Origin of the sequence: Streptomyces sp. NBC_01591 (genome assembly GCF_035918155.1) — a bacterium.
In the GTDB taxonomy this organism is placed as follows: domain Bacteria; phylum Actinomycetota; class Actinomycetes; order Streptomycetales; family Streptomycetaceae; genus Streptomyces.
The window spans coordinates 7478843-7534508 of sequence record NZ_CP109327.1 but is presented as its reverse complement, the minus strand read 5'-3'; the positions used below and the strand labels follow the sequence as shown (position 1 = coordinate 7534508).

Genomic DNA, 55666 nt, shown 5'->3' with positions numbered 1-55666 from the left:
GGAGATGGGTATCCTGCAGCGATCCCGAGGTGTCGCCGAGCGACCGGTAGATACCCCATTTGGGACGGACCCGGTCGGCGAGGAGCGTGTCGACGCCGGACTCCGACCTGTCGATGACGGTGGCCGCCCCGTCCTTCAGGATCCAGCGGACCGAACCCGACGCACCGTCACCGATCGTGATCCGGAAGTCGACGTCGATCCACTTGTTCTGCAGCGGTACGAGGTCGGTGCGGCCTACGAGGATGTCGGCGATGGCCAGCTTGAGCTCGATGGTCTGCACGCCGTTCACCCGACGCAGGGACTGCACGACGATCGGCGAGGTACCGGTGCCCGGCTGCTTCATCTGCATGATGTGGGTGAAGCTGGTGGTCGCCTTCAGCGAGCCGGGAATGTACATGCGGTACGTGACCCGCCAGGTCTCCCCGGGCAGCCACTTGAGGTACGAACTCCCGCCGGTGCGCAGCCCGGTAACCTCCTGGCGCTGACGGTCCGCCGAGGTGTCCCGGTCGACGGTGTGCATGTTGAACCGGAAGTTGTCCCCCTCGGCGAGGATGTGCGGCTGCCCGGCCGGATGGGAATCGGCCCGGTCGTCCTCGACGGTCTCGAAGGCGCCGAGTCCGCCGCTGCTCGCCGAGGGCGACCAGCGCAGCTTCCAACTCGCCGCGTGCGCGGTGACGGGGAGCCCCGCGGTGACGGCGACGGCGCCGCCGACTGCCGCACCGAACAGCGCACGCCTGGAAAGGTTCGTCACTTCGACCTCGCTCGGAGTCGTTCGTTCAGGGGCTCGGAGTTGGCGCGTTCACAAGAGTGTCTGATGTTCAGTGACGTGCTCCAGGGTTGCGTGCCGACGGGGCGCGGTCAATGGCCCGGACGGATGCGGCCGGAGCGATGACGGACGAAGCCGGAGCCGTATCGCGGCGGGCCCGTGCCGATCCCGGGCGGGTCGGGTGAGGAGCCGAGGAACGTCGGGCGGCAGGGGAATGCATGGCGGCCGGTGATCGTTGACCATGGAAGTACCAACCGACGACGTAAGGATCGACCGCTCGTGAGCCAGGTCCCCTCCATCACTCTGAACAATGGCGTCGAGATGCCGCAGCTCGGTTTCGGTGTCTGGCAGGTGCCGGACGACGAGGCCGCGAAGGCGGTCGCCACGGCCATCGAGTCCGGGTACCGGAGCATCGACACCGCCGCGATCTACGAGAACGAGCGGGGCACCGGCCGGGCGATCGCGGCCTCCGGTGTCGCCCGCGAAGAGCTGTTCGTCACCACGAAGCTGTGGAACTCCGAGCAGGGCTACGACTCGACCCTGCGCGCCTTCGACGCCTCGCTCGACAAGCTGGGGCTGGAGTACGTCGATCTGTACCTGATCCACTGGCCGGTGCCGGCCAAGGACGCGTACATCGACACGTACAAGGCCTTCGAGAAGATCCGCACCGACGGCCGCGCAAAGGCCATCGGTGTCTCGAACTTCCTCCCGGAGCACCTGGGGCGCCTGCTCGGCGAGACCTCCGTGGTCCCGGTGATCAACCAGATCGAGCTCCACCCGCAGCTCCAGCAGGCCGAGTCGCGCGCCTTCCACGCCAAGCACGGCATCGCGACCGAGGCCTGGTCGCCGCTGGGCCAGGGCAAGGGTCTCCTGGAGGTCCCGACAGTTGTCGCGATCGCCCGGAAGCACAACCGCACCCCCGCCCAGGTGGTGCTCCGCTGGCACATCCAGACCGGCAATGTGGTGATCCCTAAGTCCGTGACGCCGTCCCGGATCGTGGAGAACCTCGACGTGTTCGGCTTCGAGCTGGACGCCGACGACCTGGCCGCGTTCGCCGCACTGGACGAGGGCAAGCGCCTCGGCCCGAACCCCGGTGAGTTCAACCTCGGCGCCTGATCCGTAACGCCGTATCCCTGAATCACACGACACAGACCGCCCGGCTGCCGAGCCGGGCGGCGGTCTGCTACGGGACAGCCCTCGGGCAGGAAGGACCGGAACATGAGCGGGGACACCGCGCCCGTCGTCCCGGCGGGCCGCTACCGGCTGCGCAATGTGGCCAGCGGGCTGCTGCTGGAGGTGTACGGATCCGCCAAGGGCGGCGGCGCCCCGGTCCAGCAGGGCGAGGAGAGTGGTTCGGCCGCCCAGCAATGGCAGCTCTCGCCCGTGCACGAGGGCGCCGCACTCCACTACCTGGTCAATGTCCACAGCGGAAAGCGTCTGGATGTCGCCAACGCCTCCACCGAGAACGGCGCCGTGATCCAGCAGTGGCGGGCCAACAATTACGGCGCCCAGGAATGGCTGATCGAGCAGCACCTGGAGGCGCCGGGGGTGGTGACCCTGGTCAGTTTCATCAGCGGGCTCGTCCTCGAAGTGGCCGACGGCAGCACGGCGGACGGCGCCCGTGTCCAGCAGTGGGAGGACACCGACTCCCCCGGTCAGTGGTGGCGGTTGGAGCCGGTGCGGGACACCCCCGGGGCATAGGCCGGATGCAGACGCGCATGGGGATGTGTGCGGATGTGCGGATGCCTACGGACCAGAATTCGGGTGGCCTTTCGGGGCCGTCCCGCCCGGGCCGTCACTCACCTGGGCCAAGACGGCCCGCCGCCCCCCTGGCGGCCGGGACATGGGCGGCGTCTGCCGCGCCGGCGCCACGTTCTGCCGCCCGGTCGCCGGGCCCCGCCAAGGGCCGCGGGCCGAGAACGAATCCCGAAGCCGAATCCCGGAACCGGAGCCGGAAAGGAACCGGAGCCCGGTAGCCGCGTGCGGCACGACTGTCCCGGTCGGCTGGCGATGCCTCACCGTCCGGCTTTAGTGTGGCCTGGCAGGTGTTCGGGCTTGTCAGTCGTCGTTCAGGTGTGGGTACCGACCGGGTCGCCCCGGTCGGTACCCTGGCTGGAGCCCCGGCCCGATTACGGCGGGCCGGGGTTCTACGTCAACCGAGCGACTCGGTCACCAGTCCCGGCCACCGCGGTCGTTGTCGTAGTGGCGCTCGTGCACCCGGAAGCTGCCCACCACTCCGTTCTTGACCCACACACCGCCGTCGATGTGGCCCGGGTGCACCCCGTTGCTGTCGCTGTGCGGTCCGACGGTGGCGATGGGGGCGCCGTTGTCGCAGGTGGCGCCGCGGAAGACCTCGACGGTCCGGCGGCTGTCGTTGCGGATGTTGAGGGTCTTGGAGCCGAGGCCGCTGACCACAGTCACACAGCCGCCCGGGTAGTCGGAGTACGTCCGCTCGTTGATGTGGATGCGGCCCTCGTAGTGGCCACGACCCTCGTCGTGGCCACCGCGGTCGTTGTCCTTGCCGCCGCCCTCGTTGCCCTTGCCGACGTCGCCGCCGCCGAGAGCCGAAACGGGAGCGGGAGCGGGAGCGGCCTGCTGGACGGCCGGGGCTGCCTGAGCCGGCTCGGAGGTTGCGGCCGAGGCGTAGGTGATGCCGGTGGCGGCCAGGGCCGCAGCGGCCGCAACGGCGGCGGTAACGATGGTGGAACGGGTAACCATTGCACTTCTCCTGTCTCAGAGAGATCGACTGAGCAGTCGACCCGGGGATGAACGTACTGACAATCTTCATACGTGTCATATCGGACACGTTGAAGGTCGACGCCCACGCACCGATCGAGGTGCATAAGTACGCCAAATGCTATTTTCGCATCATTAGATGATGCGCCAACTGCCGTTATTCATAGGCACATTGATCGGTCATTAGCCTGCTCAGGGGACTTTCTGATGCCCACTCACCCTGGCGGCAGCGTGTCTTGCCTTGACAGGGTCCGGGCGGCGACCGGGGCCGTGAATGCCGGTCATCCGTGGCCCGGAGCCGGCCGGCGGGCGGTCAGCCGTCCAACCAGCGCCTGAGGTCCTCGGTGTGCTCGCCGAGGCGCGGCGGCCGCCGTTCGTACCGCGGCGGGGTACGGGACAGCCCGATGGGGTTGGCCACCAGGCGCATGGGGTCGTCGGGGCCCGCGTCGGCCGGTGTGACCCGCGGGGACAGGCCCAGGCGTTCGGCGAGATCGAAGGCGCCCTCGAGGTCGTTGACCGGACCGCAGGGCACACCGAGCGGGGTGAGCAGGTCGAACCACTCGGCCGCGGTGCGCGGGGCGAGCCGCGTGGAGATCTCCTCGGCCAGCGCGTCGACGTGTGCGACCCGGTCCGCGTTCGAAGCGAACCGGGGGTCGGTGGCCAGCTCCTCGGCGCCCAGGCCCCGGCACAGGGCGTGGAACTGCTGGTCGTTGCCTACGGCGACGACCAGCGGCCGGTCCGCCGCCCGGTAGATCTCGTACGGGGCGATGGACGGGTGACGGTTGCCGAGGATGCCCGGCACCTGACCGGCCAGGGTGTAGCCACCCGCCTGGTTCACCATGCTCGACAGCAGCGAGGACAGCAGATTGACCTCGACGTGCTGGCCGTCACCGGTCGCGTCGCGGTGGCGCAGCGCCGCCATGACGCCCACGGCCGCGTGCAGTCCGGTGAGCACATCGACGAGCGCCACACCCGTCTTGACGGGCTGTCCCGGTGCGGGCCCGGTGACGCTCATCAGCCCGCCGACCGCTTGCAGCAGCAGGTCGTAGCCGGGCAGCGCGGCACCTTCACCGGCTCCGAATCCGGTCACCGAGCAGTAGACGATGCCAGGGTTGAGTTCCTGGGCCCGCGCGTAGGAGAGTCCGTACTTGTCCATCGTGCCGGGGCGGAAGTTCTCGAAGAGCACATCGGCACGGCGCACCAGTTCATGGGCGTCGCGGCGCCCTTCCGGTGTGCCGAGATCGATGGCGAAGGACCGTTTGTTGCGGTTCACGGACAGGAAGTACGTCGACTCCCCATGGGCACGGGGCGGCCCCCAGGCCCGGGTGTCGTCGCCGGAGCCGGGACGTTCCACCTTGATGACGTCGGCGCCGAGGTCCGCGAGGAGCATCGTGGCGTACGGAGCGGCCAGCACCCGCCCGAAGTCGGCGACCACGACACCCGACAGGGGGCCGGGAACGGGAGTTCTCACCGGGTCACCGCCCGGAATCCGCGTCTGCGATGAAGAAGTTGACGGGGCCGCTTGAGTGACCGGGGTGGCCGGGGTGTGCTGCATTTGCCTACCTCTCGATACGACTTGTCACGTGCCGGGCCGCTGGTGGCCGCGATCGCGAAGCCTCATCTTGGGCATGCCGCACACTCCATGGCAGTGGACGAGATGTCCTGCCCGGACACCCCGTACCACTCCAATCCGTCGATCGGCGGTGTGCCGGGGTGTCCGATCGGCGTCGGGGCTCCCGTCAGCCACTTCGGCCCAGGTGCACGGTACGCACCGAGAGCAGGAAGACATCGGGGCGCCGACGCAGTCCGGCCGGGTCCTCGGGGTCGAGCAGCCGGTCGAGTACGGCGATGTCCTCGGCCGTGAGGTCCTCCGCGAACATCTCGCGGCGACGGGTGAACTCGGCGACGACATGGTCGCGGGCCCGGTCGGAGAGCGGTGCCGGAAGGTCGAGCAGGAAGCCGCGGGTGCCCTGCGGTTCCAGCCCCACCGCGGTGAACAGGGCGCTCCAGTCCTCGGTCTCCCGCTTGGTGCCGGGCAGCGCCGCTCGCATGTCCTCGAACCGGTCCGCGTTGATCGCTTCGAGCCTGGCCTCCAGACCGGGCCGTCCCATGCCGATGTCGCGCGGTAGGCGGCGGGGCTGCAGACCGCCCTCGGCCAGGGCGACCGTTCCGCCGGGGCACAGCAGTGCGGCGAATCCGGCGAGGACGGCGCGCTGGTCCCCCATGTGATGCAGGGCGTTGCCCACCCAGATGAGGTCCGCGCCCCCGAGCCCGTCGAGTTCGTCGGGGATGTCGGCGCGCCGGGTACGGACCCGGTCCCCGAGGCCGAGCCGTTCGGCGCGGGCGCGGGTGCGTTCCAGCAGTGCCGGGGTGGAGTCGACGGCGACGACCTCCGCCTCGTGGAACACCTCGGCGAGCAGACAGGAGATCACACCCGGTCCGCTGCCGATGTCGAGCACCCTGCGCACCTTCGGCACCTCGGGAAGCCCGGCGATCCAGCGGGCGGCCTCCTCGTACTGCGGCCGGCTGACTTCGGCCTCCTGCTCCAGCATCGGCCCCATGACGTCCCAGTCGAAGTCGCCGGTGTCGTGGTGATGCCCCTGGGTGGCGCCGTGGCGGTGGCCGTGGGGGGTGTCCGGGTGATGACCGTGATCGGTGTGCTGACTCATGGGGACAGCGTCACCGCCCGCCAACCCCCTGGCAAGATCTCTTGCTGGTTCGGCAAGCCGTCGTATCGGCACACGCGTCGCACGTGGCGTACCGCCGGGCGACGCGGCATTGACGCGTCTTGCCCTCCCGCGTTGCGAACCAACCATGCATCAAGCACTGCGGGGCCGAAACCGCCCCGGGGCACAACGGTCCGCCACCGAAGGAGAGTTTCCCCTGGTCGGCCGGGCAGGCGGCGGACCGGCCCCACGAGCACCACCTCCACACAGGGCTTAACGCGTTAACTCATCAGCCAACAAGCTTGTGCGGCAACAGTGTTGACGCGTTTTGGTCGAGCCCATACGGTGCTCACGCCGCCCCCCATCGAGCCGACGCCGGAGCGTACCCATGAAGCGCCGCACCTTCCTTGCCGGAACCGCCGCCGTGTCCGCACCCGTCGCCGCCGTGTCCGCGGCCCTACCAGCCGTCGCCGCGCCTGCCTCCACCGACACCGCCGCCGCCGCTGAAACCGTTCGCCTCGTGATCGACGGCGTACCGCACGATCTGGCACCGACCACGCTGCACAACACCACGCTCGCGGCCACCGGCACGGCCGGGCAGGCGCGGGTCACCATGACCGGCTCGTACAGCGAGTTCTCGGTGGCGCTCCCGAGCCCGTACACGCCTCACCTCGCCCGGGTGTCGGTGTGGCTCACCGGGGTCACGCCGAAGAAGGGCAATCTCTGGCTGAAGATCTTCGACGGGGACAGCGAGGAGTGGGGGACGCTCGCCAGTCGGGTCGACCCGGCCGGTTTCGACGGGCGGACCCGGGTCACGTTCGAGCCGCAGCGGCTGTCCCGGATGACGTGGAGCGGAAAGGGCGACGGCCGGCTCACCTACCCGCTGCGCCGACTCGTGCTCGTGTTCTTCCCCGACGACAAGCAGTCGGCCGATCCGCTCGTGCTCGATGTGGACTCCGTGGAGGTGGCCGGCGACGGCGGGCCGGTGGCCACCTGGAGCCGGGCCGGCGCACTGGAACTGACCAGCGGCACGGACCGGGTCCTCATCGACGGTCGCGGCCGGCTGCTCGACTGGACGTCCGGCGGCCGGGTCCAGTCCCCCGGTGTGCTGCCGCTCGCCGTGTACTACGACAACGGCACCGGCGTCTACTCCGACGAGGCCACGGTCGACGTCGCCCGGGTCGCCGCCGATGAGGCCACGGTCGGTCTCACCGTGCCCGGGTTCTTCGCCGCCGAGGTGGCGGTACGGCTCCGTGCGGGACGCCTCGAACTGCGCCCGACCGCCATCCGGAACCTCTGGACCCGGCCCATCCTCCGGGTCGCCTGCCCCGAAGTGGCGTACCGGGTCATCCCCGCCGACGGCACCATGCTCGGCATCGCGCCGAAGTGGGGCGGGATGGCCCACACCCGGTCGGTGCTCGCCGGCGGCTTCTACGCCAACTACGGCATGCCGACCGCGACCCACGACCTGATCCTGTTCGAGGAGGACGACTCCGCGCTCGGCGTCTACTCCGTACAGCCCGCGAGCGTGAAGCCCTACCGGCCGACACAGTTCGGTTTCGTGGGTGCCCGCGCCCGCGACGAGGCCCTGACCGGGCTGATGCACCGGGTGGACGCCTGGATCGCCCCCGGCGGGTCCGGGGGAATCCCCGCGACCCGGCTGGCGGCCGGGGGCACCGCGTTCGACCTGTTCGCGGCCTACCGGGCGGACAACAGGATGAACACCTGGCGCGGGCTGTCGGACAAGATCGGCCCGGGGCTGCGCGCCGGGCTGGCCGACTCGGTGCACCTCAAGGTGGACCTGTGGCAGCCGACCGGCGGTACCTGGGCGACGGGGCGGCCGGAAGCGGCGTTCGACTATCTGCGTGCCGTGCCCGGCGGGCCGTACAGCGTCGAGCTCGCCAGCTACTACTCCGACGGGCAGCACGACCACCACTACCCGGACTTCCTCACCTTCGACTACCTCGGCGGGCCGGCGGAGTTCCAGCGGCTCATCGACACCATCCACGACCGCGGGCACTACGCCAGCGCGTACACCAACCCGACGTGGTGGCACCCCGACAGCCGGGAGGTGGCGAAGCTCGGCGGCGTCGAACGGATCGGGATCCGTGACGGACACGGCAAGCTGGTCACCAAGACGCACACCGACAACCTCGGGTACCTCATCGGTGGCTGGCGGAAGGCGCCCCGGGCCCTGATCCTCGACCAGCTCCGCACGTTCCGCGACACGTACGGCATGGACATGATGTTCCAGGACGAGATCGCGCGCCGGGAGTACGACCACTCGGCCGATTTCCGCGCGGCGCCGTACGCGTACTGCGAGGAGCTGGTGGAGCAGACCGCGCAGTCCGCCGCGATCCTGCCGATCGGCACCGAGGGGGTCGGCGGGGACCGGCTCTTCCAGACTCTGACGTCGAGCCTCGGCTTCTACCTGAACACCATGCAGCGTGACCGGGCCAACACGTACGACGGGCCCAACCGCAACGGCGTCGTCGTGCAGCAGTGGCCGCTGGGTACCGCCGTCATGCACGACAAGGTCGCGTTCTACCCGCACAACCTCGACCGAGGTGTGGACACCACCGAGAACCTGAGCTGGGCGCTGGCCTTCGGCCTCAACCTGCACTACCAGGCACAGCACATGGAGAGGGACTTCAGGGCGGGGCGCGGGTTCGAGATGCTCAAGGGGCTGTCGCTGGTCCAGAAGCGGGTCGCCGGCCGGTATTTCGGGAAGGCGATGACGGCGTTCCGGTACCTCACCGAGGATCTGAAGGTGTCACGGACGGCGTACGAAGGGGGCGTGGAGATCGTCGCCAGCCACGACCTGGAGCCCCGCGCGCTGCCGCTGCCCGGCACCCTGGGCACCGTGACCGTCGCGCCGCACGGCTTCGTCGCCTCCGAACACGGAACCCCGACGTACGCGCTGATCGACGACGCGCACCACCGGCCCGGCTACCTCGCGCGCTGGAAGGACGGCAGGTTCGTTCCCGAGCTCGCGTGGTACCCGGCGGATCTGGCGGGATACAAGTCCGACACCATCCACGCCGACCTGCGGCTCACCGCCACGCCCGCCGAGCTCCCCGCCGCCGGCACCACCCGGGCGGCGCTGACCCTCGCCGCCTGGGACGGCGCACCCGTCGACCTGGCCGGCGCGGACATCGCCTGGGAACTCGAAGGCCAACCGATCGCGCACCTGACCACCGACGCCGACGGCAGTGTGTGGCTCGCCCCGAACCCCGGCGCCGGCACCGGCACCGGGTGGGTCACGGTCCGTGCGGTCGTCACCCGGGACGGGATACCGGCATACAGCGGAGTGCAGTTGGTCAAGCTCACCGGACAGTGACCGGGACGCGGACGGGGCTCGGGGACGTACGGAGGTATGTCCCGTTCAGGACGCACCGCACCGAATGACCACCGGCATATTGCCGGTAGGCCGCCGGGCCCATAACTTGCGTTTATGGAGCTGGAGTTGCGCCATCTGCGAACCGTACGTGCCATCGCCGACACCGGGAGCCTGACCAAGGCGGCCGCGACCCTCGGGCTCGCCCAGCCCGCGCTGAGCGCGCAGTTGCGAAGGATCGAGAAGGCACTCGGCGGCCCGCTCTTCGACCGGGACCACACCGGCGCCCGGCCCACGCTCCTCGGCGAGCTGGTGCTGGAGCGGGCCCGGGTGGTGCTGCCCGCCGTGAGTGAACTCCAGGAGGAGGCGGTGCGGTTCGCCAACGCCTGGGGGAACATGGAGCGCTTCCGGCTGGGCGGCACACACGGACCGCTGCTGGGCGGCCTGGTGGACCGGCTGGTCGCCGCGCACCCGGCGGCGCCCGTGTCGACGTACACCTCCTGGTCGGTGGCCGAGATCGCCGCCCAACTGGTCGACGGACGACTCGACTTCGCGCTCATCGGGGCTTGCGGGGAGAGCCCGCCGCCCGCGCAGGACCGGTTGACCTGGCAGGTGATCGGTATCGACCCGGTCTTCGTGATGCTGCCGGACTCCCACCCGCTCGCCGGTGAGGAGGAGCTCGACCTGTCCGCCCTGGCGGACGAGTGCTGGGCGGACGTGCCGGGCGACGGCTGCTTCGCCGACTGTTTCGTCGGCGCCTGCGCAGGGGCCGGGTTCAGCCCGGTCTCGGTGTACGAGACGGACACGGCCTCCGTCGTCCACCTCGTACAGGTGGGGCGGGCGGTCGGACTGTGCCGGGCGACGTTCCCGCCGACCCCCGGGCTGGTGACACGGCCGATCACCGGCTCACCGCTGAGCTGGCGCCATCTGCTGGGCCGGCATCCGCGTTCGGCGGCGGCGGGCGCGGTGAGCGGGCACACGCGGGCGGCGTACGCGGAAGCGGTGAAGCGCAGCGAGAGCTATACGCGCTGGCTCGCCGCGCATCCACGGTTCGGCGCGGCACTGTGACACGTCACCGCGTGACCAGGTGACATGCCGCGTGCCGCCGCGGCTACCGCACGCCGTGTCCGGCGGCGATCGCCGTCACCCGCGCGGCCAGCTTCAGATCGCTCTCCGTGACCACACCGCCTGCATCGTGCGTGTTCACGGACAGGGAAACGGTGTTGTAGCCGAGGGTCAGATCGGAGTGGTGATTCAGTTCGTCCTGGATCGCGGCGACATGCGCGGTCAGCCCGAGGGCGGCGAAGTGGGTGTGGAGCCGGTAGGTGCAGGTGATCCGGTCCCCTTCCAGCGACCAGCCGGGCAGGTCACCCAGACGGTCCTCGATCTCCTGCTGCGACAGCGGTGCGGCGGGCATACGGCGACTCCCTCATCAGCGATCGGCGCCGGTCGGCGGTGCCGGTGACGTTACGGTCTGGGTATGACAACTGTCGCGATTGACACGGGGGTAGGACCGCTGCTGCGCAGCTGGCGGGAGCAGCGCCGGATCAGCCAACTGGAACTGGCGCTCCGTGCCGACTCCTCGGCCCGGCACATCTCCTTCATCGAGACGGGCCGCTCCCGCCCCAGCGAGGAGATGATCCTGCGGCTGGCCGAGCACCTGGAGATCCCGGTCAGGGAACGCAACGCGCTCCTGGTGGTGGCCGGATACGCGCCCCACTACGCGCAGACCGCGCTCGACGACCCGGCGCTGGACACGCTGCGGGAGGGGATGGAGCGGCTGCTCCAGGCGTACGACCCGTATCCGGCACTCGTCGTCGACGGTACGTACAACGTGGTGGCGGCCAATCGGGGTATGGCGACGCTGATGGACGGAGTGGCCGAGCATCTGCTCGTACCGCCGCTGAACGCGATGCGGCTCACCCTGCACCCGGAGGGTCTCGCCCCGCGCATCCGCAATCTGCGGGAATGGCGGGCCGATCTGCTGGCCCAGATGGAACGTCAGATCGCCCTGGCCCGTTCGGCGGAACTGCGTGAGGTGTACGAGGAGGTCGCCGGCTATCCCGTACCGGAAAGCACCGCGGGCACCGGCTCCGGGCCCGTTCCGTCGCTGCCCTTCGCGCTGCCCCTGCTGATCGAGCACGACGCAGGGGTGCTCTCCTTCGTCTGTTCCATCGCGACGTTCAATACACCGATGGATGTGACGGTGGCCGAGCTGGCGATCGAGACGTTCCTGCCCGCCGACCAGGCCACCGCAGACCATCTGCGATCCCTCACTTCCTGACGACCGGAATGGACGGGGTGCCTCGGAGCGAGCGCCCCGGACCCACGGAACACCACGACCGACGCACGGTGCTCCTCCCGGCACGCCCTGCCGGGAGGAGCACCGGTCGCTACACGCGTGCTCCGTTGTCGAGCGGATCCCGACGCGCCGTTCTCGTACCGGACCGCCTTCCGGGAGCCCGTTTGCGGGCGGGCGGCGGGGCCTTGCTGCTCCGTTCCAGGACGAGCGCCGCCGGGACGGCGGTCATCACCGAGGAGTACGTGCCGACGCAGATGCCGATCAGCAGGGCGAGCGCGAAGTCCGCGAGGGAGTCACCGCCCAGCACGGCGAGTGCGGTGAGGATGAAGAGGGCGCCCATTCCGGTGTTGAGCGTTCTCGGGACGGTCTGCATGACGGCCCGGTTGGCGACCTCGGCGACGGGTGCGCGACGGGCCTTCGCCCACAGTTCCCGCACCCGGTCGAAGACCACCACCGAGTCGTTGACGGAGTATCCGATGACGGTGAGGAGTGCGGCCAGGAAGATGCCGTCGACGGTGCGCCCCAGCCAGGCGAAGGCGCCGACCAGGATGATGACGTCGTGGACCAGCGCCGCGACCGAGCCCACCGCGAACGTCCAGCGGAACCTGATCGCCAGATACGCCAGCTGGACGAGGACGGCGATGCCGAGCGCGATCAGGGCGTTGCGCCGGAGTTCGTCGCCGAGGCTGGGACCGATGAGCTCGTCGCGGACCTTGGTGGTCTCGCCGCCCTCCTCCGCGAGGGCGGCGCGCAGGGCGTGTTCGCCGTCGTTGTCGAGCTTTCCGGTCCGTACGGAGAGGTCGCCCGCGCCCGCCGTGGTGACCTCGGCGTCGGCGAAGCCCGCGCCGGCCAGGGCGGTGCGGGCCTGCTCCACGTCGACGGGCCGGCTGGTCGAGTACTCGACGAGTCGCCCGCCGGTGAATTCGACGCCCAGGTTGACGCCGCGTACGACGATGCCGAGGACGGCGACGGCGACCAGTGCCGCGGAGATCAGCAGCCAGCGGCGCGGGGACCGCATCAACTGGGGGTCGCGGCGGGTCAGCCAGGTGCGCACCCGGCCGGGGCCGGAGATGCCGTTGACGCCCCGGTAGTCGCTGACGAACCGGGAGCCCGCGGCGATCTCGGTGAGTGCGCGGGCGATGACGAGCGCGGAGAACATGGAGGCGAGCACACCGATGGCGAGCGTGACACCGAAGCCCTTCACCGGTCCCGAGCCGAGGACGAAGAGCAGTCCGGCCGCGATCAGTGTCGTCACATTGGAGTCGGCGACGGCACTCCAGGCACCACGGAATCCGGCGGTCAGCGAGGCGCGCAGCGATCGGCCCGGATGTTGTGTGTGCTCCTCCCTGGCCCGCTCGAAGACCAGCACGTTGGCGTCGACCGCCATCCCGATGGCCAGGACGAATCCGGCGAGGCCCGGAAGGGTGAGGGTGACGCCGAGGGCGACCAGCGCCGCGTAGGAGATCAGTCCGTACGCGGCGAGCGCGACGGCGGCCAGTGCGCCGAAGAGCCGGTACACGACGGTGATGAAGAGCGCGGTGGCCGCGGCGCCGATGAGGGCGGCACGGGCGCTGGCGTCGATGGCGGCGGCGCCGAGTGTCGGTCCCACGGTCCGCTGCTCGACGATCTCGACGGGGAGCGGCAGGGCGCCGCCCTTGATCAGCAGGGCCAGTTCGCGGGCCTCGTCCGCGCTGAACGATCCGGTGATCTGGGTGGAGCCGGAGGGCAGGCCGGCGTTGCAGCCGACCGACGGGGAGACCTGCGGCGAGGAGATGATCTGCTCGTCGAGGACGATGGCGACGCGGCGCCGGTCGTCCTGGACCGGGTGGCAGGCGGCTTCGCCGGTCAGCCGGGTCCAGTCCCGGCCCGCCTCCTTGTGGAAGTCGAGGGAGACGGTCCAGCCGGCGCCCTGCTGGGCGTCGAACGCGGCGGTGGCGTCCTTGACGCCCGCGCCGGAGAGCCTGGCCGGGCCGAGGTCGAGGGCGCGGCCCTGTTCGTCGGGGAGCGTCGGCCCATTGCCGGACTTCTCGCCGTTCTGCGTGCCGGACCCGCCGGGCTTCTCCTCGGTCTGCGTGCCGGACCCGCCGGGCTTCTCCTCGGTCTGCGTGCCGGACCCGCCGGGCTTCTCCTGCGTCTGCGTGCCCTGGCCCTGGACGGCGTGGAAGCTGAGCTGGGCGGTTCTGCCGATGACTTCGGCGGCCTTGCGCGGGTCCTGGACGTCCGGGAGTTCGACGATGATCCGGTCCTCGCCGGAGCGGGTCAGCGTGGGTTCGGCGACGCCGAGTGAGTCGATGCGCTGGCGGAGCACCTCCACGGTGCGGTCGGTGCTCTCCCGGTCCGCCTTCGCGGTGTCCGAGTCCTTGGCCTGGAGCACCATTCTGGTGCCGCCCTGAAGGTCGAGGCCGAGTCTGGGTGACATGGTCAGCGTGATGAGCACGGAGACGAGCAGTACGGCCGCAGCCAGAACCGCTCGCACCGTGGTGGCGCGAGTCATGGGTTTCCTCCGAGGGGGCGCCGGGCGCCCTCACCTCGGCGAGGACGGGACGGCGGTTCTGCGGGACGGGACCGGTGGCAGGACCGGTGGCCGGTGAACGGCCGTCCACGGAGGCCCGCGTACGCCAGGGAGCGCGACGCGGGAGCGGTTGGTGGCACGAGGGGGTGCGGCGGGGACCGGCCGGTGGGCCCGGTCCGGTGCGGGGATGCCAGGCACGCCGGTCAGCAGGAGGTCCGGGCCGGGCGGCGGGAGGTGGTGTGCGGTGCGGGCCTGGTCGCTGCCGGCCCGGGGCTGGGGCGGGGGTGCGGTCTGCGGCCGGTACCGGTCGTGGTCGGTCGCCGTGGCCGTGCGGGTGCGCCGGGTGTCGTGGACGGTGCCCGTGCGGGCGGTCCGGTCGGTGTGCGGGGTGGGCTGGTGGGCGCCGGGTGAGTACGCGGCGGAGGGCGGCACCCCGGCGAACGGCCGGGCGGGGAGTACGGATCCGGCGGCCGCGGGGGTGCTGCCGACGACGGTGAGGACGGCGAGCAGGAGTGCGGCGAGGAGCAGCCGGGCCGCCTGCGCGGTGCCGCGATGTGCCGGGGCGCCCGGCCGTGCCCTCGGGCCATGATCCGCCGGACAGGCCCTCGGGGGCACATTCCCCGGGGGCGGCCCCGGGAGGGGGGTCACCCGGTTCGGCCGGTCAGGGCCGGTGCCGCGTCGGCCCGGCGGAGTACGGAGCTGAGGACCAGGCCGGCGCCGCGTACGACGGCGGTCGCCGGGTCGTCGGCGAGACGTACCGGAACGCCGAGGCGGACCGCGATCCGGTTGGTGATGTCGGGGCGGGCGGCACCGCCCCCGGTGAGCAACGGGCCCTTGCGCAGGGCCCCGAGGACGGCGCCGTGCCGGTCCTGCTTCCACATCTCCATGATCATGTCCAGGACGGTGCGGACGACGGCGGTGGGCGGCTGTGCCGGGTCGAGGTCGCCCAGCCCCGTCTCGGCCTGGCGGGCGTCGCGGACCTGCCCGTCGACGAGCACCGTCGCCTCGGTCAGTTCGGCGCCGATGTCGACGACGAGCAGCGGGCCGCCGGCCCGCGGTCCGGCGCATGCGGCGGCGGCCCTCGCGCTGTCGAGGGCGATGACGGTCGTCGGCCCCAGAGCGGCGATGAGTTCCTCCGCCGCGGCGCGGTGCCTGGCCCCGGCGAGGACGGGATGGCTGAGGACGATCACGGTCCCGGTGCGGTCCGCGCCCAGTGCCGTGTCGGCGATACGGCCGAGCAGCCGGCCGCAGGACTCGGGGTCGACGATGCGGCCCCGCCGCACCGGGCGCCCGTACCCGGTTTCCGTACTCGAGTCGTCACAGACGTCGGTATCGGCCATGACACCGTGTCCGGGTACCCAGACGCGGGTACGGGAGCTGCCGAGATCCAGGGCGAGGCCACGGGTGACACCTCGGTGGTCCAGGTCGCCCCGGCGGACGGACGGGCCGAGAGGTCGTCCCTCGTGCAGAGAACGCATCGCCCCTCCCCGGCCTGCGACCGCAGCCACGCACACCACCCATGAACCCGCTGATAGCGAGGCATGGCCGAGCCCTCACTATGCAATAGGGAGGCAAAGAAAGCCACTCCCAGGCAAAATCCAAGGGCTCGACCGCGGGGCCTGTCCCCGCCGTGCGTCACACCTCCGACGGCAGGAACACGGCTACCAGTCCGGCGAACTCGTCCGGCGCGGCGATCCGGACGCCGAGGTCCTCCGCCTTGGTGCGCTTGGATCCGGCCTTCTCCCCGGCGACCAGGAGCGAGGTGCGCTTCGAGACGCTGGACGAGGACTTCCCGCCGGCCCGCTCTATCAGCTCGTTCATCTCGTTCCGGGAGAGCTTCTCCAGCACGCCGGTCATGGCGCCGGTGACCACCACGGTCATCCCTGCCAGCGGCAGACCGGCGCCGTCCCCGTCCGGAGCGGCGGCCGCATCCGCGCTCTCCTCCCCCGGCGCGGGCGGCGGCGTCGCACCGGGCTCCGTCATGTTGACCCCGGCGGCCACCAGCTTCTCGATCAGCGGGGCCAGTTCCACCAGCTCCGCTACGACGCCCGCGGCCTTCTCCTTGCCGATGCCGTCGACCCGCTGGAGCTCCTCGGCGTCGGCTGCCCTGATCCGGTCCATGTCCGCGAAGTACCGGGCGATGCGCCGTGACATGGAGCGGCCGGTGCCACGTACTCCCAGCGCGCAGAAGACCCGGGAGAGCGGCTGGGTCCGGGCCGTTTCGATGGCGGCCAGGAGGTTGTCGGTGCTGGTCTCGCCCATCCGCTCCAGGCCCAGCAACTGCTCGCGGTCGAGGGTGAACAGGTCGGCGAAGTCGGCCACCAGACCGGCGTCGACGAGCTGGACGACGCGGGTCCCGCCCAGGCCCTCGATGTCGAGCTGGTCGCGGCCCGCCGCGTAGGAGATGGAGGCGACGAGCCGGCAGTCGCGGCCCCGGACACAGCGCCAGCGCTGCTCGCTGGTGTCTATCTCGGAGCCGCACTGCGGGCATGCCTCGGGGAACTCGATGGGCTTCTCGTCACCGGTCCTCAGATGGGCGACGGGGGCCTCGATCCGGGGGATGATGTCGCCCGCCTTGTAGACCATCACGCGGTCGCCCAGGCGCAGATCGCGGCGGGTGATGTCGGCGGGGTTGTGCAGCGTCGCATAGCTGACGGTCGAGCCGTCGATCTCGACCGGCTCCAGCACGGCGCGCGGCGCGATGATGCCGGTCCGGCCCACGTTCCATTCGACGCCGAGCAGGCGGGTGACCTTCTCGACGGCCGGGAGCTTGTACGCGATGGCCCAGCGCGGCGCCCTGCTCCCGGAACCGGCCTCGCGCTGGTCGGCCGCGAGATCGGCCTTGATCACGATGCCGTCGATACCGAACGGCAACGAGGCGCGCAGCGCCGCGACTTCCTCGACCCGGCTCTGCACCTCCTCCACGGTGGTGACGGTGCGCGGCGCCACGTCCGTGTCCGCCGCGGTGTGCACGCCGAGCCGGGCGGCATACCCGAGGACCTCGCTGTGCGGGAGTTCGGCGAGGGTGTCGGTCAGCTCGCCGGAGTCGGGCAGCGGCAGGGCGCCGTAGGCGAAGAATGTCATCTCCACCGTGTACGCGCGGTCCTTGGCGCGGAGGGTGCCCGCCGCGCCGTTCCTCGGGTTGGCGAAGGGGGCGCCGCCGTGTTCGGTGCGCACGGCGTTGGCCTGTTCGAACTGCTCGGTCGTCATGAGGATCTCGCCGCGCATCTCGATCGTCACCGGTTCGGCGAGCTGCTCGGGCAGGCCCACCACGGTGCCGATCGCATGCGAGACGTCCTCGCCCGCGGTGCCGTCGCCCCGGGTGATCAGCTGCTCCAGGCGGCCCGCCCGGTAGCGCGCCGCGACGGCCAGTCCGTCGAGCTTCGGCTCCACGCTCCAGGCCGCGACGGGCCGGCCTATCCGGCGCTCCAGCGACGCCGTCCAGGTGACGAACTGTTCGGCCGAGAAGACATTGTCCAGGGACAGCATCGGAACCGTGTGCGGCACGTCCCCGCTCGCGGCGCCGCCCGCCACCTTGCCGGTCGGGGAGGCGTCCAGCACCTCCTGCGGGTGCTCCTGCTCGTATGCGGCGATCCCCCGCACCAGCCGGTCGTAGGCATCGTCGTCGAGCGTGCTCTCGCCCGTGGCGTAGTACGCGGCGGCGGCCCGCGACGCTTCTTCGACCGCTGCGGCGTAGGCGGCGGTATCGGCGAGCACAACAGCTGAGTTCGTCATGGCCACCATCCTGCCGCCCACCACTGACAACGGCCCTCAGCCGGCTGCCTGAGCCGTTCCGTCCGCCTCGTCGGCGCCCTCCGCCGCGCCCGGCGCCGACAGGGGAATCTGCGGGCCCGAACACTCCCGCAGCCAGCGCCGCAGCACCTCGTGCACCTGTTCGGCGCCCACCAGCTCCGTGTCCGGTGCCACCGGCGCGGACAGATCGGCCGGCCACAGCAGGAACGGCCGGGCCTGCTCGCCGCCCAGGCCGCCGTGCGAGCCGATCTGTTCCTCGAAGGCGTGCACACAGCCCGTGGCACCGTCGTACATCGAGTTGACCATGATGTCGGCGACGTGCGGGAAGGTGTCGGTCCGCCGCACCGCCGCGGCCGCTCCGGGGCCGAACGGGGCCAGCGGCCCTTCCCCGTCCGCCAGCTCCGCCACCGGGATCTCCGTCCCGCCGCGGCCCAGCACCACCGATCCCCGCCGCTCGCTGCGGACCAGCAGGAAGCCGATGCCGGGGTGGTTGGCGAGGGTGCCGAGCAGGGCGGGGTGGCTGCGGTCGAGCTGTTCGCGCGAGGCACGTCCGTCGATGTCGGGGAAGGAGATCAGGCCGAGGTTCCCGGAGGCGAGGACCACGGGGTCGAACGGCTTCGCGAGAGGTTCCGCCGCGCTCTCGCCGACCGGCCGGTGCAGGGCGGTCCGTACCGCGTCACGCGCCTCCGAGCCGCTGCGGGTGCGCTGCGCCCGTCGGGGCACGGGCAGTCCGCAGCCGGCCCGCACCAGGTCCTTGAGGGTCAGCCCGTACGCCCCCGCGAAGGTTTCGCCGGGACTCTGTCCATGGTCGGAGAGCAGCACGATCCGGTAAGTACGCGGGGTGTGTTCGGCGACCTTGACGATCAGGGCGAGCGAGCGGTCCAGGCGCGCGAGCACCTTCTCCGCGTCGCGGCTGTCCGGCCCGGAGTGGTGCGCCACCTCGTCGTAGGCGACCAGGTCGGCGTAGACGGCGGTGCGGCCGGCGAACATGTCCCCGATGACGGCGGAGACCACCACATCGCGTTCGACGACGGTCGCGAAGGCCCGGATGAAGGGGTACAGCCCGCCGCGCTTGATCCGGGGCGTGACCTTCCGCATCCGTGCCCGGGTCGACTGGCCGATCTCGCGGCAGACCTCGGCGACGAACGACAACGCGGTGCGTACGGCGTTGGCCGGGTCGGAGAAGTACGCGAAGTACCCGGCCCTGGAACGGCGGCCCTTGCCGAACCGGGCCGCCATGGACAGGACGAGCGCCAACTGGTCGGCGCCGCCGCTGAAGAGGTTGCCGCGGCTGGCACCGTCCAGCGTGAGCAGCCCGCCGTCGTGGGTGCGTGCGATGGCCCTGCGCTGGAGTTCGAGGGCGCTCGCGGGTCTGCTGGAGACCATGACGTCGCCGGTCTCCTTCTCGTACCAGCGGAAGGCGGGGACGTCGTGGTTGCTGCCGTGCAGGATACCGAGCTGGCTGGCCCCGGTCTGGCTGGACCAGTCGGTGCGCCACGGGGTGAGCCGGTGTCCCTCCTTGTCCGCCAGCCACTGCGCGACGGTCGGCATCAGGCCTTCGTCGACGGCGCGGGCGAGCACGTCGTGGCCGACGCCGTCGAGCTGGATGAAGACGGTGCCCGGCGGTCCGCTGCGCCCGCTGTCCGTGCCGGTGCGGCGTCGGCGGCGGACGGCCAGCCGGGAGAGTCTGCGCCGGTAGGCGTTGTCGTCGCGGACGGCGAGCGCGGTGGAGGTGGCCGAGGCGACAGCGGACATCATGGCCGCGACGACGACGGCCGTCTCCGGGTCGGCGGCGCCGCGCCCGTCCGGGATGAGCCGCAGGGCGAGCAGCAGCAGCGAGCCGTTCAGGAAGAAGACGAGCAGCCCGAGGACCAGCGCGGGCACGATGAGCAGCGCCCTCACCACGACCGGCCAGACGAGTGCGGAGAGCAGACCGAACGCGCCGGCGCCCCAGGCCGCGGTGAACGCGACCTTGGTGATGCTGTCGCCGTCGTCCGACTGGAGCTGGAAGTCCGGCAGAATCCCGGCGAGCGCCAGCATCGTGAGCGTCGAGACCGCCCACACCACGACCACTCGCATCAGGGCGCTGCCGGCTGTTCGCCATCGCCCGTCACCCACGCCGTTCCACCTCACGTCCGGACCCCGCCGTTCCGGGCCCTGGCCCACCAGCTTTTCACAGCGGGCCGCGGGCCCCTGCCGACGGCCTGGTCAGCAGCCGTCGTAACCGGCGGTCGGCATGGAGAGCCTGCGGTGCACGCTCGCTTTCGTGCGGGCGTTGTACGGCGGCTCGTCCAGCCCCGCGAGCTCCAGGCGCACGCCGCGCCGCTCGCACTCCGCCTCGAACTCCGGAACCGAGGTGAGCGCCCGTGCCAGCACGCGGTCGTTGGCGGCGACGAACAGCTCCACGTCGCCGCTGTCGACATCGGTCCACAGGGCGTGGTGGTCGGGGCGCAGTCCGTAGAGCCGCAGCTGCCGGGTGACGACGTATCCCTTGTCCGCGGCCCAGCGGGCGCACATGTCGTGCTGGCTGCGGGTGTCCACGAGGAACGGATCGCTGTCGAGCTCTTCGAGCGGTGTGAGGCTGGCGATGGCCGCCACCCGTACGTCCGTCACGTCCCCCATGGCCGTTCCCCCGTCCTAGGCGTACCGGCGACCCTACCCTCCGGTACCCCCGCGCAAGAAGGCGCGCGCGCCGGGACGGCGGGAGTGCGGAGCGCGGGCACGGACCACCTGCGCGCCCCTGCCTTAGGCTCGATGCCGGGGCCGGAACCGAGGAGCCCGGGAACGAGGAGGCGTCGCGTGCCGGTGGAAGTCACCTGGTGGGGTCATGCCACCTGCACCATCGAGGACTCCGGGGTCCGGGTGCTGACCGATCCGCTCTTCGTGCGGCGCTTCGCGCATCTGCGCCGCCGCCGCGGTGAGCTGCCCGGTCCCGAGGCGACGGTCGCCGATGTCGTGCTCGTCTCGCATCTGCACTCCGACCATCTGCATCTGCCGTCCCTGGCCAGGCTCGCCCCCGGCAGCAGGCTGATCGTGCCGATGGGCGCGATGCGCTCCGTGCCGGGGCTGCGGGTGCTGTGCTCGGTGCGCGGGCTGCGGATCACCGAGGTGGCCCCGGGCGACGAGGTCCGGGTCGGTGATGTGCGGGTACGGGCGGTTCGGGCGATGCACGACGGCAGGCGGCTGCCGATGGGCCCGCATCGCTCCCCCGCGCTCGGCTTCGTGGTCGAGGGCGAGGCAAGGACGTATTTCGCCGGTGACACGGGGCTCTTCGACGACATGGCGCAGGATGTCGGTCCGGTGGACGTGGCGCTGTTGCCGGTGGGCGGCTGGGGCCCGTATCTGGGCCACGGTCATCTGGACGCGGGCCGGGCGGCGCAGGCGCTGACCCGGCTGGCGCCGCGGTCGGCCGTGCCGGTGCACTACGGCACGTACTGGCCGATCGGCATGGACGGCGTCAGGCCGCACGAGTTCCACTCCCCGGGTGACGAGTTCGTCCGCAAGGCGGCGCTGCTGGCGCCGGAGGTGGCCGTGCACCTACTGTCCCACGGCGAACACGTGCGGCCGGAGGCCGCCAGGTGATCCAGCAGGTCGTGGGGCAGCTGCCCCCGGAGTCGACGCAGCAGGCGGTCGGCTATCCGTCCCTGTTCCTGCTGGTGGCGCTGGGCGCGCTGGTGCCGGTGGTGCCGACGGGTGCGCTGGTGAGTTCGGCCGCGGTGGTGGCGCTGCATCAGTCGTCGTCGTTCTCGCTGCTGATCGTCTTCGCGGTGGCCTCGACAGCGGCGTTCCTCGGTGACATCTGCCTGTACTGGCTCGGGCAGCGCGGGGTGCGGTCGAAGAACGGTTCGAAGTGGCTGCGGGCGATCAGTGACCGGGCCGCTCCGGAGCGGCTGGCGCAGGCCCAGCAGAAGCTGGACGAGCACGGTGCGGTGGTGCTGGTGCTGTCCAGGCTGGTGCCCGCCGGGCGGATTCCGGTGATGCTGGCCTGCCTGCTGGGCCGGATGCCGCTGCGCCGGTTCGCCCGTGGCGATGTGCCGGCGTGTCTGGCGTGGGCGGCGACGTACCAGCTGATCGGCGTTCTGGGCGGTTCGCTCTTCCCCGAGCCGTGGCAGGGGGTGGTCGCGGCGGTGGGCCTGACGCTGCTGATCAGCGGGGCGCCCGCGGTGTGGCGGAGGACGCGGGCACGGTTCAGCCACTGATCGTGCGGGGCGCCGGCTCCAGTACGCGCGAGGCGCCGATCGGCAGGTCCCAGAGCCGTGTCCGGGGGTGTCCGGCCCGTTGCCAGGCGGTGCGCAGCCGGGTCAGCGGTTCGAGTACGGGTTCCGCCGAGAGCAGGAAGGTGGCCCAGTGCATCGGCGCCATCGCACGGGCGCCGAGATCCTCGTACGCCTGCACGGCCTCCTCGGGGTCGGTGTGTACGTCACCGAGCCACCAGCGCGGTTCGTACGCCCCGATCGGCAGGAGGGTCAGGTCGATCCCGGGGTACCGGCTGCCGATCTCGCCGAACCAGTGCCCGTACCCGGTGTCCCCGGCGAAGTGGATCCGCTGCGCGCCGGGGCCGGGGGCGCCGATGATCCAGCCGCCCCACAGCGAGCGGCAGGTGTCGGTGAGGGTCCGCTTGGACCAGTGGTGGGCCGGTACGAAGTCGAAGCGGACCCCGTCGAGCTCGGCCGATTCCCACCAGTCGAGTTCGGTGACGCGGGTGAAGCGGCGACGGCGGCACCAGCTGCCGAGCCCGGCGGGGACGAAGAGCGGGGTGTCCTTGGGCAGTCGGCGCAGGGTGGGGGCGTCGAGGTGGTCGTAGTGGTTGTGGCTGATGACGACGGCGTCCACGGACGGGAGGTCCTCCCAGCGGACACCGACCGGGGTGATCCTGGCCGGGGTCCCGAGGATGCGGCGGGACCAGACGGGGTCGGTGAGGACGGTCAGCCCGCCGGTGCGGATGATCCAGCTGGCGTGCCCGGCCCAGGTGACGGACGTGCTGCCCGCAGGGGTGTCCGGCAGGGGTTCGGGGGCGTAGGGGAGCCGGTGGATGCCGCGCAGTCCTTCCGCATTGGGCCGAAGGGCGTGCTCGCGGGCCAGCCGGGACATGCTCATGACACTCGGGAGGGGCGCGGTGAGCCGGTCCGCAAAGCTCTTCGGCCAGACCCGGACCTCGCCGAGCGGACGTGGTTCGACGATCCGGCCGCAGGCTGCCTGGTGCGGCTGCGCGGTCCCGGTGCGGGAGCGCTCGGTCTGTTCCGTCATCGAGAGACTCCCGTCTCGCAGTTCCTCATCGGAGTTCATCGAGGGCCGTTCCGAAAATGCTCAGGGCTTCGGCCACATGCGGCAATTCCAGGGGCGCCACAGCGGTGAGGGACGCCAGCTGCTGTTCCGGGGTCGACCCGAGCAGCGTCCCGGTGCCCAGCCGTACGCGCAGCGCCCCCAGTTCGTCGCCGAACCGGTGCCCGCCCGGCGTCGGCGCGCCGAGACGTTCCGTCAGGTACTCCTCAAGCTCCAGCGAGTCCGTGACGCCGCGGCCCGCCAGCCGGGATCTCAGCGGGCCGAGATCGGCGTAGAGATGCCGGCCCGCCTGCGGGGGCCTGGCCAGCGCGCCGGAGGCCAGGACCGCGCGGTGGGCCGCGGCGGCGATCTGTGCCTGGAGCGCGGCAGCCCGGCGGACCCGGTCCGTCACGGAGTCCGGTTCGCGCAGCGCATGGGCGGCGGCCATGGCGACCGGCCCCGCGACGAGGGCGCCGAGCGCGGTGAGGATGTCGAGCGTACGGGCGTGGCGCACCGCCGCCCGTTCGGTGTCCGGGAACCGGGCGACCGCGACCGGCCAGGAGGACGGGGTCAGCGCACCGGCGAGATCGCAGACGACCGTGACATCGTCGGGGCACATCTCGGCCGGGCTGAGCAGGACCGTGTCGTGCGGCCGGTGCAGGGTGTCGCGCCAGGTCTCGTCGCTGACCACGTGCAGCCCCTCGGCGACGGCCGCCTCGCACGCCTCGCGCACCAGCTCCGGCGGGGCGACAGTGGCGGTCGGGTCGTCGACGACGGAGATCAGCAGCAGCCGGGGCCTGCCGCCCTCGGCGCGCACCCTGCGGACGGTCTCCAGGAGCGCGTACGGATCGGGCACGCCACCGCACTCGGCCGGGGTCGGCACATGGTAGGCGGGCCTGCCGAGCAGCCGGGCCTGCGGAATCCAGGTGGCGGTGCAGGGGCGCGGCATGAGCACGTCGCCGCCGTGCGCGGCGATCAGGGCGAGCAGCAGCGGCGAGGCACCCGGGGCCGCGGCGAGGTGCTCCGGGCTGCCGTGCAGTCCGCGCCGCTCCCAGTAGGCGGTCGCGGCCTCGCGCAGGGCGTCGCCGCCACCGGTCGGTTCGGGTTCACTGCGGCCCGCCGCCGAGGCGAGCACCTCGGCCAGTTCGGGCAGCACGGGCAGACCGGGATCGGGGGCGGGCGGCCCGTACCGGACAGGGCCGCGGTCCTCGCGTACGGAGCGCGCGCCGCGCTGTGCCTGTCCGGTCCGCTCGGTCCGCTGCCGCGCCATCCGGGCCTCCTTCGCCGTCGCCCCGTCACCCTGTCGCGCCGTCTCGCACTCAGGGCCCTTTATACGAGGGTTCGACCGACCGCGCCCGCCGACGGAGCGGCAGGCGGGCGGTTTCCATCGGGTGAGGCGGGGTCAGCCCGCGAAGGCCGTCCCGGGCATTCCGCGCCCCGCGTCCGGCAGCACCAGCAGCGAACCGGACAGCGGGTGCGGGGCGGCGAGCCCGGTGCGGGCGGTGGAGATGTAGAGGTCGTTCAGGTCGCTGCCGCCGAAGGCGCAGGCGGTCGGGCGCCGCACCGGGAGCCGGACGATCCGGTCCAGGGCGCCGTCTGCCGTGTACCGGCGCACCGCGGCGCCGTCCCAGAGGGCGACCCAGACGGCCCCGTCGGCGTCGACCGTCAGTCCGTCGGGGAATCCCGCGCCCTCCTCCACGGTGGCGAACGGGCGCCGGTTGACGGCGCGTTCCCCGTCGAAGTCGAAGACGTCGATACGGCGCGTGGGTGTGTCGATGAAGTACATCAGCAGCCCGTCCGGGCTCCACCCGATGCCGTTGCCGCACGCCACGACGGGCAGCACCGTGGTCACCGCGCCGTCGGCCGCGATGCGGGTCAGGCTGCCTCCGTCCGCGGCTCCGTCGTAGCGCATGGTGCCCGCCCACAGCGCCCCGTCCGGTGCGACCGCCGCGTCGTTGCCGCGTCGGCCCGGCTCCGGGTCGTGGGCCAGCCAGCGGAAGGCGCCGTCGGCGTCGTACAGGCCGATGCCGTCGCGCAGATTGACCACGAGTCCGCCACCGGCGCGCGGCTTGGCGGCACCGACGTGCTGTTCGGTCGCCATCACCGTACGGCGGCCGCTCACCGGGTCGTAGGTGTGCACGCGGGCGGAGACGATGTCGACCCAGATCAGCTGGCCGGTGGCCTGATCCCAGGTCGGGCCCTCGCCGAGCTCGGCCTGCTCTTGTACGGCCACGTCCAGGTGCGGTGCGTTCACTTCTGCCTCTCGTGGTGTCGAGCACAGAGTAATCGCGGGGCATTTGGCCCGGCAATGCCGCAGGCCCCCGGGTGACCTCAGGCCTTTCGGCCGAGCAGCGCGAGCAATCGGGCCTGCGGGTCGGCGTCCGGCGCGGTCTCGACGGGCGCGGCGAACAGGCCGCTCTGCGAGAGATCCTTCGCGTACGGCCCGACCTCACCGCGCGTGAACTCGACCAGCCGGGCGGGCAGCCGCTCGTCCGCACCGATCGCCCGGGACAGGTCCCAGGCGTGCACCACGGCGTCGGCCACCATCTGCGCGCAGTAGGCGGCGGCGACGCTGTCCCCGTACGACAGGTTCACCGTCCGTTCCAGGGCGCCCGGCGCCTCGAATGCCCTGCGCGCCCCGTCCGCCGCCCGGTCCCACACGGCCACGGGGTCGTCGCCCAGCACATCACCGTCGAAGGCGTCACCGACATCGGCGACGGTGCGGCCCTCGGTGACCAGCGGCAACCACCCAGAGCTGCTCGGAGGTGAGATGGGCGACCAGGTCTCGGACGGTCCACTCGGTGCACGGCGTCGGCGCGGACCACTGGTCCTCGCGCACCGCGTGCACCCGGTCGGTGAAGAGCTGGAGCGCCTCGCCGTGGCGGTCGAGGAGTTCGCTTACGGAGACAGATGCCATGCGTCCACTCTCCCCGGCCCGGAGCCGGGGCGCGAGTGCGCGCCTTCCATATAGCAAGACGCGTATCTCATAATTCGACACTGCGGCGTACGGTGGCCGTACCGATCACCGCTTCGCGGCTCGCGTTTCCAGTCGCGTTCCGAGAGAGGATTCACGGCCATGCCGAAGGAGACCGCCGTCTACACCCACGGCCACCACGAGTCGGTGCTGCGCTCGCACCGCTGGCGCACCGCCGCCAACTCCGCGGCCTACCTGATCGACGAGCTCCGCCCCGGCCTGACCGTGCTGGACGTCGGTTGCGGCCCCGGCACCATCACCGCGGATCTGGCCGCGCTGGTCGCTCCCGGCCGGGTGACCGCCGTCGACACCGCCGAGGAGATCCTGTCCCAAGCGGCCGGCGTCGCGGCCGAACGCGGGCTGGACAACGTCGAGTTCGCCACCGCCGATGTGCACGCCCTGGACTTTCCCGACGACTCCTTCAACGTCGTCCATGCCCACCAGGTGCTCCAGCACGTGGGCGACCCGGTGCAGGCGCTGCGCGAGATGCGGCGCGTCTGCCGCCCCGGCGGCATCGTCGCTGCCCGCGACAGCGACTACGCGGCGATGACCTGGTACCCGGAGGTACCCGGCCTGGACAACTGGCTGGATCTGTACCGCCGGGTCGCCCGCGCCAACGGCGGCGAGCCGGACGCGGGCCGCCGGCTGCTCTCCTGGGCCCGCCGGGCCGGCTTCACCGACATCACCCCGACCGCCGCCAGCTGGTGTTTCGCCACCCCGGAGAGCAGGGCCTGGTGGAGCGGCCTGTGGGCGGACCGCACGGTCGGTTCGGTGTACGCGAAGATCGCCGTCGAGGGCGGCCGTGCGAGCACCGAGGATCTGGCTGAGATCGCCGCCGCGTGGCGCGAGTGGGGCACGCGGGACGACGCCTGGTTCATGGTCCCGCACGGCGAGGTGCTCTGCCGGGCCTGAGCGCGCCGCCCCTCCCCCGAATCGATCACGCGCCGATGTGCCGCCAACTACCCTTGTGCGCATGGACATTCTGGGAACAACGCTGCGTATCTGCGTCGACGACCTGGAGGCCGCGGTGGCCTTCTACGAGGACCTCACGGGCAGTTCGGCGCTCCGTTTCGAGCGCGGCGGGGTCTCGGTCGCCGCGATCAGCTGCTTCCTCCTGATGAGCGGACCGGAGCCGGAGCTGGAGATCCTGCGCAAGGTGACGGCGACGATCGCGGTCAAGGACGCCGGCGACGCGCACGCCTCCCTCACCCGCGTCGGTGCCCGGATCCTCGCGGGGCCGGTACCGACGCCGGTCGGCCGCAATCTGATCGCCGTGCACCCGGACGGCTCGGTCTTCGAGTACGTCGACCGGACCCTGCCGTCCGGCCGGTGAGGGCCGGACAGGCATCAGTGCCGCCTCGTCAACGCTTGGGGCGCATCCGGTAGTTGTACATGTCGGGCAGCGGCTCGTCCGTGAGCCGGGCCCACACCTCGTCCAGGATCTCCGCACCCTCGCGCAGATCCGCGACCTCGAAGCCCTCGTCGAAGACGGCCCGGGCGGCAACCCGGTCGCCCTCGGCGATCAGCAGCCGGGCCTCCAGCAGGCGGAAGCGGCCGCGCTGCCGGACCACCGGAGGAAGCGCGGCCCATACCGCTCGGGCCGCTGCGGGGCGCCCGGCCGTCAGCAGCGCCTCCACCGCCTCCCGGCCCAGCGCCGCGGTGGCCGCCGTCCAGGCCTCGCCGTCGTCGCGGCGTTCCGCGCACAGGTCGTCGAACGCCTCGCCGTAGAGATCCGCGGCCCGGTCCCACTGGCGGCCCTCCTCGGCGGCGACGGCGAGGCACCGCAGCAGCGGCCAGCGGGACGGGGCGAGTACCAGTCCGCGCTCCCAGCTGCGGACCGCCTGGGCACGGTCACCGGCATGCCACTGGGCGACGCCCAGGTGGTACTCGGTGAGGGGTTCGGCAGGGGCCGTCTCCAGCATGTCTCGCCAGTGCGGGGAGACCAGTGAGGGGCCGGGCGGGGCCACCCGGCGCGGCTCGGAAAAGGTGCCCTGATCCAGCAACTCCAGCCAAGGTTCCTGCTGTTCACCGAGAGTGGAGTCGGCGAACGGAGTACCGGGAAGCTCGTACTTGCCCCGCCTGACCTCGAGCGCGCCCCAGCCCGAGCCGGTGGCGAGCGACTCACCCGGTTCGGTGTCGGCGCAGGGGCGCCAGGCGGCGTGGGCGGCCTCGACATCGGCGCGCGGCAGCACCTCGGCGAGCCGTTGTTCGGTCTCGGCGCGGGCCGCCGCCCAGTCCTCGCCGTGCACGACGAGGGGGTCCGCGGACAGCGGCCCGTACGACTCCAGCCAGCTGAACTCGGCACCCGGTTCGAGGGGGACGTGCTCCAGCTGGGTGCGGGCGAGTCCGGCCTGGATCTCGGCGTACCCGACGGTGCCGGGCTCAGTGAGCCACTGCTGCCAGCGCCGGCCGCCCGCGCCGCTTCCCCAGAGGAACAGCTTGCGGCCGCGCAGCAGATCGGTCGACGTCTGGACGAGCCCGTGGCCGTCCTCGTCGAGCGAGGCTATCCAGCGGCGGGCCCCGTCGGGCACCTCGTAGAAGTAGTCGGCGGGGAAGTCGCCGCGCAGCGGGTACGTACGGTCGACGGAGCCGGTCACGGGTACCGGGACCCGGGTCAGGGTCCGTTCGTACCCGAAGTGCCATGCCTCGTCGGCGGGGGCCAGGACGCGGGTGCGTTCGCCTTCGGGCACGGCGATGTTGGACCACCAGTACACGGGTGCGGTGTGTTCGTGCGGATTACGGATCCGCACGCCGACGTGCAGGAAGTCGGAGTCCTCGGGCAGCCACAGGTCCACCTGGAACGGCAGGTCGCGCAGCCGCTCCCACTCCCAGAGGCGGACCATCTCGCCCCCGTCGGGCGCGGGCACGCGGGCCGCGTGGAGCGGGGCGCAGGACAGTGTGGTGTGACCCGTGGCGCCGATGTTCCATTCGATGCCGCCGGAGAACCAGGCGCCGTTGAGCGCGAAGTCGGCGGGCTGCAGAACGGGGTTGCGGTAGAGGAGTTCGCGGCCGGTCGGCTTGTGGTGGAGGGAGTGGATGCGGCCGCCGAGGCCGGGCAGGACGGTGGCCCGCAGCCGGTCGTTCTCGATGACGATCGCGTCGAGTCCGGCGGGGGTGCGCTCGCGCCCGTATCCGTCGAGGATGCGCACCGGCAGCACAGTGGCCAGTGGCTCAAATCCGATCTGGCGTGCCATGTCGCGTGGCAGTGTGGCCCGGTCACGTTCGTCGACCACATGCATCTCGTCGAGCGGCCGCAGCGCGGGCAGCGGATTCTCCGGGCCCAGTGGCGCGGCGGGCAGAGTCAGTACGGCACGTCGTACGGTCGTGGCCAAGACAACCTCGCTCCCTCGCACGGGCCGCCGCAGGTCCGGGCGCCCCCGATGACCATGGAACACGCTGGGCGACGCCCCGGCCAGGGGCGTCGCCGTCAGACTTCGGCAAAGACCGCGAGGGCGGCCCGGGGCCTGTCTCCCGTCCCGCCCGTAATTCGGATGCGTTGCGTCCGTACCGCCGTAATCTTGGCCCTCGACGGATCACGAGCGGTTGCCGATGCGGCACGCCCGAACGGAACGCGGAGCGGAACACGATGAGCACGCAGCACACCTACCGAGTGATCGTGCGCGGCACCTGGGACGGCCTGACGGACGCCGCCCGTGCCCGGCTGCTGTCCGAGGTGGACGGACACGGCCTGAGCGCGATGCAGTTCACCGAGGAGGGATCGCTCGCGTACGACCGTGTGCTCAAGCACTTCAGCTTCCGGTACATGGTCGTCTCCGACGCCGAGGACGGCGAGGAGATGGCGGGCGCGATCGCCGAGGACCGGGCGGAGACGTTCCTGGACGAGCAGGGGTACGGCCATGGCGCACTGCGGTCCACGGTGACGGACATGGACACCATGAAGATCAACTACAAGGGTCGGCGGACGTCAGGGGCGGCGTGACCGCGCACCGATGACGTACTCACCGACCGCGACATCGTGGTCAAGGTGCTCGCGGCGGACAAGGACCCCGCCGAGATCAAGGCCGGCGAGCTGGCACAGGGTGAAGCCGTCACGATCGGCGCGGACGACGACGCGTCGGAGATTCTCCGCACGATGAGCGAACACAAGGTGCGTCGACTGCCGGTCATCGACGGTCATGTGCTGGTCGGGACGGTCGCCCAGGCCGATGTCGCCCGGGCACTGCCTGATCCGGTCGTGGGCGACCTCCTCGAAGCGCTGTCCGCCGGCTGACCGACCGGGCAGCCGCACCGCACGCAGAGAAGGGTGTTCCCCCCGCAGGGTGGTCCGGCGACCGGGCCGAGGGGTTCAGGCGTGATCCACGAGCTGGGACTGGGACAAACCTTTCTCACGCGCGCAGTGTGCACAGCAGAAGAACTGGCCGTCGGCTTGCATGCCGTGGCCGAGGATGCGGCACTGGCAGTTGACACAGATCGGGGCGATCTTCTGGGCAGCGCACTCGATGCTGTCGAAGATGTGGACCGCTCCTCCCGCGGCACGCACCTCGAACGCCAGCTCGTAGTCGTTGTGGCAGACCTCGCACACGGCCATGGTGATCATTCCTTGCTGCCGGAATCGATGAAGTGGGGCACCTGCACGCGAAGACGCGGCGCCCCGGACATTAGCGAAAGACCGCACCGATCCTCCGGCAGCGCGCGGACTGCGACCGACCGTTCTGCCGGAATCACTCACACAGCAGCCTCGCGCCCACGCTCGGGTCCCGATAAGTCTCGGTTAAGGGCAGTCCCATATGTGATCCACGCCCCCAGGCACGTGCGAGGTCCGCTGCGTGGCTGGGCCGGGGAGGTGAGTGGCGGGTCTGTCGTGGTGGCACAGGTTCTCCGCCCCAGACCTGTTGGCTGGGTGACCGCACCCCGCACTGCGGGACACCGAAGCCGAGAAAGGGACTGCCATGGGACACGGCGGCAATGCGATTGAGGAACTCATGGCTGACCACCGTGAGGTGGAGGAGCTGTTCGCGCAGATCGAAGCGCAGCCCGTCGGCCGTCCGCAGCGGCGGGAACTGGCGGACCGGCTGACGGCGGAACTGGTGCGGCACTCGGTGTCCGAGGAGATGCACTTCTACCCCGCCGTACGAGAGCACGTCAGCAACGCTGCGGTGCTGGCGGACGAGGAACTCGCCGATCACGCCGAGGTCGAGCGGACGCTGGAGGACCTCGAAGACCTGAAAGCCGACGATCCACAGTTCAACGACATCGTCGCGAAACTGAAATTCGAGGTCGCTGCCCACCTACGCGAGGAGGAGAACGAGCTTTTCCCGAAACTCGCGGCCTCCTGTTCACCCCAGGAACTGGACCGACTGGGACAGTTCATCCGCCGGGCCAAGGAAACCGCCCCCACCCGCCCGCACCCCTCCCTCCCTCCCTCCCTAACACTCCACCCGCCAACAAGCTGCTCGCGCCCGGCGCAGGCCTCGTCGACCGCGTGCGCGACCTGCTGACCGGCCGCAAGACCTGACCCCGGCACGGCCAATCGACGCCTCGCCCGGCAAGCAGACCCCCGAACGATTCGTTCACTGGAAAGAGCATCGGATGCCTGCACCCGAAAAGATCACGCACCTCCTACGATGACGTCGCGGCGAAGATGCGCGAACGGATGGCAGCCCTGCCCAAGGACGAACGGGCCGAGTTGGAGGAGGCCGCCGCGTTCCTCCGCCGGGTCCGAGCCGACGGCGACCACAAGCTCCTCCCCTTGACCGTCGTCTCCAAGAACGGACGTGAGATGGCTGCCCGAACCCCCGCGGAAGTCCTCGCTGAATCCCGGCGGAGGACCAGCCTCCTCAAACGCCAGCGCGTGCTCGACACCATCCGGCTCATGCTGGACGACGGTGAGCCGATCTCCATCGCCGCCGTCGCTCGCGCTGCGAAAGTGTCGACCTGGCTCGTCTATGCCGAGGGCGTACGCGAGCACGTCCAGGCGGCCATCCAGCGGCAGGGACAGGCTCCCGTCTCCGCAGCTGCCCAAGGCCGCAGGGAAAGGCCCGCCGGCCTGCACGCCGACCTGGCCATGGCTCGCAAGGAGATCAAAGAACTCCGCGCGGAACGCGATCAGCTTCGGATCGCTATGCGGCAGCAGCTCGGACATCAACTCGATCAGATCAGCAACCGAAAGCTGACCGAGCGGATCACCGAACTCACGGCGGTCAACAGGAGGCTCGAACACGGCCTGGCCCAGTTCCGTCCGCTCGCCGACTACGTCAATGAACGGGACCGGGACCTGGCCTCGGCCCGCACCGGCTGCGGCAGATGATCCGGGACGAGAACCGGCAGTAGCTGGTTCAGAAGGACCGGTAGATGCGGTCGGGATCGGCGAAGGCTGCCTCGGCGAACTCCGCGAAGTCCACGTTGGCGATCGACAAATTTGCGTGCACGTCGTGGACGCCGGCCGGGACGGTCCGGAACTCTCGGGGCAGCCGGGAGTCGATGAGCTCCTGGTAGTACACCGGGTCGAGCTCTTCCTCCTCGGTAATGTCGAGGGCGAGCAGCGCGCGATGAGCAGACTGCATCGTGACCCGGTCGGCGAGGAACACAACGCTCAGGTTCTCGTCCCTCCTCGCCTCGTTGAGGACCTCATCAGACGTGAGATCGGCCCAGGCAGGATTGTCGACGAGGTGAACAGAGGGCTCAAACTCGCCGTCGTCTCCCCACGGCTGAGCCAGGTCCGCGACCACCGCCTGCCATGCGGCCTCGTCCCCATAGTCGGTCCGGATGATCAGGGCATCGAATTCGTCACGCCCTAGAATCTCAGGCAGCGCTTTCATGCATCCCCTCCCACAGTGCCCGGCATGGGTCCGGCTGTCTCACGAGCCACCGAAAGCACCTTCGCACGCCGCCTTGACCCTCATTGTTGACGCCACTGACCTTACGTCCCTACTCAAAGGGAAGGCTCCTGACCTGCGCAAATGGTCGCCAGATCTAGTGCCGCATCAGGCAGTGTTCGCCCTGTTGACGACCTGGCGTAGCCGTTCGTCGGCGGTGTGGTCGTTTCGCCAGACATCCGATGTGGTTGATCTGTCGAGCCGCCTCAGCGAGAACGGGTTCGGTGTGGGTGGGAAAGACTGTTGATTCGTCGTAGTCGATACTTCGGGTGAGGCAGTGGTGGAGGCAGCCCAGGAAGCGGTTGAAGAGGTTCCTCTGGGCGGCGGTGTGCCGGGCGCCGGCTTCTCGGCGGCGGTCGTAGTGGGCTCTGGCGCCAGGCCGATGGGCGGCGCCCCGCCCGTTCAACTCGGCCATTGAGAGTCCACCGACCTCACTGCCCGCTGCTACGTCATGACCGATGCAGGGTCCGGTCACTGCGCAGCGGTATGAAGTCCCAGTACAGCCTCTGCTCCTCGTCCACTACCGGCGTGTAGTCGTTGAGGGGCTGGTAGGTCTCGAGAGACGTGGCGATCACCTCCATGAGCACGGGCAGGGACGTCCACATCTCGTGTGATCCGCGCATAAGGCCTTCCGCGGCCTCGGCTTCGTGGACGCGCCCCCGGTCGATCTCGGGACGGTGGTCCAGTACGAGGCAACCCCCGCCGACATCCCGCGCAATGGGGATCAACTGCGGATGTCCGTACAGGACGCTGCTGGCCCCGATCTTCATGAAGTCGTAGTCCACCTCCCCTCCTTCCTCATCCGCCGTGCGCTTGTCGTAGAAGCCGGTGAAAAGTTGCCACGCAGCCGCTATCTCGCGTGCGCTCATCGGTCTGTAGAACCCTGGCAGCAGCGAGCCCCGCTGATCGAGGAGACCGTCGTGCCGCAGCAGCGACATCACCAAGGGCTTCAGCAGCGGCCGGCCGATGACGCGTTCGACTGCGGCAATGTCCGCCGGATCCGCGGGCGGCGCCAGCGCAGCGTAGGTCGCTGGCGCATGCTCGGCCAGCCAGTTCTCGATTCGCGTCCACGACTCACTGATCGGTGCGGTCATGGCACGGCATCCTGCCACCTGGTGCTGACACCCCCGGGGAACAGCCGGACGGTGGCCGTGACCCCGATACATCCGACTGGGGCCGTCTCTGGGCCGTGCGAGGGGACTCAAACGATGACAGGCGACGACAGCCGCCGACCGCTAACCCGCAGGCCAGAAGGGCGGTGGCTGGAGTGCGTGCAGGTCAGGAAGGCGCCGCGTCGCTTCTCCAGGAACTGGGTCCGTCGCTTGATCGGTTTGATGTGGCCGTAGAGCTTGTCCTTAGCCAGGTCGAGTGCGGCGAACAGGTGCCGGACGGCGCCGTAGCGATTGTAGGTCGCCCGCCGCCGTCGTCGCGGTTCGTGGTCGGGTCTCTTGCGCCTGCCGCCAGGCTCGGCCCACTGCCGGCCAGGATGGGGCATCAGATTGAGCGGACCGAACTCGTCCATACAGAAGACGACGCCGGGCTCACCGCCCTCGGGTATGACCTCTCCGTCGGCGGTCGCATACAGGTGCTCGACGCGCGCTGTCTTGGCCGCGTAATCGGGGTCACGGGAGGTCTTCCAGGTCTTCAGCCGTTGAAACGAGACGCCTTCCTCGCGGAGCGGAATGCGCAGGCCCTCGTGGCTGATGTCGTCGACCACCCCATCGGCGACCAGGAAGTCCGCCAACTTGGTCAGGCTCCAGGTCGAAAGGGTAAGGTCGCGCTCGGTCGGCTTGGACTTCGCGATCTCGCGCCGCTCGGGCAGCGTGAACCTCTTCGGCCGGCCGCCGGAGTACTTCGGATACAGCGACTCAAAGCCGTCGGCGTTGAAGTTGTGGATGACATCCCGGACCCGGTCATCGCTGGTGAACGACACCTCGGCGACCCGCGCCACCGGCATACCCTGCGCGGACAGCAACACCATCTGGGCCCGGCGCCACGTCACCACCGACCCACTACCCCTGCGGATGATCCGCAGCAGCCTCCGCCCTCCATCGTCATCAATCCCACGCAAACGCACCGGTGCGGCCATGCCCGCATATTCACTGGTTTCATGGGCGGCGCCATAGCAATATGTCCACAAGATAATAGACAGAGCGCTCTTGTTGACCTGAAATATCACCAAAGGAACGCATGGACACCGGATTCGACAGCCCCGCCTGGCACTACGGACCGCTGGCAACCCTGTTCTACGAACTCGACAAGCCTGTTGGCACCTCGTTCGGAGACGTCGAGTTCTACGCTGACCGCCTTCGGGACGTGTCCGGCCCCGTCCTGGAACCCGCCGTGGGCACCGGCCGAATCCTGATCCCCCTGCTCGAACAGGGACTGGCCGTGCGCGGCTACGACACCTCGGCCTCCATGCTGGAACAGTGCCGCACCAACTGTGCCCAGCGAGGCTTGAAAGCCGACGTGTTCGAGGGCGACATGACCACGCACCACGACCCCGGCGCCTTCGAAGCGATTGTGATCCCCACCGGCTCCTTCGCCCTGCTTCCCGACCGTGACAGCGCACAGACCGCGCTCACCGCCATGCACAACAACCTGACTCCAGCAGGCCGGCTGATCGTCGACATCGAACCGCCGTCCGCGGGCACAACTCCCGATACCGGAACGTTCCCCCACCACTGGAGCGGCAGCGATCTGCTCACCCTCACCACCTGGCGCACGCACGTGGACCCGGTAGCCCAGCGCACCACCCGCTGGTTGCGCTACGAAGCCTGGAAGGACGGCACGTTGACACGCACCGAGCTCCAGATCTTCTCCCTGCTGTGGTTCGGGCTGGGCGAGTTCACCACCATGCTGCACCAGACGGGCTTCACCAACGTCACCGTCCACGGCGGCTACCGAGCAGGTGCCGCGCCAAAAGCCGCAGACGACGTGTGGACCTTCGAGGCCACCCGTACATAGCGCGCCCGCCCACACCGCCAGGCCGCTCGGGCAAACGTTGCTTGATGCGGCACTGGATAAGCGTGCCGGTCAGCCTGTACACCGCGGTCGGGGACCACACGGTCCACTTCCACCAGCTGCAGCGCGGCAGTGCCGACCGGGTCCGCAACCGGCGGGTCCACGAAGGCACCGGCAAGGAAGTGCCGGCCGAGGAAATCGTCAAGGGCTTCGAGGTGGCCGAAGGCGAGTTCGTCCTCGTCGAGCCCGACGAATTGGACGAGATCGCGCCGGGCCACTCGCAGACCATCGGCATCAGCGACTTCGTCGACCTGCGCGACATCGAGCCGGTCTACTTCGACCGTACATACTACGTCGCCCCTCACGGCAAGGAGTACACCAAGGTCTACAAGCTGCTGCGGGCGGCGCTGGCGGAGGCGGGCAAAGTCGGCATCGCCACGTTCGTGATGCGCGGCAAGCAGTACCTCACCGCGCTGCGTGCCGAGGGACCCGTCCCGGTATCACGACACATACCAGGAGAAGGTGCAGGCGCTGGTGCGGGCGAAGGCCGAGGGCCAGGAGATCGCGGCGGTGGAGGAGGCGCCGCAGGCCACCAACGTCGTCGACCTGATGGCACTCCTGCAGGGCAGCCTCGACCAGGCCCAGGGTGCCAGAGACCAGGAGCCGACCGAGCCGCGGCAGAAGAAGACATCCGCCCGCAAGATGCGACAGCCGCAGGCGAAGAGGAAGACCGCCGCCAAGAAGGCCCCACCGAAGGCAGCCCGCGCGACGGCTTCAGCCCTCGGCCGGGGCGGGGACAAGAGCGAGCTTCGGCAGTTGAGCAAGTCGGAGGTGTACCAGCAGGCTGCCGGGCAGGACATCGCGGGCCGCTCCAAGATGAGCCGTCAAGAGCTCATTGACGCGCTCGCCAGGGAATGGTTGCCCACCGCTTGGGCGCCCCTCGGCCCTCCAGCCGCGTCGTGGTGGTCTGCGGCCCCGAGACGGGGTGGGCCCCCTGCCTGAGAGTCGACGTCAGTCACGGCGTCTCGTCTCTGTCCTCTTTACTTCCTGGAGGGGGTTACGTCCTCGTCCTCGTATTCGCCTTCCTCCTCTTCATCCTCGTAGTCGGCGCCCTGCTCGTCCTCGTAGTCCTCGTCCTCGGGCTCCTCACCTTCTGCGTCCTCCTGCTCGGCGGCCTCTTCTTCCACGGCGTCTTCGTGAGACACGACGACTTCACCGTCCCGAATTTCGCCGCGCCAGCCTTCGGGCTCCTCCTGGGCGAGGGTGACGTATCGCTGAAAGTGTTTGAAGTCGAGTCGCATTCGGCGTCCTTGGGCGCGCCACAGGTTGCCCGTCTTCTCGAAGAACCCGGACGGGTAGTACTCCACGACCAGGACAATTCGAGTCAGGCTGGGTGCCAGCTCATGGAAGCTGACCGCACCGCGGGTAGTTCCCTTGGCTCCCTCGGAGGTCCAAACGATGCGGTCGTCGGGAATCTGTTCCTGGACAGTCGCTTTGAAGCTGCGCGAGGAAGGACCGACTTTGACCTTCCAATCACTGGCCATCTCGTTGTCCTTCGAGACGTCGCGAACGCCCTTCGCGAAGCTGCTGAACTGGTCGTACTGCGTCCAGTGGTCGTACGCGACGCGCAGGGGCACTCCCACATCGAGAACCTCCATGATGTTCATGACTTTGCCGCCGCTCGACTTGCGTTTCCCCTTTCCACCGCCGAACGCTTCCTTGACGTTCCGCACGACGTTGTCCTTGAGGCCCTTGGCTTTCTCCCCGACGAATGCCTGCAGGGGGGAGTCGCCCTGGAGGATGCGGGAGCCGATTGCGGGAAGCGATCCGCTCTCGGCTACATCGGCAAGCTGCTCCGTGACGTCGGTCAGTTTGTCGCCCGCCTTCTCGGCGAGTCTCTCCACCTGCGCAGTGAGGAAGTTGGACAGCTCTTCACGAAGCCGATCCGCACCTGACTCTTCCACTGCGGGCTGGTCAATTTCCGTCCTGGCCATGACTGGCTACCTCCGCCGATCGGCGTGCTTGGATGCTGCTCGCTTCGCCGGAGCCGTCTTCCGGGCTGCGGTCTTCTTCGCCGGAGCCGTCTTCCGAGCCGCAGTCTTCTTCGCCGGAGCCGTCTTCCGGGCTGCGGTCTTCTTCGCCGGAGCCGTCTTCCGAGCCGCGGTCTTCTTCGCCGGAGCCGTCTTCCGAGCCGCGGTCTTCTTCGCCGGAGCCGTCTTCCGAGCCGCGGTCTTCTTCGCCGGAGCCGTCTTCCGAGCCGCAGTCTTCTTCGCCGGAGCCGTCTTCCGAGCCGCAGCCTTCTTCGCCGTCCGGGGCTTCTCTCCCTGGGCGGGAGCGGCCTTCTTGCGTGCCGCGCCTCCTCTGGGTTCCGTTCTGGGCTGGGCTGATCGCCGAGAACTACGCCGCTTCGGCTGCGTCTCTTCCGGCTCTTCCTCTTCCTCTTCCTCTTCTTCCTCGTATTCGTCTTCCGGCTGTCCCTCCTCTTCTTCCTCTTCCTCTTCCTCTTCCGGCTCCTCCTCTTCCTCGTACTCCGCGCCTTCCTCTTCCGGCTCGTACTCGTCCCCCTCTTCCTCCTCCTCGTCCTGCTTCTCGCCGAGCCGGGCCGTGCGATCGCTGAGAGCGTCGGCCAACGAACTCATGCCGCGGTCGGCGGCGGCCGTCACTGCCTTTCGGCCCACGTCGAGGACTTCCCCTTTCAGCTGCTCCTGCAGCTCGGCGAACTGGGGAATCTCGCCGAGTCTGCGCATCCCTTCGGCGGCAAGCTGCCGGGGTTCAAGACCGAATCGTCTGCCTGCCAGATAGGTTGCAATGGTCAGCGCTAGCCGGCCCTTCTTCGTCCGGCCCAGCACATAGCCGCCCACTACTGCGGCCGCGAGGGTCACCTTGGCTGTGTCATCCATGAGTGCGTCACCTTCGATCGTTCGGCGTAGGGCCGTTGTGCAGCATGTGGCCGGGCAAGCAGCCATTCCCCTTCTCGTCCGTCTCCGTCTTCAGTTCCCGTTTCAGTAAAGCCAGCTGGGCACGGAGCACTCCTGGGTCGTGCAGCTCGCGCTCGGCAGCGTCGTTGAGCTTCTCCGCCACCCAGATCACACCGCAGACCGATGCGATGGGCAGCGTGAGCAATCCCATGTCAGACTCCGGCGGCCCGAAAGTGAGTGCCTTCAGCGGCAACGAAGCCGCAGCAGGGCAGCGGGCCCGCGAGACGAAGTTCGACGTGTTCACGGTGCGCTTCGGTAATTCGCTCCGCCACACTTCGGAAGTCGTCGCTGTCTCCGCGGGTGACAAGGAAGGACACGTTCAGCACACGTCCCTGGACGTCCGGTCCGGTGGCCACCACGCGGGCCATGGGTGTGAGCTCGCGCAGGACTCGTCGGCTGACTTCGGCGGCCCTGTTCTCAAGAGCAGCCGCCACGGCCTCGCCCGGCCGGAGGCCGGCTCTATATCCGGGGCGTCGACGTACTTCCTCCAGCAGCCGCCGGACCTTCTTGTCCTCCGCGACGAGAATTGCAAGTGCGTTCTGTGTCGGGAGTGCCTTGACGTTGACCTCGACCGCGTCGGAGCGATACTCCAGTGCAGCAACGTGACCCGTCTCGCCAACGGCCAGTCGACCGCGCACGGTCTCCTCATCCAGAGCGACAATCCCGAACCGCATGGGCGGTACCGGGCCCTCATCCGAGAATCGCAGCAAAAGATCTCGGTGAGCCAACACATCACGCCGCCGGGCGCGGAGCTTCGAAAGAGCCTCACTGACGACTGCGTCAACCTGCCCGTGCCGGATCGTCCGCAGAAGGGCAGACGGGGTGCCCACGCCGCCGGCGTTCCTCGGCAGCAGCCGCAGGCATGGGTCGTCCTTCCGGTTGTTGGGCACACCTGCATCACTCATCGGCGGACCCCCGCCGATAGCGGCGGATCCTGCGGTACCCCATGAGTTCGCCGTCGCGATCGAGCTGTACCTCGTAGGTGGCAAGAAGGCTCGTTGTGCCTGGAAACCAGAGCAGTTCAAGGACGTCCACGACGACGCACCAACCGCCCTCGACACACGCCTCACCACTGGTCCGCCCTCCGTTGGATGGTCGATCAGCCCATTCAGGCTCCGGCAGGCAGGACGGGCAGCATGTTTCGCTCCACGCACGCATGGCGTGCGGCGAACTGCTGTCGTCAAGGATTTCCCGGCGCTCGGCCGACATTCTTCTGCCATGAATTCAAGTCTGATCGGTATCGGGCGCCTCGCACCTTGGGCGGCGCATCGGACGCTCCTGCCGGGGTGGCCCGCCGTGCGGTGATCGATGTTTGGCGATGTGTCGCTGCGGGGCCCAGGCACAGGTCGTACGGTCACAGAGTGCCGGCCGGGTGCGTTGTTCCATGGCTGTTGTCGCGGTGTATGCGAGGCTCCAACGCAGGGCAAGGACGGGACGCTCATGCAATTCCAGCGCGCGACGTTGCTCCCAGGAGCACCACTCTCATCGCCGCCTGAATGAGCGGGGACGGAACGGGACAGAGACCCTGCGCACCGATGCCTCACTGCCCACCGGGATCGGCAGGCAGACGCATTGTTGGAGCAGGCCCTCTCGGCCTGTCACTCACCCCGCGTCCTGGGGCATTCCTTCGACGACTTCTGCAAGTCGCCGCAGCATGCTGCGGTGCCGGATCTGCGCAACGGCTTCGAGAACTGTGTCGTGGAGACTTCCTCCCAGCCCGCGCAGCGGATGCTCGTCGAGAATGACCAAGGCTTTGTCGCCTACGGCCGGACGTCAATGGCAATCCGCGCCATACCCAACGGGCCCCCGTGCGCTTCCAGTTCCAGTGCGCGCATCGCGTCGAGCGACGGACCGTCGTACGTCCGCGGAACTCCTCCGGCCCCAGACGCACCGTATACTTGATCGACGATCCGAGTTCCGGCCAACGCCCGTTGCCCAGGACGGAGTCGAAGGTCCCCAACACCCAGTCCGCGTACCGGCTCTTGTCCTCCAGAACCGCCCAGAGGACGGGGACGGACGGGTTCCCGGGCGATGAGCTGCTCCCATCCGGGACGTTTGATTTCCGACCCTGGCAGCCATTTGCGGACCGGCACCATATACGAGCACACGGCGCCCAAGCACCCTGAGATCTGCTGGACGTCTCAATGGCCGCGTGTAAGGCCAGCCGGAACAAGCAGCTCTACCAGTAATGCCGTCGACCGCCCACCGCATGCCCGACGGCACCCAGGATCCAGAGAACGATGCCGATCGCGACGAGCACGATACCGATGGTCCACAGGATCGATATGCCGGCCACCAGGCCGATGACCAGCAGAATGACGCCGAGAATGATCATGGCGTCCTCCATTCTCGCAGGTCTTTTCAGTATGCGCCTCACGCATACACACGGCGATTCAGGCGAGGCGAGGGTTGCGGGGGATCCAAACAGCACAGCTGGTCACTGATGTGGACGAAACGTCAGCAGGACAGGACAATCTCAGTGCGCAGCACTGCTTCCATGCCGACGAATAGGCGACCGAGCCCGGCCCCGGCAGGACGGTGTCCAAGGAGGAACGAGCGAGGCCCTCGGTGACACAGGCGAGAGCGCGTCCGGCACAGTGAACAGCAATCCGGCAGAGCCTGCAAAAGGGGCCACGAGGTCATCGTGGAAACTGTCGCCTCGACCACCACCGGCACCAAGTCGAATGGTCTGATTCCGCACGCCCACCGACGTGGCCGCGTTCCCTGCGACAGCCAACGGCCCAACAAAGATCAAACCAGCACGTTGATTCTCTGCAAGCCCTTCTTAAGCGACGTGGCGGGCGCGGTGGCGGACTTCCCGGAGTCGGACCTCCGACGGGAGGCGGTCCAGGCCTGCCGAGTCCCGTGCGTGTGCGAGCGTTTCCCGGCTCAGTTGCCCTAGCGTCTGCGCTGGTTCCGCGTGAGGCCGGAGCAGCAGCCGCACTCGTGCGGCCGGAGCAGCACGCCGATGTGTCAGCCGCACATGAGCCCGCGAGACCCCGTCCAGAGCTTGCGCTTCTTCTGCGATCGCGTCCTCCATCGCGCGCCCGTTGAGTCGGACCGCCGCGTCGTCTTCGCTGTCGATCAGAACCTGACCCAGCCGGTGTCTACGCAGTTGCGCCAGAAACCACCACAGCAGCAGCGCGAGCAGCACGGCGAGCACGGCAATGACGGCCGGCCACAACCAGTCCTCCTCCCGCCACCGGGTGCTTCCCTCAGTGCCCAGCACCACATCGTCCGGACCTCGGAAGGGCCACCATCCCGGCACGTCAAAACCCCAGCGACGATGCAGATCTAGCCCGCCCAGCACCACACCGCCCCCCAGGGCAAAGAGTCCAAGGCCGATCAGCCCCAGCAGCACCCGGTTCACCGCCTTGAGCATCGGGACACCTCACCCCTTCTTCGGGCGCCGGACAAGCACAACCAGCGTGGGTTGCCGGCCGAGACCCAGTGTCGTCATGGCCTCGCCCAGCGTGACGTCCAGGTCTGCGCGGACCTCGTTGAGTTCGCGGAAGTGTGCATGCGCCAGGACTTTGACCTTCCGGCGGCCGACATCGACCTGTGCCGATTGGACACCGGACACCCACATGGCCCGGTCGCGCAGAAACAGGGCGGCTGCGCGGCGGTCGAGCCCGGCGCATACTTCCCCTGTCCTGGGGGTACCGGCGGGCTGCCGCATGGGCAGCAGCTTGCGCAGACCCGGCGTCACTGCCAGCAGGAAAAGCCACAGGCCGAGGGCCATCGCCACTGCGGCACCGACGATCATCCAGATGTCATCCAGTGGCCGTGTGGCCAGTTCCTCGGCGAGCCGCCGACGCCAACTCATCGCAGACCGGTCGGCCCGCGCCAAGACCACGTCATACAGGAGCAGTCCAATCGCTGCGACGGACAGCAGCGCCACAATGGCTGCGGGGATCCGTCGCGCGGACCAGAAGCGGCGCGCCGCCCGGCCCGATTTATGGACCGCTTCTGTCGCGCCCGTGCCCCGGGGAGCGCCCGCGGACGAAGCTGCCTGTCCCGTACCGAAGGGAATGTCGCCATCGCCGGCCGGTTGCCGCCGGGGGTTCGCGTTCATCTCACCCTCGCCTGGTCTGTATACCGCGAGTGCACCGAGTGCAGCCTCTCGACCGACACCGTGAGCTCGAACACGTCAATGGAGGCCCATGCCCTGAGCCGTTCGGTGACCTCGCGGCGCACCGCAGCACACTGAGCCCCGATGTCGGACGGATAGCCCAGCTCCACCGCGATGCGCATCCGCGCTTCGCCGAGCACGGCCGACCGGCTTTCGGTAGGAAGGCGGCCTCGTCCTGCGTCGCCCTGCTCCGGTGCCCGCCGCACGGACACCGTCACGCGTGGCGTCTGGCGGCCGGGTGGTACGTGGCTGGTCGACTCGGTGAACCGGCCCAGCGCCTCGCGGGCCGCGTGGGAAGCAATCTTCGCAACGACCCGGTCGGCGACGGTGGTCGCACCCCGCTCCCCGCGGGGAATGCCCGGACGATGATCGGGGTCGCTGGTCACTGCCACCGGTCTCCCTGGCGGATCCCTTGGTGGTTGTCACGGCGGCGGATGAAGTCACTGGGTTCGAGATCACCTTCCATCAAGCGCCCAGCGACAAGTCCGGCGGCGCCCAGTACCAGCACCAGCAGGAAGGCCCAGAAGCCACCGAAGTACCCGGCAAAACCCAGTGCCATTCCGGCAATCAAGCCCACCACGGCCTTGCTCATCACGCGCTCCTTCAGTCAAGCGGGCTGATCCCCCCCCTTGGCTACTGGACCCGCTGCCGCTGTTCCTCTGCGTCCTCCTCGTCGGGCAGCTTCACATCGCTGACCGCGATGTTGACTTCCACGACTTCCAGACCCGCCATCCGCTCCACTGCGGAGATCACGTTCTCGCGAACGTCACTGGCCACATCCGCAATCGAGACGCCGTAGTCGACGACGATCTCCAGATCGATGGCGGCCTGCACCTCTCCCACCTCGACGCTGACCCCCCGCGTAACAGATTTGCCACTACCAGCGCCGGGCATCCGCTCCCGCACGGATCCCATCGAGCGCGCGAATCCACTGCCCAAGGCATGGACGCCGGGTACGTCCCGTGCCGCCATTCCGGCGATCTTCTCTACCACCACCTCGGCGATGGTCGTCCGGCCTCGAGAGCCGGGCGCCCTGCCGTGCTCTACGCCGCTGTTCTCAGTCATCAGGTCATTCCTCCCTGAAGGAACTCACCTGGCATTCGCGAGTCAGATTATATTCGCTTTAGTGCGTTTCGTCCGAGTTCAGATCCGGTGGTCAAACGAGCGGCATGAGCGCCCCTATGACTGGATCCCTTGTGGAATCGGGGCGCAGTGCGGGTGGAGGGGGGAGAGAACCGCAGCCGTAGAAGAGGGTGAGAGACCGGTGACAAGTGAAGCGTGGGTACAGGCAGTACGGCGCCAGCTCGATCTGGGCCGACTACTCCCACTCGGAGGACCCGACGATGGGACGTGGATCACCGAGCAAGCGGCCGTCCGGGCCCTCAGGCCCACGGCCGCTGAGATTCCCGGTGTTTGGCTGGAGACGCTACGCATCGGACCGGCACCGCTCGAGCCCGTGTCCGAGCCGGCTGTCAGCCGGGCAGGCCTTTGGTGTCAGCGGCCGTGCTGTTGAGGCTGGATGAGGAGCAGGGCGATGTCGTCGTTGCGGGGGGCGGACCGTTGGGCGTGGTGGATGAGGGTGTCGGCTAGAGCCTCCAGGGTCTGGCCCCGGGCCTGTGCGAGCTGGGCGGCGAGGTCGGCGGTGGCGTCGTCGATGTCGATGCCGGAGGTTTCGACGAGTCCGTCGGTGTACAGGGCGAGCACGGCCCCGGGCGGTAGGGGGATGTCGGTCTCCGGGTAGTCGGCGGCGGGGTCGATGCCGAGCAGGAGACCGGGCGTCATCGGGAGGATCTCAGTGTGTAGGTCGGGGTGGCGCAGGAGTGGGGGCGGGTGGCCGGCGGTGGCCAGGCAGGCGCGGTGGCGTGCCAGGTCGAGCTGGACGTAGAGGCAGCTGGTGAACAGGCCGGGGTCGAGGTCGGTGAGCAGGCGGTTGGTGCGGGCGAGGACTTGGCCGGGCGACGCCCCGGCGGTGGCGTGGACGGCGGTGCGGACCTGCCCCATGAGGGCGGCGGCTTTCACGTTGTGGCCTTGGACGTCGCCGATTGCTGCGGCGGCGAGGTCGGTGTCGAGATGAATGAGGTCGTAGAAGTCGCCGCCGACGTCGATGCCGTGAGCGGTGGGGAGGTAGCGGGTGGCCACGTCCAGGCCGGGGACGCGGGGCAGTGCTTGGGGCAGCAGACTGGCTTGCAAGCTGTGGGCGAGAGCCTGATTGGCGTCGTAGAGGCGAGCACGGTCCAGGGCCTGGGCGATCAGCCCGGCGGTCGAGGTGAGGACGGCTCGTTCCTCGGGCGTGAAGGGATGCGGACGGTCGTACGCGAGGACCAGCGAGCCGACGGGGCGGCCGGAGGTGATCAGGGGCAGGAAGGCCCAGGCGGCCTTGTCGTCCTGCAGAGCGGCGGGGGGAAAAGCGCGCTTGAGGTCCGCGAAGGTGGCGTAGAAGCTGGGGACGCCGCTGGTCAGGACACACACGGCAGGGGTGTTGGAGGCCAGGGGGGTGCCGTCGAAGCGGTCCATGAGTTCGGCGGGGTAGCCGCGGTAGCCGATGATCCGCAGTCGGCCCTCCTCGGCGATCATCAGGGCGAGGGCTTGGGCCTCGAAGGCGGTCGGGATCAGGTCAGCGATCCGGTCGATCACGTCCGTGACCCCGACGGCCTCGGTCAGCGTGGCGGCGAGGTGCATCAGATGGTGGTGGGCGGTCGACCGGCCTGGTGCGGCCGCCGGTGCGGGGTACAGAACCTCTGACGTCTCCGAGGCGGGGGCCGGGGAGGCCGGGGCGATGCGGACGCTGATGCCGGAGACGTCCGGGTAGAGGTGGAAGGACAGCCACCGGTCCGGTGGGCGCAAGGCGGTGAAGGAGGTGGCCTCGTGGCTGAGCACCGCGGCCCGGTAGCGGTCTTCGACCACTGGGTCGTCCAGCCACGGCAGGACCTGTCGTGGCAGGACGCCCAGCAGGTCGGCGGCGCTGGCGCCGAGGAGGTCGGCGGCGGTGGTTGTGATGAAGGTGATCCGGCCGTCGAGGTCCAAGGTGCAGCATCCTCCGGGCAGGCGCTCGGCGAAGTCCGCCGCTGCCGCCTCCTGGGTTGGCCCGCGAGCGCGGGCACGCAGGGGGGCCAGGACCTGCGGCTCGGACCCGGGCAGCAGCGGGTGGCCGCTGTCGGCGGCCTGCCGCAGCAGAAGGCCCAGGCGGTGGCAGGAGGCACGGACCGCGTTGCGTTCGTGCCGGGTCAGCGGCAATGGATGCGAGCTGGGCCACCGCGCCACCAGGGCGCCCCAGGCGGTGGTGCCGGTGGTGATCGGGGCAGCGGCCGCCGAGAAGGGGTAGGGCAGCGCGAGCGCCATCTGCGGGTAGTCCCGCGCCATCTCTTCCTGGCCGCCTACCCACACCAGACGCCGCTCGCGCACGGCGTCGGTCGCCGGGGTGCGGGCCGCCAGCGGCACCTGCGTCCAGTGCGCGGCGATCTGCCGGGGAACCCCCCGCAGCACCGCCAGCCGCAGCACCCGCTCGCCCGGCGGCAGCAGGTATACCAGGCCCCCGGAGGCGCCTGTCTCCCGCATGAACTGGTCCAAAACGGCGTGGAGTAGATGCGTGCCGGAGCCTGTGCCAGTGCCGAAGCCGGCAAGGTCCCTCATGCTCTCACTCCCCCGAGCGGCACCAGGCAGGGATCCCTCCAGGCGCCTGAAGCGACATCTGGCCGCCTCCGCGCTGATGCCCAGGCCAGCACCGATCTGCGCCCAGCTGGCCCCGGCTCGCCGGTCCGCCAACACGGCACAGCTCACCAGCCGCCCGGCCAGCCCGGGTACCTCCGCCACGGCGGCAACATGGCAGCCCTCCGCTCCTCGCCCCGGGCGCGAGTCGCTCGCCTGCTGGGTTGCGGCCTGCACCTGCGTCAGGAGATCCGCTTCCGCGAACACCAGCGCCTGCCGCGCCTCCGCCGCCGCCTGCCAGCGACGCCTGGCCCGCCAGGCCGCCTGCCGATGCGCCTGATGGCAATACCGCCGACCCGGGCCTGCCGACTCTGGCAGTGGAGCGTCGCACCAGCCACACCGATCGTCACCCATATACCGATCGTCGCCCATATAGGGAAAATATGCTCTGCTGCCGTGACGACGTGCTACACACGTCCACCGGGGCGGTGGTGGCTGGACCTATACGTCGACAGGCATACGTACCGATCATGTCGGCATCAAGATGCCCAGGCTGCCGCACTTAAATGTAGTTGTGCGCCGCAATTCCCGGAGTACGCCAGGATCGTCATCCTGATCGCTGCGATAGTCATCGCCACAGTCGGCGTTGTCACCAACGCCCGGCTGTCGTGTCGGGTGAGCGCCGGGTTCCACCGCTCCGGTTCGGGCTGGTGCTGTGCGTAAGGACGGGAAGATGCAGATCAGCCGGGGCACGGCAGGGCTTCGAGCCGTGTCAGAGCAGCAGTGATCACATCTGTCCAAAGCCAGTGGGCCGCGACGCGAAGGATACCGCGTGGGCTCGTGGTGACGAGCTGGGCGCCTGTGCAGAACAGTCGAAGCCGCAGTCGCTTCGTTTTCCACAGCCGAGCTTTGCAGGTCAGGCCGAGCATTGGCATCCAGGTGGGTAGATCGAGGGCGATCCAGACGATCTCCAGCCAGATCTGGTTCTGCGTCGCGCCGTACAGGGGAGGTTGCGCAAGCCGGTAGCGCGGGCGGCGCAGATGCGAGCCTCGGCTCTGGCACGCCGACGGTGACGCAGTTCCAGGGCGGCGATCGGAGTGTGCTTGGTATGGGTGGCAAACGTCGTAAGGCGCATGCCGTCGGCGCCGGTGAATCGCAACTGGGCGCCGAGGTATGGCCGTTCTTTGCGGACGATCAGCCGCATCCCGTCCGGCCAGCCGCCCAGCACGTCCCCGGCGAGTTCGGTCACCCATACCCCGTCATGGACTTCGCCGTCCGGCTCGACGGCCGGCATGCAGGCCGAGGCCGGCACCATCGCGACGGTCTGATGGGTGGCGTCGGTGATGGTCATGCCGATTGAGTACGACAGCCACCGGCCACGCTGCGTGGGCCAGGAGACGAACTCGCGGGTCACGCCACCGGAGTCGGTGCGGATCAGCCTGCAGCCCGTCGAGCGTGCGGTGACCTGCGAATTCTGCGAACTACCAGCCATCTTTCAGGCGGACTGGGCACCGCAGGCCCCACACGCAGTCCGCATCCGCCGTCGTGGCTCGACCCGCGAGAATCTCGCGCCGACCCGCAACAGTTCTCAAGTTCCGTCGCCCGCAACCGAGTTCCAAAATCTTCGATTCCCCCGAATGCTGCCCTGCCCGAGGCAGCACGCATACACAAACCCATCATTCGAATGAATGACACACCAAGCGCGTACCTGACACAACGTCAGGTAATTACACCCTAGAACAAGCCCCTTACCAGGGAAAATAGCGAAACGCTGCTGGAGTGCTTGAGGCCGAGCAAGAAGACCGGCGGCCGGGAGAACCACCGGCGAGTCAGGTCGAGAGCGCGGTGCGGACTGCCGCTGCCCATGCCCCACCTGGAAGGCCTGCAGGCATACAAGGCTTCCAGGCGAAGGACGACAGCATGGTCGAGACCACGCTTACGCCCTGATATTGGCACCACCGCCCGTGCACCAGGCGGCCTGACATGCCATCGGGACATCGCGACCGCTCAGGCCTGCTGATTCGCCGCGCCGAGGGCGGACCGACGCAGAGGAAGGGCTCTGCTCCCCACGGTCATGACGTTGCTCACGGGCAGTAATGGCGGGATACGCAGCCAGCGTGGCTGCGGCATGTGGCTGAGTTGTGCCCAGCGGTGACAGAGCCGTGTGGGGCAGCCCGAGATGCGGTCAGCCCAGGCCGTATATCATGAAATGGTGCGTCGTAAATGTGGCGCGGGCAGCGTGTTGTCTCCGATTCCGGAGAGGGAACATGGCCGCAGACGAAGAGGACGAGACACAGCACGTCCGGCGTCCGTCCAGCAAACAGAGCGCAAGGAAAACCGGCATTGGACGGGCCAGCAGCCGAACGAGCGAAACGAAGCGCACGGCCCGCCGGGTTTCGGCTCCCCGGGCTATGCGGTACGCGACTGAACAACTCCAGGAGCTATTGGGGCGAGCCCCCGAGTCCGTCTCGGCGGTGAAGCCGACAGAGGACGGCTGGCAGGCGGACGTGGAAGTGCTGGAGCTGGAACGTGTCCCCACGACCACCAGCGTCATGGCGACCTACCAGGTGACGCTTGACAAGAAGGGCGAACTGGTGGCTTACGAGCGCACCCGCCGCTACACCCGAGGACAGATCGACCGACGCAGCTAGGGGCCGGGCTGCTATCGCAGCACCGTTCGCAAGAAGAACGGAGTTCACGCCCGGACCAGGCGTGAAAGGAGGCACTATGACTGTGGTGCCGCAAGGCGGAGGAACCATTTCCAGGGGCGGCGGAGGAGGGTCCGGGAACCTCTACGACATCCTCGATCTGATTCTGGACCGCGGCCTGGTCATCGATGTCTTTGTGCGTGTGTCGCTGGTGGGCATCGAGATCCTCAAGATCGACGCCCGCATCGTCGTGGCGAGCGTGGACACCTACCTGCGCTTCGCCGAGGCCTGCAACCGCCTCGACCTCGAGGAGGGCCGCAAGGCGCCCTCCGAGCTGACCGACCTGGTCGGCGAGGTGACCGAAGGCGGATCGCATGGCAAGACCAAAGGAGCCCTCAGCGGGGCCGCAGAGGTGGTCACCGACGCCCTCAAGGGAAGACATGAGGACGACGAGGAGCTCGAGGAGCCCGAGGAGAGGCGGGAGCGGCCGAGGCGTCGGCCTGCCGCCCGGCGCCGGAAGGAGTGAGCCATGGCCGTATACGTCTACTCCATTGTCGGGACCACTCATCCGCAGCGCCTGGCCGGCCTCGACGGGGTGGGGAACCCGCCCTCGACCCTCCGCACAGTGCACACCAAAAAGCTGTCCGCGGTCGTCAGCAACGCCCCCGAGGAGCTACGGCCCAAACGCCGCGACCTCGGCGCGCACCAGGCCGTCCAGGAGCGGCTGATGGCCGACGGCACGGTTCTACCGCTGCAGTTCGGCTTCACCACCACGGACGACAACGCCGTACGAGCGGTGCTGGAGGACCGTACGGACGAGTTCACCGAACGGTTGCGGACGCTGAAGGGCTGCGTCGAATACCACTTGAAGGCCGCCCAGGACGAGAATGCGCTGCTGCGGCAGATCCTTCAGGAGTCCGACGAGGCGCGCAGGCTCAACGAGGAGATCAGAAGCGGCAGCGGCAGCCCGGAACAACCGCTCGCCCTCGGGGAACTGGTCGCCCAGGAAGTGCAGGCACGGCAGGATCAGCTCGCCGCCGGAGTCCTCGATGCGCTGCGCGGATTCGCGCGGGAGGAACGCTCGTCGCAGGCGACCGGGAACGACTTCCTGAGCGTGTCCTTCCTGGTGGAGCGGGACAACGAGAAGGGCTTCCTCAGCGCGGAACAGGATCTCGCCAAGGAGCTGGGAGAGGACTTCAGTCTCCGGCTGCTCGGACCGCTGCCCGCCTACAGCTTCGTCTAAGGAGTCCTCATGGGACTGCTGACTCAACTCGCCACCCTGCCACTGGCGCCGGTGCGTGGCGTGGCCTGGGTCATGGAACGCGCCCTCGAGGCCGCGGAGAACGAGTACTACGACCCCGCACCGGTCGAGCGGGAACTCGCCGAGCTCGAGCAGGCGCTGCTGGCGGGAGACATCGACGAGGAAACCTTCGACCGGCGTGAGGACGAACTGCTGGACCGGCTGGACGAGATCAGGGCCCATGCCCAGGGCACCGGTACCTGATCGCGGCAGCCGCCGCGGAGGGCCACCACACACTCCCGTCACACAGCCGGAACACCCGGGATAGAGGTGCAGCGCCGTGAACGAACCCGTCGCCAGGAGGATGGGCGACTTCCCGTCCAGGGCCACCCCCTACGGCGGTCAGGGCTCCTCGGCCAATCTCGCCGACATCCTGGAGCGTGTCCTGGACAAGGGAATCGTCATCGCGGGCGATATCCAGATCAACCTGCTGGACATCGAACTGCTCACCATCAAGCTGCGCCTGCTGGTCGCATCGGTGGACAAGGCGAAGGAGATGGGCATCGACTGGTGGGAGCACGATCCCTCACTGTCCTCGCGCGCCCACGACGGCTATCGCTCACTCGCCCGGGAGAACAGCCGGCTGCGCGCCGAGATCGAGGCCATGCGCAAGGGCGGTGAGCTGCCTCCGGCCGAGGACGAGGACCAGAGCCATCCTGCCGCTCGCCGCCGCACCGCACGTACATCACACACCAAACGGGCCGATCCGCAGAAGGGGGATGAGTCATGACCGAGGTCGTCACCTACGCCTACGCCGTGGCGCGGGACGCCGACGGAATTCTGGGAGAGGAGCTGTCCGGGCTCCCCGGAGTGGCAGATGCGCCGGTCCATCTGGTGCGCTCAGGACACCGCGGTGACGTGGTGGTCGCGGTCAGCCCGGTGCCCGCACGGGACTTCCAGGAGGCCGCGCTGCGCGCGCACCTCGAAGACCTGGACTGGCTGGAGTCGGTGGCTCGCGCCCATCACCGGGTGATCGAGGCGCTGGCCGCGCGCACCACCGTCCTGCCGCTCCGGCTGGCCACCGTGTACCTCGACGACGAGCGGGTGGGGCAGATGCTCAATGCCCGCCGGGAGGCGTTCGCCGAGCGGCTGTCCGACCTGGCCGCACAAGTGGAATGGGGCGTGAAGATCTACGTCGAAGCGCCCGCGGCCACCGAAAGCCCCGCGGAGCCGTCCGCAGGTCCGGCCCTGAGCCCCGGGCGGGCCTATCTCAGCCACCGCAGAGCACAACGCCACGCCCGCGAAGACGCCTACCGCAACGCCGAACAGGCGGCCCGGCGTGTCGAGGACGCGGCCCGAGACGTGGCCGTTGATCGGGTCCAACACCGGACGCAGCAGGGCGAACTCGCCCACGGGCCGGGAGAGAACGTCGTCAACGACGCCTACCTCGTGCCGCTGGCGCACGCCGAACAATTCCGGGCCGACGTCCTGCAGGCCGCCGAGGGGCTTCCAGAGGTACGCATCGACGTCACCGGACCCTGGGCGCCCTACTCCTTCGCCACGCCCGCCGAAGCCGAACCGTTGAAGAGAGCCGTGCCGTGAGGGCGGGCGGCGGGCCGCTGGCCGCGGCAGAAGAGCCGCTGCCGGACCGGCAGATCGCGCTGATCGACCTGTTGGACCGGCTGCTGAGCGGAGGTGTGGTCCTCACCGGTGACGTCGTGCTCTCGATCGCCGATATCGATCTTGTACGCATCTCGCTGCGCGCGCTGATCGTCTCCATCAGCGAACAGAACCCCTCCCCGTGGCCCGCCACTGCACCCCTGCGAGGCGGCCATGTCAGATGAAACCCGCCGGCCCGGCAACCGCTTCGACGAAGTCGCCGATGCGGCGGCCCGCGCCTTCCGTCTGCTGCCCGCCGCCCCGCAGGACGTCCTGCCGCCGGGCGGCTCGAGGGCGCGGGGAACCACACATCGGGTGACCACCAGCCCCGACACGGTGGAACGGGACCTGATCAAGCTCGTTCTCACCATCGTCGAGCTGTTGCGGCAGCTCATGGAACGCCAGGCACTGCAGCGGGTCGACGCCGGAGACCTCACCGAGGAACAGGAGGAGCGGTTGGGCGCCACACTCATGATTCTGCACGAGCGTATGGTGGAACTCTGCGCTCGGTACGAACTTTCCATGCAAGACCTCAATCTGGATCTCGGACCTCTCGGAACATTGCTGCCACCGTCCGAATAGCAGTCGGCCGAAGGCCCATAAGGAGCACGACATGGGCATCAGAAAGAAGACCAAGAACGTCGGCGAGATCGCCGAAGGAAAAACCAAGGAAACGCTCGGGAAGGCCGTTGGTAACGAAAGCCTGGAAAGCAAAGGAAGGGCCGAAAAGACCAAGGGCAAACTGAAGCAGGCCGTGGAGAAGGGCAAGGACAGGTTCCGGCACTGAAAGGCACGCTCAGGCACTAGCAGTCACGGCCCCGCCGCCGCACTCCGTGCACCGACGGGGCCGGCAACGTTCGTACCGAGGTGCTCGTTGGCCTGCGCTTGGGAACGGGCAGTCCTCCGAAGTGCGGGGGTACGGGGTGACACCCACGAAGGAGCCGTTCGCTCCCTCAGGCGGACCGATCCGGCTCGCGCTCCGATTTGGCGCAGTGCAGCTGCTCGGGGCTGAAGTGGAGTGTGATGTGTGGCAGGACGACCGCACTGCGTCGCAGCTGTCCGCTGTTCGACGTCGACGACATCTGCCCAGGTCAAGGAGTCACAACGTGGTGGCGACACTCCACCAGCAGATCGCAAGGGCCGACGAAAGATCAGCTTTATGAGGAGGCGAAGAATCGCAACATCGCCGGTCGCTTCTCCATGAACAAGCAGCAGCTTCGGAATGCCCTGGGCCGCTGATACATCATCGCGGTTCAGCCAACGCCGGGCAGCTGCACGTGGACGGTGCCGTCGCTGTCCACGCTCACCTGGAAGGACGGCTGCGGTGCGGTGGCCGGCCCACGTACGTTCGCGCCGTCCGACAGTCGGAAGAGACTGCCGTGCCAGGGGCATTCCACGCAGCCGTCGGCGATCTTCCCGTCCGACAGGGGCCCTGACAGGTGGCTGCACCGCTCCGCAAGGACATGAATGCGGCCGCCCGGCTGACGGAACACCAGCAAAGGCACCTCGCCCAACTCCCGCCGCACGGCCTCGCCGACTGGGAAGTCCTCCACTCTGCCGACCGGATGCCAACCCTCTTCCAACAGACGACGGACCGCTGCCGCCTTGTTGGCGCCTGCGGCTTGGCGATAGGCGAGGTGGCCACCGAGCATCCCGCCGGTGCCAGCCATACACAGTCCCGCGAAGCCGAGCGCCTTGCCCAATGCCGTACGACCACGACCGCGATGCACCCAGGATCCCGCGTAGAGCCCGATGGCCGCGGCGATCGACGCCGCGTGCACCAGGCCGGTACGCATCTGGTCCTCGTGCTGCTCAGCCCAGTCCACCCAGCCAGCCAACGCGGCCGGCGCGGCCCCCAGCACGCCCACACCCACCAAGATGCGGGCACTGCGCCGGGTGCCGGGCATGACGTCCAGCACTGCGGCGGAAAACCACGCGCCCATCGGAACCTGCACGAGCGCGGGGTGCAGGGGATGGCCGATCGGCAGACCATGCAGCACATCGCGGTAGCGCCCCAGAGGCACGCCGCGCACCATCCGCCGCACGGGGCTGATCACCACATCAAGCTTCTCCAGGCGACCCAGCGCGTCGAGGGACCTCAGAAAGAGGTCCTCGGTGCGGGCGGCCGCCACTTTCACTGTGCCGCTACTCGGAGCGAGAACCGCGAATTTCGTATACTTCGCTGAAAGCCGCATGATGAGCGGTTTGCCATGTGCGGCCGAATTCCAAACAAGCGTCAGCTCCGCTCCACTCTGGTGGCTGCAGGCGTCTCGGGCAGGACGTTGTCATGCCTGTGGGGCCTGCCGGTGTCTCCACTCACTCCTCTTCTTCGTCTCCTTGCTCTTCGTCGTCCTCACAACAAGGCCCACGACGACGAGGGGAGGATGGGTGAGTGCGAGGGCGACGCGGAGAACGAGGAGGAGGGCGCCTGGGCACTGTGCTCTGGGGCCGCGGGGTCGAGAACGCGCAGGTAGCCGCCGTGCTGGGCCCCGGCAACTGATCAACGCAAGTCCCGCCGTTCACACGAAGCGCCCAGATAGAGGAACCCACGGAGCCGCAGGCAGAGGACAACCCGTCAGTCCGCACTGAGTACATCTGCGGGAAACGCAGGTAGGAGCTGTGCATCCGGCTCGACTGGCTCCCGCAGCCCGGACACCGCCCCCGGTGGCCGTGCTGCCGACATCAATGCGCATCGCCTCGTTGTTCACGTCCAGCGACTGCACCGCCACCTCCGAGATCGACGGGAACAACATCTCTTCCGTCCCGAACGCCGTCTCTTCCACGGCGCCGAATTGTCGGACACACTGGGGTCGTCCTCGTTTTCGGGTGAATTCCCAGTGGCTCGCCGGAGCATCAATTGTCACTCAGCGTGCGCGGGTCACGGAGGTTGAACGTGAACCGTTACTGCTCGATAAAGCCATGTGGATCTCGACGACTAAATCCCGTCCCTGCAAGCGCTGGCCGTCGCCCGTGTGTTCTGAGCGTCGGCGGGTACCCGAAACAACATGACTGTTACAAAGACAAGCGTCCTCGTTCTGGACTACGCGGAGCCCGAAGCCCTGGGGAAGTTCTACGCGTCACTGCTCGGTGCGGAAATCCAGGTGGTGAGCGATCCTGGCTTTGTGGAACTCGTCGGCCACAACGGCGTGCACCTGGCGATCCGTCGGTACCACGGCTACGCCCCTCCCAACTGGCCGCGGCCAGACGACGCCCAGCAGGCGCATTTTCGGATACCCGTCGCGCACGGTGATTTGGA

The 55666-nt window shown here is 69.4% G+C and carries 54 protein-coding genes and 7 pseudogenes (2 of these 61 cut by a window edge); 26 read left to right on the top strand and 35 right to left on the bottom strand.

From position 1 onward, the window contains the following. A protein-coding gene (locus tag OG978_RS34945) for a Tat pathway signal sequence domain protein (RefSeq protein ID WP_326769053.1) crosses the window boundary here: on the bottom strand, window positions 1–751 show its 5' portion. The gene continues 35 nt to the left of window position 1, outside the view; only the first 751 of its 786 coding nucleotides appear in the window; the start codon lies at window positions 749–751; its stop codon lies beyond the left edge, outside the window. Window positions 752–1045: 294 nt separating this feature from the next. Between OG978_RS34945 and OG978_RS34940 the strand changes: the two genes are divergently transcribed. Both OG978_RS34940 and OG978_RS34935 read left to right on the top strand, forming a co-directional pair. Continuing rightward, the gene (locus OG978_RS34940; RefSeq protein ID WP_326769052.1) at window positions 1046–1882 is read left to right on the top strand and encodes an aldo/keto reductase; all 837 of its coding nucleotides are present in this window, start codon (window positions 1046–1048) and stop codon (window positions 1880–1882) included. Window positions 1883–1984: 102 nt separating this feature from the next. Continuing rightward, complete coding sequence (locus OG978_RS34935) at window positions 1985–2467, top strand: RICIN domain-containing protein (RefSeq protein ID WP_326769051.1); 483 nt, start codon at window positions 1985–1987, stop codon at window positions 2465–2467. A gap of 468 nt (window positions 2468–2935) precedes the next feature. On the opposite strand, the gene OG978_RS34930 is transcribed toward OG978_RS34935, so the two are convergent. The 3 genes from OG978_RS34930 to OG978_RS34920 all read right to left on the bottom strand — a co-directional run bounded on the left by OG978_RS34930 (window position 2936) and on the right by OG978_RS34920 (window position 6171). Beyond that, the gene (locus OG978_RS34930; RefSeq protein ID WP_326769050.1) at window positions 2936–3484 is read right to left on the bottom strand and encodes a hypothetical protein; all 549 of its coding nucleotides are present in this window, start codon (window positions 3482–3484) and stop codon (window positions 2936–2938) included. A 331-nt stretch (window positions 3485–3815) separates the two neighbouring features. Continuing rightward, window positions 3816–4973 (bottom strand): CaiB/BaiF CoA transferase family protein, encoded by a 1158-nt coding sequence (locus tag OG978_RS34925; RefSeq protein ID WP_326769049.1) that lies wholly within the window; start codon window positions 4971–4973, stop codon window positions 3816–3818. Window positions 4974–5241: 268 nt separating this feature from the next. After that, complete coding sequence (locus OG978_RS34920) at window positions 5242–6171, bottom strand: class I SAM-dependent methyltransferase (RefSeq protein ID WP_326769048.1); 930 nt, start codon at window positions 6169–6171, stop codon at window positions 5242–5244. Window positions 6172–6556: 385 nt separating this feature from the next. On the opposite strand from OG978_RS34920, the gene OG978_RS34915 reads away from it, so the two are divergent. Together OG978_RS34915 and OG978_RS34910 are read left to right on the top strand one after the other, a co-directional pair. Further along, entirely contained in the window at window positions 6557–9508 is a 2952-nt protein-coding gene (locus OG978_RS34915) for a hypothetical protein (protein WP_326769047.1), read from the top strand. A gap of 114 nt (window positions 9509–9622) precedes the next feature. Beyond that, window positions 9623–10573 carry a LysR family transcriptional regulator gene (locus OG978_RS34910; protein WP_326769046.1) on the top strand — a complete coding sequence of 317 codons (951 nt, stop codon included), beginning with the start codon at window positions 9623–9625 and terminating at the stop codon, window positions 10571–10573. A 43-nt stretch (window positions 10574–10616) separates the two neighbouring features. Here the strand turns inward: OG978_RS34910 and OG978_RS34905 are convergent, their stop codons facing one another. After that, a complete protein-coding gene (locus tag OG978_RS34905) occupies window positions 10617–10922 on the bottom strand; it encodes a 4a-hydroxytetrahydrobiopterin dehydratase (protein ID WP_326769045.1) in 306 nt (101 codons plus the stop codon). Window positions 10923–10985: 63 nt separating this feature from the next. Here OG978_RS34905 and OG978_RS34900 point away from each other — a divergent pair, with 63 nt between their 5' ends. Then, the gene (locus OG978_RS34900) at window positions 10986–11789 is read left to right on the top strand and encodes a helix-turn-helix domain-containing protein (protein ID WP_326769044.1); all 804 of its coding nucleotides are present in this window, start codon (window positions 10986–10988) and stop codon (window positions 11787–11789) included. A 109-nt stretch (window positions 11790–11898) separates the two neighbouring features. On the opposite strand, the gene secD is transcribed toward OG978_RS34900, so the two are convergent. The 6 genes from secD to OG978_RS34870 form a co-directional block, all read right to left on the bottom strand. Next, complete coding sequence (gene secD, locus OG978_RS34895; RefSeq protein ID WP_326769043.1) at window positions 11899–14301, bottom strand: protein translocase subunit SecD; 2403 nt, start codon at window positions 14299–14301, stop codon at window positions 11899–11901. Between the two features lie 30 nt (window positions 14302–14331). Beyond that, complete coding sequence (locus OG978_RS34890; protein WP_326769042.1) at window positions 14332–14934, bottom strand: hypothetical protein; 603 nt, start codon at window positions 14932–14934, stop codon at window positions 14332–14334. 29 nt (window positions 14935–14963) lie between these two features. Further along, complete coding sequence (locus OG978_RS34885; RefSeq protein WP_326769041.1) at window positions 14964–15797, bottom strand: rod shape-determining protein; 834 nt, start codon at window positions 15795–15797, stop codon at window positions 14964–14966. A 157-nt stretch (window positions 15798–15954) separates the two neighbouring features. Continuing rightward, complete coding sequence (ligA, locus tag OG978_RS34880) at window positions 15955–18063, bottom strand: NAD-dependent DNA ligase LigA (protein ID WP_326769040.1); 2109 nt, start codon at window positions 18061–18063, stop codon at window positions 15955–15957. A 27-nt stretch (window positions 18064–18090) separates the two neighbouring features. Beyond that, on the bottom strand, window positions 18091–20190 hold the full coding sequence (locus OG978_RS34875; RefSeq protein WP_326769039.1) for a phage holin family protein: 2100 nt from the start codon (window positions 20188–20190) through the stop codon (window positions 18091–18093). A gap of 90 nt (window positions 20191–20280) precedes the next feature. Beyond that, window positions 20281–20694: a hypothetical protein gene (locus tag OG978_RS34870; protein WP_326769038.1), complete on the bottom strand. Its 414-nt coding sequence runs from the start codon at window positions 20692–20694 to the stop codon at window positions 20281–20283. A gap of 177 nt (window positions 20695–20871) precedes the next feature. On the opposite strand from OG978_RS34870, the gene OG978_RS34865 reads away from it, so the two are divergent. Continuing rightward, window positions 20872–21654: an MBL fold metallo-hydrolase gene (locus OG978_RS34865; protein ID WP_326769037.1), complete on the top strand. Its 783-nt coding sequence runs from the start codon at window positions 20872–20874 to the stop codon at window positions 21652–21654. Continuing rightward, window positions 21651–22271, top strand: coding sequence for a DedA family protein (locus OG978_RS34860; RefSeq protein WP_326769036.1), 621 nt, complete (start codon window positions 21651–21653; stop codon window positions 22269–22271). Before OG978_RS34865 ends, OG978_RS34860 begins: the two co-directional genes overlap by 4 nt. On the opposite strand, the gene OG978_RS34855 is transcribed toward OG978_RS34860, so the two are convergent. The 4 genes and pseudogenes from OG978_RS34855 to OG978_RS34840 form a co-directional block, all read right to left on the bottom strand. Continuing rightward, on the bottom strand, window positions 22261–23319 hold the full coding sequence (locus tag OG978_RS34855; RefSeq protein WP_326769035.1) for an MBL fold metallo-hydrolase: 1059 nt from the start codon (window positions 23317–23319) through the stop codon (window positions 22261–22263). The two genes, OG978_RS34860 and OG978_RS34855, sit on opposite strands and share 11 nt — an antisense overlap. A gap of 25 nt (window positions 23320–23344) precedes the next feature. After that, complete coding sequence (locus OG978_RS34850) at window positions 23345–24604, bottom strand: aminotransferase class I/II-fold pyridoxal phosphate-dependent enzyme (protein WP_326769034.1); 1260 nt, start codon at window positions 24602–24604, stop codon at window positions 23345–23347. Window positions 24605–24736: 132 nt separating this feature from the next. Beyond that, the gene (locus OG978_RS34845) at window positions 24737–25588 is read right to left on the bottom strand and encodes an SMP-30/gluconolactonase/LRE family protein (protein WP_326769033.1); all 852 of its coding nucleotides are present in this window, start codon (window positions 25586–25588) and stop codon (window positions 24737–24739) included. A 77-nt stretch (window positions 25589–25665) separates the two neighbouring features. Then, window positions 25666–26251 (bottom strand): annotated as a pseudogene (locus OG978_RS34840) (TIGR03086 family metal-binding protein). Between the two features lie 159 nt (window positions 26252–26410). On the opposite strand from OG978_RS34840, the gene OG978_RS34835 reads away from it, so the two are divergent. Then, window positions 26411–27220 (top strand): methyltransferase domain-containing protein, encoded by an 810-nt coding sequence (locus OG978_RS34835; protein ID WP_326769032.1) that lies wholly within the window; start codon window positions 26411–26413, stop codon window positions 27218–27220. Between the two features lie 61 nt (window positions 27221–27281). Beyond that, on the top strand, window positions 27282–27641 hold the full coding sequence (locus tag OG978_RS34830) for a VOC family protein (protein ID WP_326769031.1): 360 nt from the start codon (window positions 27282–27284) through the stop codon (window positions 27639–27641). Window positions 27642–27669: 28 nt separating this feature from the next. Here the strand turns inward: OG978_RS34830 and OG978_RS34825 are convergent, their stop codons facing one another. Next, a complete protein-coding gene (locus OG978_RS34825) occupies window positions 27670–29640 on the bottom strand; it encodes a DUF5107 domain-containing protein (RefSeq protein ID WP_326769030.1) in 1971 nt (656 codons plus the stop codon). 254 nt (window positions 29641–29894) lie between these two features. Here OG978_RS34825 and OG978_RS34820 point away from each other — a divergent pair, with 254 nt between their 5' ends. Both OG978_RS34820 and OG978_RS34815 read left to right on the top strand, forming a co-directional pair. Next, on the top strand, window positions 29895–30248 hold the full coding sequence (locus tag OG978_RS34820) for a DUF6204 family protein (protein ID WP_326769029.1): 354 nt from the start codon (window positions 29895–29897) through the stop codon (window positions 30246–30248). A 6-nt stretch (window positions 30249–30254) separates the two neighbouring features. Then, window positions 30255–30539, top strand: a pseudogene (locus tag OG978_RS34815) (CBS domain-containing protein); the annotation flags it as partial. 75 nt (window positions 30540–30614) lie between these two features. Here the strand turns inward: OG978_RS34815 and OG978_RS34810 are convergent. Then, window positions 30615–30857, bottom strand: coding sequence for a hypothetical protein (locus tag OG978_RS34810; RefSeq protein WP_326769028.1), 243 nt, complete (start codon window positions 30855–30857; stop codon window positions 30615–30617). 361 nt (window positions 30858–31218) lie between these two features. Here OG978_RS34810 and OG978_RS34805 point away from each other — a divergent pair. Together OG978_RS34805 and OG978_RS34800 are read left to right on the top strand one after the other, a co-directional pair. Continuing rightward, window positions 31219–31784, top strand: a pseudogene (locus tag OG978_RS34805) (hemerythrin domain-containing protein). A gap of 138 nt (window positions 31785–31922) precedes the next feature. Then, window positions 31923–32576 (top strand): DUF6262 family protein, encoded by a 654-nt coding sequence (locus OG978_RS34800; protein ID WP_326769027.1) that lies wholly within the window; start codon window positions 31923–31925, stop codon window positions 32574–32576. A gap of 28 nt (window positions 32577–32604) precedes the next feature. Here OG978_RS34800 and OG978_RS34795 read toward each other — a convergent pair whose 3' ends face one another. The 4 genes and pseudogenes from OG978_RS34795 to OG978_RS34785 form a co-directional block, all read right to left on the bottom strand. Continuing rightward, window positions 32605–33087 (bottom strand): DUF6924 domain-containing protein, encoded by a 483-nt coding sequence (locus OG978_RS34795; RefSeq protein ID WP_326769026.1) that lies wholly within the window; start codon window positions 33085–33087, stop codon window positions 32605–32607. Window positions 33088–33379: 292 nt separating this feature from the next. Beyond that, window positions 33380–33523 (bottom strand): annotated as a pseudogene (locus OG978_RS48415) (IS110 family transposase); the annotation flags it as partial. A gap of 70 nt (window positions 33524–33593) precedes the next feature. Next, window positions 33594–34238, bottom strand: a complete 645-nt coding sequence (locus tag OG978_RS34790; protein ID WP_326769025.1) for an SMI1/KNR4 family protein — start codon at window positions 34236–34238, stop codon at window positions 33594–33596. Between the two features lie 206 nt (window positions 34239–34444). After that, window positions 34445–35233 (bottom strand): annotated as a pseudogene (locus tag OG978_RS34785) (helix-turn-helix domain-containing protein); the annotation flags it as partial. A 101-nt stretch (window positions 35234–35334) separates the two neighbouring features. Between OG978_RS34785 and OG978_RS34780 the strand changes: the two are divergent. Next, the gene (locus tag OG978_RS34780) at window positions 35335–36111 is read left to right on the top strand and encodes a class I SAM-dependent methyltransferase (protein ID WP_326769024.1); all 777 of its coding nucleotides are present in this window, start codon (window positions 35335–35337) and stop codon (window positions 36109–36111) included. A 44-nt stretch (window positions 36112–36155) separates the two neighbouring features. Beyond that, window positions 36156–37007, top strand: coding sequence for a non-homologous end joining protein Ku (ku, locus tag OG978_RS34775; protein WP_326769023.1), 852 nt, complete (start codon window positions 36156–36158; stop codon window positions 37005–37007). A 141-nt stretch (window positions 37008–37148) separates the two neighbouring features. Here the strand turns inward: ku and OG978_RS34770 are convergent, their stop codons facing one another. The 13 genes and pseudogenes from OG978_RS34770 to OG978_RS34710 form a co-directional block, all read right to left on the bottom strand. Further along, window positions 37149–38102, bottom strand: a complete 954-nt coding sequence (locus OG978_RS34770; RefSeq protein WP_326769022.1) for an SRPBCC family protein — start codon at window positions 38100–38102, stop codon at window positions 37149–37151. Window positions 38103–38108: 6 nt separating this feature from the next. Beyond that, window positions 38109–39008 carry a histone protein gene (locus OG978_RS34765; RefSeq protein WP_326769021.1) on the bottom strand — a complete coding sequence of 300 codons (900 nt, stop codon included), beginning with the start codon at window positions 39006–39008 and terminating at the stop codon, window positions 38109–38111. 7 nt (window positions 39009–39015) lie between these two features. Continuing rightward, window positions 39016–39237 carry a gas vesicle protein GvpG gene (locus OG978_RS34760; protein WP_326769020.1) on the bottom strand — a complete coding sequence of 74 codons (222 nt, stop codon included), beginning with the start codon at window positions 39235–39237 and terminating at the stop codon, window positions 39016–39018. 1 nt (window position 39238) lies between these two features. Then, window positions 39239–39976 carry a GvpL/GvpF family gas vesicle protein gene (locus OG978_RS34755; protein WP_326769019.1) on the bottom strand — a complete coding sequence of 246 codons (738 nt, stop codon included), beginning with the start codon at window positions 39974–39976 and terminating at the stop codon, window positions 39239–39241. 7 nt (window positions 39977–39983) lie between these two features. Beyond that, window positions 39984–40244: a gas vesicle protein GvpO gene (gvpO, locus tag OG978_RS34750; RefSeq protein ID WP_442817858.1), complete on the bottom strand. Its 261-nt coding sequence runs from the start codon at window positions 40242–40244 to the stop codon at window positions 39984–39986. 1021 nt (window positions 40245–41265) lie between these two features. Next, complete coding sequence (locus tag OG978_RS34745; RefSeq protein ID WP_164495245.1) at window positions 41266–41421, bottom strand: DUF6131 family protein; 156 nt, start codon at window positions 41419–41421, stop codon at window positions 41266–41268. Between the two features lie 450 nt (window positions 41422–41871). After that, the gene (gene amaP, locus OG978_RS34740) at window positions 41872–42468 is read right to left on the bottom strand and encodes an alkaline shock response membrane anchor protein AmaP (protein WP_326769018.1); all 597 of its coding nucleotides are present in this window, start codon (window positions 42466–42468) and stop codon (window positions 41872–41874) included. 9 nt (window positions 42469–42477) lie between these two features. After that, the gene (locus OG978_RS34735) at window positions 42478–43161 is read right to left on the bottom strand and encodes a DUF6286 domain-containing protein (RefSeq protein WP_326769017.1); all 684 of its coding nucleotides are present in this window, start codon (window positions 43159–43161) and stop codon (window positions 42478–42480) included. Then, complete coding sequence (locus tag OG978_RS34730) at window positions 43158–43610, bottom strand: Asp23/Gls24 family envelope stress response protein (protein WP_442817789.1); 453 nt, start codon at window positions 43608–43610, stop codon at window positions 43158–43160. Before OG978_RS34730 ends, OG978_RS34735 begins: the two co-directional genes overlap by 4 nt. Further along, window positions 43601–43810, bottom strand: coding sequence for a hypothetical protein (locus tag OG978_RS34725; RefSeq protein ID WP_326769015.1), 210 nt, complete (start codon window positions 43808–43810; stop codon window positions 43601–43603). Before OG978_RS34725 ends, OG978_RS34730 begins: the two co-directional genes overlap by 10 nt. Before the next feature lie 41 nt (window positions 43811–43851). After that, window positions 43852–44283 (bottom strand): Asp23/Gls24 family envelope stress response protein, encoded by a 432-nt coding sequence (locus OG978_RS34720; RefSeq protein ID WP_326769014.1) that lies wholly within the window; start codon window positions 44281–44283, stop codon window positions 43852–43854. A 429-nt stretch (window positions 44284–44712) separates the two neighbouring features. Next, on the bottom strand, window positions 44713–46848 hold the full coding sequence (locus tag OG978_RS34715) for a SpoIIE family protein phosphatase (protein ID WP_326769013.1): 2136 nt from the start codon (window positions 46846–46848) through the stop codon (window positions 44713–44715). Between the two features lie 755 nt (window positions 46849–47603). Then, a pseudogene (locus OG978_RS34710) lies at window positions 47604–48301 on the bottom strand (transposase); the annotation flags it as partial. An 829-nt stretch (window positions 48302–49130) separates the two neighbouring features. On the opposite strand from OG978_RS34710, the gene OG978_RS34705 reads away from it, so the two are divergent. From OG978_RS34705 to OG978_RS34660, 10 genes and pseudogenes are all read left to right on the top strand, one after another. After that, entirely contained in the window at window positions 49131–49514 is a 384-nt protein-coding gene (locus OG978_RS34705) for a gas vesicle protein GvpO (protein WP_326769012.1), read from the top strand. A 76-nt stretch (window positions 49515–49590) separates the two neighbouring features. Then, window positions 49591–50037, top strand: coding sequence for a gas vesicle structural protein GvpA (locus tag OG978_RS34700; RefSeq protein WP_326769011.1), 447 nt, complete (start codon window positions 49591–49593; stop codon window positions 50035–50037). A gap of 3 nt (window positions 50038–50040) precedes the next feature. Continuing rightward, window positions 50041–50754: a GvpL/GvpF family gas vesicle protein gene (locus OG978_RS34695; protein ID WP_326769010.1), complete on the top strand. Its 714-nt coding sequence runs from the start codon at window positions 50041–50043 to the stop codon at window positions 50752–50754. A gap of 9 nt (window positions 50755–50763) precedes the next feature. Next, window positions 50764–51015, top strand: a complete 252-nt coding sequence (locus OG978_RS34690; protein WP_326769009.1) for a gas vesicle protein GvpG — start codon at window positions 50764–50766, stop codon at window positions 51013–51015. 100 nt (window positions 51016–51115) lie between these two features. Next, the gene (locus tag OG978_RS34685) at window positions 51116–51541 is read left to right on the top strand and encodes a gas vesicle protein (protein WP_326770255.1); all 426 of its coding nucleotides are present in this window, start codon (window positions 51116–51118) and stop codon (window positions 51539–51541) included. Then, complete coding sequence (locus OG978_RS34680; RefSeq protein WP_326769008.1) at window positions 51538–52353, top strand: GvpL/GvpF family gas vesicle protein; 816 nt, start codon at window positions 51538–51540, stop codon at window positions 52351–52353. Before OG978_RS34685 ends, OG978_RS34680 begins: the two co-directional genes overlap by 4 nt. Then, the gene (locus OG978_RS34675; protein ID WP_326769007.1) at window positions 52350–52595 is read left to right on the top strand and encodes a gas vesicle protein; all 246 of its coding nucleotides are present in this window, start codon (window positions 52350–52352) and stop codon (window positions 52593–52595) included. Before OG978_RS34680 ends, OG978_RS34675 begins: the two co-directional genes overlap by 4 nt. Next, window positions 52585–52992: a gas vesicle protein K gene (locus OG978_RS34670; RefSeq protein WP_326769006.1), complete on the top strand. Its 408-nt coding sequence runs from the start codon at window positions 52585–52587 to the stop codon at window positions 52990–52992. Before OG978_RS34675 ends, OG978_RS34670 begins: the two co-directional genes overlap by 11 nt. Window positions 52993–53023: 31 nt before the next feature. Continuing rightward, on the top strand, window positions 53024–53197 hold the full coding sequence (locus tag OG978_RS34665; RefSeq protein WP_326769005.1) for a CsbD family protein: 174 nt from the start codon (window positions 53024–53026) through the stop codon (window positions 53195–53197). A 332-nt stretch (window positions 53198–53529) separates the two neighbouring features. Then, window positions 53530–53649, top strand: a pseudogene (locus tag OG978_RS34660) (plasmid stabilization protein); the annotation flags it as partial. Window positions 53650–53663: 14 nt separating this feature from the next. On the opposite strand, the gene OG978_RS34655 reads toward OG978_RS34660, so the two are convergent. Next, window positions 53664–54605 carry a Rieske (2Fe-2S) protein gene (locus tag OG978_RS34655; RefSeq protein ID WP_326769004.1) on the bottom strand — a complete coding sequence of 314 codons (942 nt, stop codon included), beginning with the start codon at window positions 54603–54605 and terminating at the stop codon, window positions 53664–53666. A gap of 810 nt (window positions 54606–55415) precedes the next feature. Between OG978_RS34655 and OG978_RS34650 the strand changes: the two genes are divergently transcribed. After that, a protein-coding gene (locus tag OG978_RS34650) for a VOC family protein (protein WP_326769003.1) crosses the window boundary here: on the top strand, window positions 55416–55666 show its 5' portion. 166 nt of this gene lie beyond the right edge of the window; the window shows 251 of its 417 coding nt (coding positions 1–251); its start codon is at window positions 55416–55418; its stop codon lies beyond the right edge, outside the window.

Coding starts and splice junctions, on each gene's coding strand:
- OG978_RS34935 (WP_326769051.1), top strand. CDS start 1,985: ATGAGCGGGGACACCGCGCCCGTCGTCCCGGCGGGCCGCTACCGGCTG.
- OG978_RS34930 (WP_326769050.1), bottom strand. CDS start 3,484: ATGGTTACCCGTTCCACCATCGTTACCGCCGCCGTTGCGGCCGCTGCG.
- OG978_RS34920 (WP_326769048.1), bottom strand. CDS start 6,171: ATGAGTCAGCACACCGATCACGGTCATCACCCGGACACCCCCCACGGC.
- OG978_RS34915 (WP_326769047.1), top strand. CDS start 6,557: ATGAAGCGCCGCACCTTCCTTGCCGGAACCGCCGCCGTGTCCGCACCC.
- OG978_RS34910 (WP_326769046.1), top strand. CDS start 9,623: ATGGAGCTGGAGTTGCGCCATCTGCGAACCGTACGTGCCATCGCCGAC.
- OG978_RS34905 (WP_326769045.1), bottom strand. CDS start 10,922: ATGCCCGCCGCACCGCTGTCGCAGCAGGAGATCGAGGACCGTCTGGGT.
- OG978_RS34900 (WP_326769044.1), top strand. CDS start 10,986: ATGACAACTGTCGCGATTGACACGGGGGTAGGACCGCTGCTGCGCAGC.
- secD (WP_326769043.1), bottom strand. CDS start 14,301: ATGACTCGCGCCACCACGGTGCGAGCGGTTCTGGCTGCGGCCGTACTG.
- OG978_RS34885 (WP_326769041.1), bottom strand. CDS start 15,797: ATGCGTTCTCTGCACGAGGGACGACCTCTCGGCCCGTCCGTCCGCCGG.
- ligA (WP_326769040.1), bottom strand. CDS start 18,063: ATGGTGGCCATGACGAACTCAGCTGTTGTGCTCGCCGATACCGCCGCC.
- OG978_RS34870 (WP_326769038.1), bottom strand. CDS start 20,694: ATGGGGGACGTGACGGACGTACGGGTGGCGGCCATCGCCAGCCTCACA.
- OG978_RS34855 (WP_326769035.1), bottom strand. CDS start 23,319: ATGACGGAACAGACCGAGCGCTCCCGCACCGGGACCGCGCAGCCGCAC.
- OG978_RS34850 (WP_326769034.1), bottom strand. CDS start 24,604: ATGGCGCGGCAGCGGACCGAGCGGACCGGACAGGCACAGCGCGGCGCG.
- OG978_RS34835 (WP_326769032.1), top strand. CDS start 26,411: ATGCCGAAGGAGACCGCCGTCTACACCCACGGCCACCACGAGTCGGTG.
- OG978_RS34830 (WP_326769031.1), top strand. CDS start 27,282: ATGGACATTCTGGGAACAACGCTGCGTATCTGCGTCGACGACCTGGAG.
- OG978_RS34820 (WP_326769029.1), top strand. CDS start 29,895: ATGAGCACGCAGCACACCTACCGAGTGATCGTGCGCGGCACCTGGGAC.
- OG978_RS34810 (WP_326769028.1), bottom strand. CDS start 30,857: ATGGCCGTGTGCGAGGTCTGCCACAACGACTACGAGCTGGCGTTCGAG.
- OG978_RS34800 (WP_326769027.1), top strand. CDS start 31,923: ATGGCAGCCCTGCCCAAGGACGAACGGGCCGAGTTGGAGGAGGCCGCC.
- OG978_RS34795 (WP_326769026.1), bottom strand. CDS start 33,087: ATGAAAGCGCTGCCTGAGATTCTAGGGCGTGACGAATTCGATGCCCTG.
- OG978_RS34790 (WP_326769025.1), bottom strand. CDS start 34,238: ATGACCGCACCGATCAGTGAGTCGTGGACGCGAATCGAGAACTGGCTG.
- OG978_RS34780 (WP_326769024.1), top strand. CDS start 35,335: ATGGACACCGGATTCGACAGCCCCGCCTGGCACTACGGACCGCTGGCA.
- ku (WP_326769023.1), top strand. CDS start 36,156: ATGCGGCACTGGATAAGCGTGCCGGTCAGCCTGTACACCGCGGTCGGG.
- OG978_RS34770 (WP_326769022.1), bottom strand. CDS start 38,102: ATGGCCAGGACGGAAATTGACCAGCCCGCAGTGGAAGAGTCAGGTGCG.
- OG978_RS34765 (WP_326769021.1), bottom strand. CDS start 39,008: ATGGATGACACAGCCAAGGTGACCCTCGCGGCCGCAGTAGTGGGCGGC.
- OG978_RS34760 (WP_326769020.1), bottom strand. CDS start 39,237: ATGGGATTGCTCACGCTGCCCATCGCATCGGTCTGCGGTGTGATCTGG.
- gvpO (WP_442817858.1), bottom strand. CDS start 40,244: ATGCGTGCGTGGAGCGAAACATGCTGCCCGTCCTGCCTGCCGGAGCCT.
- OG978_RS34745 (WP_164495245.1), bottom strand. CDS start 41,421: ATGATCATTCTCGGCGTCATTCTGCTGGTCATCGGCCTGGTGGCCGGC.
- amaP (WP_326769018.1), bottom strand. CDS start 42,468: ATGCTCAAGGCGGTGAACCGGGTGCTGCTGGGGCTGATCGGCCTTGGA.
- OG978_RS34735 (WP_326769017.1), bottom strand. CDS start 43,161: ATGAACGCGAACCCCCGGCGGCAACCGGCCGGCGATGGCGACATTCCC.
- OG978_RS34725 (WP_326769015.1), bottom strand. CDS start 43,810: ATGAGCAAGGCCGTGGTGGGCTTGATTGCCGGAATGGCACTGGGTTTT.
- OG978_RS34720 (WP_326769014.1), bottom strand. CDS start 44,283: ATGACTGAGAACAGCGGCGTAGAGCACGGCAGGGCGCCCGGCTCTCGA.
- OG978_RS34715 (WP_326769013.1), bottom strand. CDS start 46,848: ATGAGGGACCTTGCCGGCTTCGGCACTGGCACAGGCTCCGGCACGCAT.
- OG978_RS34705 (WP_326769012.1), top strand. CDS start 49,131: ATGGCCGCAGACGAAGAGGACGAGACACAGCACGTCCGGCGTCCGTCC.
- OG978_RS34700 (WP_326769011.1), top strand. CDS start 49,591: ATGACTGTGGTGCCGCAAGGCGGAGGAACCATTTCCAGGGGCGGCGGA.
- OG978_RS34695 (WP_326769010.1), top strand. CDS start 50,041: ATGGCCGTATACGTCTACTCCATTGTCGGGACCACTCATCCGCAGCGC.
- OG978_RS34690 (WP_326769009.1), top strand. CDS start 50,764: ATGGGACTGCTGACTCAACTCGCCACCCTGCCACTGGCGCCGGTGCGT.
- OG978_RS34685 (WP_326770255.1), top strand. CDS start 51,116: ATGGGCGACTTCCCGTCCAGGGCCACCCCCTACGGCGGTCAGGGCTCC.
- OG978_RS34680 (WP_326769008.1), top strand. CDS start 51,538: ATGACCGAGGTCGTCACCTACGCCTACGCCGTGGCGCGGGACGCCGAC.
- OG978_RS34670 (WP_326769006.1), top strand. CDS start 52,585: ATGTCAGATGAAACCCGCCGGCCCGGCAACCGCTTCGACGAAGTCGCC.
- OG978_RS34665 (WP_326769005.1), top strand. CDS start 53,024: ATGGGCATCAGAAAGAAGACCAAGAACGTCGGCGAGATCGCCGAAGGA.
- OG978_RS34655 (WP_326769004.1), bottom strand. CDS start 54,605: ATGCGGCTTTCAGCGAAGTATACGAAATTCGCGGTTCTCGCTCCGAGT.